The sequence below is a fragment of the Kitasatospora sp. NPDC028055 genome (assembly GCF_040637885.1).
Taxonomy (GTDB): Bacteria; Actinomycetota; Actinomycetes; order Streptomycetales; family Streptomycetaceae; genus Kitasatospora.
In genome coordinates, this window is sequence record NZ_JBEZXE010000005.1 from 168,972 (window position 1) to 225,130 (window position 56,159).

Annotated in this window: 54 protein-coding genes and 1 pseudogene (2 of these 55 cut by a window edge); 12 read left to right on the forward strand and 43 right to left on the reverse strand. The window is 72.6% G+C overall.

The features are described 5' to 3' along the window. On the forward strand, positions 1-17 hold the 3' portion of the coding sequence (locus AB0F71_RS09365; RefSeq protein ID WP_360230383.1) for a 5'-3' exonuclease. The gene continues 886 nt to the left of window position 1, outside the view; the window shows 17 of its 903 coding nt (coding positions 887-903); the start codon falls outside the window, past its left edge; its stop codon occupies positions 15-17. 53 nt (positions 18-70) lie between these two features. Continuing rightward, entirely contained in the window at positions 71-445 is a 375-nt protein-coding gene (locus AB0F71_RS09370; protein ID WP_360230244.1) for a peptidoglycan-binding domain-containing protein, read from the forward strand. A gap of 102 nt (positions 446-547) precedes the next feature. Here AB0F71_RS09370 and AB0F71_RS09375 read toward each other — a convergent pair whose 3' ends face one another. After that, on the reverse strand, positions 548-3,403 hold the full coding sequence (locus AB0F71_RS09375) for a DEAD/DEAH box helicase (RefSeq protein WP_360230385.1): 2,856 nt from the start codon (positions 3,401-3,403) through the stop codon (positions 548-550). 256 nt (positions 3,404-3,659) lie between these two features. Here AB0F71_RS09375 and AB0F71_RS09380 point away from each other — a divergent pair, with 256 nt between their 5' ends. After that, positions 3,660-4,034 (forward strand): hypothetical protein, encoded by a 375-nt coding sequence (locus tag AB0F71_RS09380; RefSeq protein ID WP_360230245.1) that lies wholly within the window; start codon positions 3,660-3,662, stop codon positions 4,032-4,034. 35 nt (positions 4,035-4,069) lie between these two features. Then, on the forward strand, positions 4,070-4,465 hold the full coding sequence (locus AB0F71_RS09385; protein WP_360230387.1) for a metalloregulator ArsR/SmtB family transcription factor: 396 nt from the start codon (positions 4,070-4,072) through the stop codon (positions 4,463-4,465). A gap of 12 nt (positions 4,466-4,477) precedes the next feature. Here AB0F71_RS09385 and AB0F71_RS09390 read toward each other — a convergent pair whose 3' ends face one another. After that, positions 4,478-5,650: an aminotransferase class V-fold PLP-dependent enzyme gene (locus AB0F71_RS09390; protein ID WP_360230247.1), complete on the reverse strand. Its 1,173-nt coding sequence runs from the start codon at positions 5,648-5,650 to the stop codon at positions 4,478-4,480. Between the two features lie 201 nt (positions 5,651-5,851). Here AB0F71_RS09390 and AB0F71_RS09395 point away from each other — a divergent pair, with 201 nt between their 5' ends. Together AB0F71_RS09395 and soxR are read left to right on the forward strand one after the other, a co-directional pair. After that, a complete protein-coding gene (locus AB0F71_RS09395) occupies positions 5,852-6,229 on the forward strand; it encodes a YrdB family protein (protein ID WP_360230249.1) in 378 nt (125 codons plus the stop codon). Positions 6,230-6,370: 141 nt separating this feature from the next. Next, positions 6,371-6,832 carry a redox-sensitive transcriptional activator SoxR gene (gene soxR, locus AB0F71_RS09400; RefSeq protein WP_360230251.1) on the forward strand — a complete coding sequence of 154 codons (462 nt, stop codon included), beginning with the start codon at positions 6,371-6,373 and terminating at the stop codon, positions 6,830-6,832. A gap of 93 nt (positions 6,833-6,925) precedes the next feature. Here the strand turns inward: soxR and AB0F71_RS09405 are convergent, their stop codons facing one another. From AB0F71_RS09405 to AB0F71_RS09425, 5 genes are read right to left on the reverse strand one after another with little or no spacing between them, the layout of a single operon-like run. Next, positions 6,926-7,951 (reverse strand): oligopeptide/dipeptide ABC transporter ATP-binding protein, encoded by a 1,026-nt coding sequence (locus AB0F71_RS09405; RefSeq protein WP_360230253.1) that lies wholly within the window; start codon positions 7,949-7,951, stop codon positions 6,926-6,928. After that, the gene (locus AB0F71_RS09410) at positions 7,951-8,958 is read right to left on the reverse strand and encodes an ABC transporter ATP-binding protein (RefSeq protein ID WP_360230255.1); all 1,008 of its coding nucleotides are present in this window, start codon (positions 8,956-8,958) and stop codon (positions 7,951-7,953) included. Before AB0F71_RS09410 ends, AB0F71_RS09405 begins: the two co-directional genes overlap by 1 nt. Then, positions 8,958-9,944: an ABC transporter permease gene (locus tag AB0F71_RS09415; RefSeq protein ID WP_360230257.1), complete on the reverse strand. Its 987-nt coding sequence runs from the start codon at positions 9,942-9,944 to the stop codon at positions 8,958-8,960. Before AB0F71_RS09415 ends, AB0F71_RS09410 begins: the two co-directional genes overlap by 1 nt. Before the next feature lie 31 nt (positions 9,945-9,975). Then, a complete protein-coding gene (locus AB0F71_RS09420) occupies positions 9,976-10,938 on the reverse strand; it encodes an ABC transporter permease (protein ID WP_360230259.1) in 963 nt (320 codons plus the stop codon). A gap of 8 nt (positions 10,939-10,946) precedes the next feature. Continuing rightward, positions 10,947-12,695, reverse strand: a complete 1,749-nt coding sequence (locus tag AB0F71_RS09425; protein WP_360230261.1) for an ABC transporter substrate-binding protein — start codon at positions 12,693-12,695, stop codon at positions 10,947-10,949. Between the two features lie 174 nt (positions 12,696-12,869). Here AB0F71_RS09425 and AB0F71_RS09430 point away from each other — a divergent pair, with 174 nt between their 5' ends. Beyond that, positions 12,870-14,330 (forward strand): aminopeptidase P family protein, encoded by a 1,461-nt coding sequence (locus AB0F71_RS09430; RefSeq protein WP_360230263.1) that lies wholly within the window; start codon positions 12,870-12,872, stop codon positions 14,328-14,330. A gap of 21 nt (positions 14,331-14,351) precedes the next feature. Here the strand turns inward: AB0F71_RS09430 and AB0F71_RS09435 are convergent, their stop codons facing one another. The 5 genes from AB0F71_RS09435 to AB0F71_RS09455 form a co-directional block, all read right to left on the reverse strand. After that, positions 14,352-14,681, reverse strand: a complete 330-nt coding sequence (locus AB0F71_RS09435) for an XRE family transcriptional regulator (RefSeq protein WP_360230265.1) — start codon at positions 14,679-14,681, stop codon at positions 14,352-14,354. Continuing rightward, positions 14,678-15,049: a type II toxin-antitoxin system RelE/ParE family toxin gene (locus AB0F71_RS09440; RefSeq protein ID WP_360230267.1), complete on the reverse strand. Its 372-nt coding sequence runs from the start codon at positions 15,047-15,049 to the stop codon at positions 14,678-14,680. The genes AB0F71_RS09435 and AB0F71_RS09440 overlap by 4 nt, the downstream gene beginning before the upstream one ends. A 100-nt stretch (positions 15,050-15,149) precedes the next feature. Further along, the gene (locus AB0F71_RS09445; protein WP_360230269.1) at positions 15,150-16,172 is read right to left on the reverse strand and encodes a nitronate monooxygenase; all 1,023 of its coding nucleotides are present in this window, start codon (positions 16,170-16,172) and stop codon (positions 15,150-15,152) included. Positions 16,173-16,231: 59 nt separating this feature from the next. After that, complete coding sequence (locus tag AB0F71_RS09450) at positions 16,232-16,858, reverse strand: response regulator transcription factor (protein ID WP_360230271.1); 627 nt, start codon at positions 16,856-16,858, stop codon at positions 16,232-16,234. Then, positions 16,855-18,066 carry a sensor histidine kinase gene (locus tag AB0F71_RS09455; RefSeq protein ID WP_360230273.1) on the reverse strand — a complete coding sequence of 404 codons (1,212 nt, stop codon included), beginning with the start codon at positions 18,064-18,066 and terminating at the stop codon, positions 16,855-16,857. The genes AB0F71_RS09450 and AB0F71_RS09455 overlap by 4 nt, the downstream gene beginning before the upstream one ends. 162 nt (positions 18,067-18,228) lie before the next feature. Here AB0F71_RS09455 and AB0F71_RS09460 point away from each other — a divergent pair, with 162 nt between their 5' ends. Continuing rightward, the gene (locus AB0F71_RS09460; protein WP_360230275.1) at positions 18,229-19,305 is read left to right on the forward strand and encodes an ABC transporter permease; all 1,077 of its coding nucleotides are present in this window, start codon (positions 18,229-18,231) and stop codon (positions 19,303-19,305) included. After that, the gene (locus AB0F71_RS09465; protein WP_360230277.1) at positions 19,302-19,982 is read left to right on the forward strand and encodes an ABC transporter ATP-binding protein; all 681 of its coding nucleotides are present in this window, start codon (positions 19,302-19,304) and stop codon (positions 19,980-19,982) included. The genes AB0F71_RS09460 and AB0F71_RS09465 overlap by 4 nt, the downstream gene beginning before the upstream one ends. Before the next feature lies 1 nt (position 19,983). On the opposite strand, the gene AB0F71_RS09470 is transcribed toward AB0F71_RS09465, so the two are convergent. The 25 genes and pseudogenes from AB0F71_RS09470 to arc all read right to left on the reverse strand — a co-directional run bounded on the left by AB0F71_RS09470 (position 19,984) and on the right by arc (position 44,738). Further along, entirely contained in the window at positions 19,984-20,580 is a 597-nt protein-coding gene (locus tag AB0F71_RS09470) for a Uma2 family endonuclease (protein ID WP_360230279.1), read from the reverse strand. A 100-nt stretch (positions 20,581-20,680) separates the two neighbouring features. Beyond that, positions 20,681-21,391, reverse strand: a complete 711-nt coding sequence (locus AB0F71_RS09475) for a GntR family transcriptional regulator (RefSeq protein ID WP_360230281.1) — start codon at positions 21,389-21,391, stop codon at positions 20,681-20,683. A gap of 174 nt (positions 21,392-21,565) precedes the next feature. Continuing rightward, positions 21,566-22,474 carry an ornithine cyclodeaminase family protein gene (locus AB0F71_RS09480; RefSeq protein WP_360230389.1) on the reverse strand — a complete coding sequence of 303 codons (909 nt, stop codon included), beginning with the start codon at positions 22,472-22,474 and terminating at the stop codon, positions 21,566-21,568. A gap of 47 nt (positions 22,475-22,521) precedes the next feature. Further along, positions 22,522-23,544, reverse strand: a pseudogene (locus tag AB0F71_RS09485) (proline racemase family protein); the annotation flags it as partial. An 86-nt stretch (positions 23,545-23,630) separates the two neighbouring features. Further along, positions 23,631-24,992, reverse strand: a complete 1,362-nt coding sequence (locus AB0F71_RS09490) for an aldehyde dehydrogenase family protein (protein WP_360230283.1) — start codon at positions 24,990-24,992, stop codon at positions 23,631-23,633. Positions 24,993-25,029: 37 nt separating this feature from the next. Continuing rightward, the gene (locus AB0F71_RS09495; RefSeq protein ID WP_360230285.1) at positions 25,030-26,034 is read right to left on the reverse strand and encodes a proline racemase family protein; all 1,005 of its coding nucleotides are present in this window, start codon (positions 26,032-26,034) and stop codon (positions 25,030-25,032) included. 94 nt (positions 26,035-26,128) lie between these two features. Further along, positions 26,129-27,037, reverse strand: a complete 909-nt coding sequence (locus AB0F71_RS09500; protein WP_360230287.1) for a dihydrodipicolinate synthase family protein — start codon at positions 27,035-27,037, stop codon at positions 26,129-26,131. A gap of 125 nt (positions 27,038-27,162) precedes the next feature. Further along, positions 27,163-28,575, reverse strand: coding sequence for an NAD(P)/FAD-dependent oxidoreductase (locus AB0F71_RS09505; RefSeq protein ID WP_360230289.1), 1,413 nt, complete (start codon positions 28,573-28,575; stop codon positions 27,163-27,165). Beyond that, entirely contained in the window at positions 28,556-28,876 is a 321-nt protein-coding gene (locus tag AB0F71_RS09510; RefSeq protein WP_360230290.1) for a (2Fe-2S)-binding protein, read from the reverse strand. Before AB0F71_RS09510 ends, AB0F71_RS09505 begins: the two co-directional genes overlap by 20 nt. A 70-nt stretch (positions 28,877-28,946) precedes the next feature. Further along, the gene (locus AB0F71_RS09515; RefSeq protein WP_360230292.1) at positions 28,947-30,107 is read right to left on the reverse strand and encodes an FAD-dependent oxidoreductase; all 1,161 of its coding nucleotides are present in this window, start codon (positions 30,105-30,107) and stop codon (positions 28,947-28,949) included. A gap of 165 nt (positions 30,108-30,272) precedes the next feature. Beyond that, positions 30,273-31,223 carry a twin-arginine translocase subunit TatC gene (gene tatC / locus AB0F71_RS09520; RefSeq protein ID WP_360230294.1) on the reverse strand — a complete coding sequence of 317 codons (951 nt, stop codon included), beginning with the start codon at positions 31,221-31,223 and terminating at the stop codon, positions 30,273-30,275. Positions 31,224-31,326: 103 nt separating this feature from the next. Further along, positions 31,327-31,605 (reverse strand): Sec-independent protein translocase subunit TatA, encoded by a 279-nt coding sequence (gene tatA / locus AB0F71_RS09525; RefSeq protein WP_360230296.1) that lies wholly within the window; start codon positions 31,603-31,605, stop codon positions 31,327-31,329. Positions 31,606-31,797: 192 nt separating this feature from the next. Further along, complete coding sequence (locus AB0F71_RS09530) at positions 31,798-31,974, reverse strand: hypothetical protein (RefSeq protein ID WP_360230298.1); 177 nt, start codon at positions 31,972-31,974, stop codon at positions 31,798-31,800. A 21-nt stretch (positions 31,975-31,995) separates the two neighbouring features. Continuing rightward, positions 31,996-32,226, reverse strand: coding sequence for a hypothetical protein (locus tag AB0F71_RS09535; RefSeq protein ID WP_360230300.1), 231 nt, complete (start codon positions 32,224-32,226; stop codon positions 31,996-31,998). A gap of 3 nt (positions 32,227-32,229) precedes the next feature. Beyond that, positions 32,230-33,186, reverse strand: coding sequence for a WYL domain-containing protein (locus AB0F71_RS09540; protein WP_360230302.1), 957 nt, complete (start codon positions 33,184-33,186; stop codon positions 32,230-32,232). Further along, the gene (locus AB0F71_RS09545; protein WP_360230304.1) at positions 33,183-34,163 is read right to left on the reverse strand and encodes a WYL domain-containing protein; all 981 of its coding nucleotides are present in this window, start codon (positions 34,161-34,163) and stop codon (positions 33,183-33,185) included. Before AB0F71_RS09545 ends, AB0F71_RS09540 begins: the two co-directional genes overlap by 4 nt. 199 nt (positions 34,164-34,362) lie before the next feature. Further along, a complete protein-coding gene (locus AB0F71_RS09550) occupies positions 34,363-34,746 on the reverse strand; it encodes an FKBP-type peptidyl-prolyl cis-trans isomerase (RefSeq protein WP_360230306.1) in 384 nt (127 codons plus the stop codon). Positions 34,747-34,907: 161 nt separating this feature from the next. Beyond that, positions 34,908-36,230: an FKBP-type peptidyl-prolyl cis-trans isomerase gene (locus AB0F71_RS09555; RefSeq protein ID WP_360230308.1), complete on the reverse strand. Its 1,323-nt coding sequence runs from the start codon at positions 36,228-36,230 to the stop codon at positions 34,908-34,910. 217 nt (positions 36,231-36,447) lie between these two features. After that, positions 36,448-37,437 carry an FKBP-type peptidyl-prolyl cis-trans isomerase gene (locus tag AB0F71_RS09560; RefSeq protein WP_360230310.1) on the reverse strand — a complete coding sequence of 330 codons (990 nt, stop codon included), beginning with the start codon at positions 37,435-37,437 and terminating at the stop codon, positions 36,448-36,450. A 117-nt stretch (positions 37,438-37,554) separates the two neighbouring features. Next, positions 37,555-38,916 (reverse strand): Pup--protein ligase, encoded by a 1,362-nt coding sequence (gene pafA, locus AB0F71_RS09565; RefSeq protein ID WP_360230312.1) that lies wholly within the window; start codon positions 38,914-38,916, stop codon positions 37,555-37,557. Between the two features lie 121 nt (positions 38,917-39,037). Then, the gene (prcA, locus tag AB0F71_RS09570) at positions 39,038-39,793 is read right to left on the reverse strand and encodes a proteasome subunit alpha (RefSeq protein WP_360230314.1); all 756 of its coding nucleotides are present in this window, start codon (positions 39,791-39,793) and stop codon (positions 39,038-39,040) included. Positions 39,794-39,824: 31 nt separating this feature from the next. Then, positions 39,825-40,667, reverse strand: coding sequence for a proteasome subunit beta (prcB, locus tag AB0F71_RS09575; RefSeq protein ID WP_360230316.1), 843 nt, complete (start codon positions 40,665-40,667; stop codon positions 39,825-39,827). A 164-nt stretch (positions 40,668-40,831) separates the two neighbouring features. Next, positions 40,832-41,050: a ubiquitin-like protein Pup gene (locus AB0F71_RS09580; RefSeq protein ID WP_360230318.1), complete on the reverse strand. Its 219-nt coding sequence runs from the start codon at positions 41,048-41,050 to the stop codon at positions 40,832-40,834. 183 nt (positions 41,051-41,233) lie between these two features. Continuing rightward, entirely contained in the window at positions 41,234-42,745 is a 1,512-nt protein-coding gene (dop, locus tag AB0F71_RS09585; protein WP_360230320.1) for a depupylase/deamidase Dop, read from the reverse strand. A 226-nt stretch (positions 42,746-42,971) separates the two neighbouring features. Then, positions 42,972-44,738 carry a proteasome ATPase gene (gene arc, locus AB0F71_RS09590; RefSeq protein WP_360230322.1) on the reverse strand — a complete coding sequence of 589 codons (1,767 nt, stop codon included), beginning with the start codon at positions 44,736-44,738 and terminating at the stop codon, positions 42,972-42,974. 285 nt (positions 44,739-45,023) lie between these two features. On the opposite strand from arc, the gene AB0F71_RS09595 reads away from it, so the two are divergent. Next, the gene (locus AB0F71_RS09595) at positions 45,024-45,329 is read left to right on the forward strand and encodes a ferredoxin (protein ID WP_360230324.1); all 306 of its coding nucleotides are present in this window, start codon (positions 45,024-45,026) and stop codon (positions 45,327-45,329) included. Positions 45,330-45,351: 22 nt separating this feature from the next. On the opposite strand, the gene AB0F71_RS09600 is transcribed toward AB0F71_RS09595, so the two are convergent. The 3 genes from AB0F71_RS09600 to AB0F71_RS09610 all read right to left on the reverse strand — a co-directional run bounded on the left by AB0F71_RS09600 (position 45,352) and on the right by AB0F71_RS09610 (position 48,309). Beyond that, positions 45,352-46,008 carry a hypothetical protein gene (locus AB0F71_RS09600; protein ID WP_360230326.1) on the reverse strand — a complete coding sequence of 219 codons (657 nt, stop codon included), beginning with the start codon at positions 46,006-46,008 and terminating at the stop codon, positions 45,352-45,354. A gap of 81 nt (positions 46,009-46,089) precedes the next feature. Continuing rightward, positions 46,090-47,049, reverse strand: coding sequence for a tRNA (adenine-N1)-methyltransferase (locus tag AB0F71_RS09605; RefSeq protein ID WP_360230328.1), 960 nt, complete (start codon positions 47,047-47,049; stop codon positions 46,090-46,092). A 48-nt stretch (positions 47,050-47,097) separates the two neighbouring features. Further along, positions 47,098-48,309, reverse strand: a complete 1,212-nt coding sequence (locus AB0F71_RS09610; RefSeq protein ID WP_360230330.1) for a site-2 protease family protein — start codon at positions 48,307-48,309, stop codon at positions 47,098-47,100. A gap of 206 nt (positions 48,310-48,515) precedes the next feature. Between AB0F71_RS09610 and AB0F71_RS09615 the strand changes: the two genes are divergently transcribed. Further along, the gene (locus tag AB0F71_RS09615) at positions 48,516-49,424 is read left to right on the forward strand and encodes a RecB family exonuclease (RefSeq protein WP_360230332.1); all 909 of its coding nucleotides are present in this window, start codon (positions 48,516-48,518) and stop codon (positions 49,422-49,424) included. Beyond that, positions 49,424-50,095, forward strand: coding sequence for a response regulator transcription factor (locus tag AB0F71_RS09620; RefSeq protein ID WP_063346919.1), 672 nt, complete (start codon positions 49,424-49,426; stop codon positions 50,093-50,095). The genes AB0F71_RS09615 and AB0F71_RS09620 overlap by 1 nt, the downstream gene beginning before the upstream one ends. 77 nt (positions 50,096-50,172) lie before the next feature. Here AB0F71_RS09620 and AB0F71_RS09625 read toward each other — a convergent pair whose 3' ends face one another. The 3 genes from AB0F71_RS09625 to metH form a co-directional block, all read right to left on the reverse strand. After that, on the reverse strand, positions 50,173-51,780 hold the full coding sequence (locus AB0F71_RS09625; RefSeq protein ID WP_360230334.1) for an ABC transporter substrate-binding protein: 1,608 nt from the start codon (positions 51,778-51,780) through the stop codon (positions 50,173-50,175). Between the two features lie 221 nt (positions 51,781-52,001). After that, positions 52,002-52,730, reverse strand: coding sequence for an HAD family phosphatase (locus AB0F71_RS09630; protein ID WP_360230336.1), 729 nt, complete (start codon positions 52,728-52,730; stop codon positions 52,002-52,004). A gap of 139 nt (positions 52,731-52,869) precedes the next feature. After that, positions 52,870-56,159, reverse strand: the 3' portion of a protein-coding gene (gene metH / locus AB0F71_RS09635) for a methionine synthase (protein ID WP_360230338.1). The gene runs 220 nt beyond the window's last position; the window shows 3,290 of its 3,510 coding nt (coding positions 221-3,510); its start codon lies beyond the right edge, outside the window; the stop codon is at positions 52,870-52,872.

Below are 56,159 nucleotides of genomic sequence, written 5' to 3' on the forward strand. Positions count from 1 at the left end.
CCCTCGCCACCCGCTGAGGTACGGTTCGGGGAAACTGATGATCAGTTGTGTTCCGAATTCGGGGGTCCCTTTGAACACCAGCTCCATCAAGCGGCGCGGCGCGTTCCTGCTCGCGGCCGCCGCCCTGGCCACCGTCGGCGTCGCCGGCACCGCCCAGGCGGTGCCCAACTCCGGCTCGCTGTGGGTCGGTTACGGCAAGAGCAACACCTACGCCAGCGTGAAGTGCGTGCAGCAGATCTCCAACAGCCTGCACTACCAGACCGGTTACCACACCATCACGGTGGACGGCTCGTTCGGCCAGGACACCTACGGGGCGGTCGTCGCGATCCAGAAGTGGGCGGGTCTGGACCCGGACGGCGTCGTCGGCCCGCGGACCGGCGACGTCATGGTCGAGACGACCAAGGACTACTACGGCTGCTACTCCGCCCTGCCCACCCTCAAGTAGCACCGGGCAAGTAGGGCCGGCGCACGTAGCGCCGGGACGCGGCACGACAGGGGCCCGCGCGTTCGGTGTCGAACGTGCGGGCCCCTTCGCGTCGCCGGGGGCTCAGCCCACCGAGGAGTAGGCGATGATGCCGCGGCGCAGGCCGTCGACGGCCTTGCGGGCGGTCCTGCGGAGTTCGGCGTCCTCGCCGGCCGCGTCCTGGATCTGGCCGAGGACGTCGATCAGCTGCTTGGTCCAGCGGACGAAGTCGCCGGCCGGCATGTCGGCGTCGCGCAGGACCTGGTCCAGGCTGTGGCCGAGCGCCCAGCGGTAGGCGGCCCAGGCGAAGCCGAGGTCGGGTTCGCGCTGGCCGACGCCTTCGGCGGTGTTGATCCGGTGCTGCTCCTCCAGGGCGTCCAGGTGGCCCCAGATCCGGACCATCTGGCCGAGGGCCTCCTTGGCCGCGCCCTCCGGCACCCGGGGGGCGCCGGCGTCGTCGGCCTGGCGCGCCTCGAAGACCAGCGCCGAGGCGCAGGCGGCGAGTTCGGCGGCGGCGAGGCCGCTCCAGACGCCCTCGCGGATGCACTCGGAGGCGAGCAGGTCGAGCTCGCCGTAGAGCCGGCCGAGCCGCTTGCCGTCGTCGGTGACGGTGTCGCCGCTGAGGTAGCCGAGGTCGGTGAGCAGGCCGCAGACCCGGTCGAAGGTGCGGGCGATGGTGTGGGTGCGGGAGCGCATCCGGCGTTCCAGCAGTTCGGTGTCGCGGTGCAGCCGGTGGTAGCGCTCGGCCCAGCGGGCGTGGTCCTCGCGGTCGGTGCAGCCGTGGCAGGGGTGCTGGCGCAGTTCGGTGCGCAGCCGGGTGATCTCCGGGTCGTCGGCGGCGGCCGCGCGGCCGCGCCGGAACCGCTCGGGCTCCAGGTGGCCGGCCTTGGTGCGCAGCGCGGAGGCGAGGTCGCGCCGGGACTGCGGGCTGCGCGGGTTGAAGGACTTGGGGATGCGGACGCGTTCGAGGGCGACCACCGGGTGCGGGAAGTCGATCATCGCGAGCCGCTTGACCTGCCGCTCGGCGGTGAGCACCACCGGGCGCGGGCCGTCCTGGTAGTCGGGGTGGCGCGGGCCGCCCCGGCCGGAGCGGCTGACCGGCGGCAGGCCCGGGTCGAGGACCAGGGCGAGGCCGGCGAACTTGCCGGTGGGGACGTGGATGACGTCACCCGGCTTGAGCTGCTCGATCGATTCGATGGCGGCGGCGCGGCGCTGGCTGCTGCCCTCGCGGGCCAGCTCGTTCTCGCGGTCCTTGAGCCGGCGGCGCAGCTCCATGTACTCGTCGAAGTCGCCGAGGTGGCAGGTCATCGACTCGCGGTAGCCGTCCAGCCCCTCCTCGTTGCGCTGCACCTGGCGGGCGATGCCGACGACCGAGCGGTCCGCCTGGAACTGGGCGAAGGAGGTCTCCAGCAGTTCGCGGGAGCGGTGCCGGCCGAACTGGGAGACCAGGTTGACGGCCATGTTGTAGGAGGGCCGGAACGAGGACTTGAGCGGGTAGGTGCGGGTGCCGGCCAGGCCGGCCAGCGCCTCCGGGTCGAGGCCGCGCTGCCAGAGCACCACGGCGTGGCCCTCGACGTCGATGCCGCGCCGCCCGGCCCGGCCGGTGAGCTGGGTGTACTCACCGGGGGTGATGTCGGCGTGGGTCTCGCCGTTCCACTTGACCAGCTTCTCCATGACCACCGAGCGGGCGGGCATGTTGATGCCGAGCGCCAGGGTCTCGGTCGCGAAGACGGCCTTGACCAGGCCCTTCACGAAGAGCTCCTCGACCACTTCCTTGAACCGCGGCAGCATCCCGGCGTGGTGGGCGGCGATGCCGCGCTCCAGCCCGTCCAGCCACTCGAAGTAGCCGAGGACGTGCAGGTCCTCGTCGGGGATGTCGGCGCAGCGCTCCTCGACGATCGACCGGACCAGGGCGCGGTCGGAGTCCTTGTTGAGCCGCAGGCCGGAGCTGAGGCACTGCTGCACGGCGGCCTCGCAGCCGGCCCGGCTGAAGATGAACGTGATCGCGGGCAGCAGGCCCTCGGCGTCGAGCCGGTCGATGACGTCGACCCGGCCCGGCGTCCAGACCTTGCCGGGACGGCCGTTGGGCATGGAGCGGCCCCGGCCGCGGCCGAAGCGGTCGCGCGGGTTGCGGTCGAGCTCGGAGCGGGCGAGCCGGACCAGCTCGGGGTTGACGGCCTTGCCGGGGTTCTTGAGGCTGTGCTTGGGGCGGCCGTCCCGGTCGGGGTCGGCGAACAGGTCGTACATCCGGTTGCCGGCCATCACGTGCTGCCACAGCGGGACGGGGCGGGTCTCGGAGACGATCACCTTGGTGCCGCCGCGGACGGTGTCCAGCCAGTCGCCGAACTCCTCGGCGTTGGAGACGGTCGCGGAGAGCGAGACGAGGGTGACCGACTCGGGGAGGTGGATGATGACCTCCTCCCAGACGGCGCCGCGGAAGCGGTCGGCGAGGTAGTGCACCTCGTCCATCACGACGTAGCCGAGGCCGTCGAGGGTGCTGGAGCCCGCGTAGAGCATGTTGCGGAGCACCTCGGTGGTCATCACCACCACGGGGGCGTCGCCGTTGACGGTGTTGTCACCGGTGAGCAGGCCGACCTTGGCGGCGCCGTAGCGCTTGACCAGGTCCCCGTACTTCTGGTTGGAGAGCGCCTTGATCGGCGTGGTGTAGAAGCACTTGCGGCCGGCCTGGAGGGCCAGGTGCACGGCGAACTCGCCGACGATGGTCTTCCCGGAGCCGGTGGGGGCGGCCACCAGGACGCCGGAGCCGGCCTCCAGCGTCTCGCAGGCCTCCACCTGGAAGTCGTCCAGCGGGAAGTCGTACAGCTGCTGGAAGCCGTACAGGGCGGTGGCCTGCTCCTTGGCCCGTCGACGGCTGGCCGCGTACGCCTCGGCGGGGCTGAGCTCCTGGACTTCCTGGGGCTCTGGATCGGGGGTGTTCATCGCCGTCCGGGTGTGGTTGGTGTGATCTCGCATCTCAGCGAGAGGTTACCCGGGAGGAGTGACATCGATAGCACCGTTTTCCGAGCCAGGAGATCACTCCTCTCTCAGATCCATAGTTGCAAATGTCTTCAAGTGATCAGGGTCGGGCCAGATCCGAGCGACTCCGGTCATTCCCGGTGGAGTCCGGGATCCGCTCCCTACCTTCGTGAGCCAGGGCCGTGAGCCACGGCCACCGACTCACGGGAGGACCGCCACGATGGCGAACCTGGAGACGTCCCTCAAGGAAGCCATGTCGATCGACGGCGCGATCGGCGTCGCCCTGGTCGACTACGGCAGCGGCATGGCCCTCGGCACCCTCGGGGACGGCGGCGAACTGGACCTCAACGTCGCCGCGGCCGGCAACACCGACGTGGTCCGCGCCAAGATGCGGGCGATGGAGGCGCTCAACCTGCTCGACAACGAGATCGAGGACATCCTGATCACGCTGACGCACCAGTACCACATGGTCCGGCCGATCACGACGCCCACCGGGCGCGGGCTGTTCCTCTTCCTGGTGCTCCACCGCAACCGTTCCAACCTCGCGATGGCCCGCCACCGGCTCAAGCAGATCGAGCTCTCGCTGGAGATCTGAGCCCGCCGAGACCAGGAGAGGGGGGCCTCGTGACGATGGGGGCACCTCCCGGCCGAAGGCTGGGGGAGCTGTACCAGGCCAAGGCCGAGTTCTTCCGGATGCTCGGCCATCCCGTCCGGATCCGGGTGCTGGAGCTGCTGCAGGCCGGCCCGACACCCGTCCGCGGCCTGCTCGCCGAACTGCAGGTGGAGCCCTCCAGCCTGTCCCAGCAGCTCGCGGTGCTGCGCCGGTCCGGCATCGTCACCGCCACCCGGGACGGCAGCACCGTGGTCTACGCGCTGGCCGGCGGCGACGTCGCCGACCTGCTGCGAGCAGCCCGGCGGATCCTCACCGGGCTGCTCGTCGACCGCGACCCGCTGCTCGCGGAACTGCGGGCGGCGGGCGACCAGGGGCCGGCCGGCCCCGCGCCCACTCCTCGAACAACCGCTTGAGCAGCCCCGCGCCTACTCCTTGAACAGTTCCACCAGCGCGTCCGCGAGCCGCTCGTAGTCCGCCGCCCGGTTGTACAGCTGGGCGCTCACCCGCAGCACGGCGCCCTCGGGCCCGGGTCGGACGGCGACCCGGATCCGGTGCCGCCGCCACAGCTCGGCCAGCAGCGCCAGGTACTGCGGCTCGGTGTCGCCGTACCCCGCCGGCAGCCGTACGGTGCGCATCCACACCCCGGGCGTCGCGGGCAGCGCCCGCAGGCCCACCCGCTCGACCAGCACCCGCTGGCCGTACGCGGCGAGCGCGGCGTTGTGGGCGGCGACCGCCTCGACGCCCAGCTCGCGCAGCAGCTCGAAGCCGGCCGGGGCGGCCAGCCACGGGGTGTAGTCGCAGGTGCCGCGCCACTCGACGTTGGCCGGGAAGCCCCGGTGGTGCTCCCAGGACAGCGCGAGCGGGCGCACCCGGGCGGTCCACTCGGGGCGGACGGACAGCACCCCGCTGGCGCGCGGGGCGAAGGCCCACTTGTGCAGGTTGCCGAACCAGAAGTCGGCGTTCGGGTCGACCGGCTCGGGCAGCATCCCGGGGGCGTGGGCGCCGTCCACCACCGTGGTCACCCCGCGTCCGCGCAGCTCGGCGACCAGGGCCGGGGAGGCCACCGTACGGGCGGTGAGCGAGGTGATCCGGTCCAGGACGGCGACGGTGGTGCGGTCGTCCACGGCGGCGAGCACCGCGGCCCGGACGGCGGCCTCGTCCGGGGCGTCCAGCGGCACCCGGGCGACCACCAGCTCGGCGCCGGTCTCGGCGGCCCTGCGGGCGGCGGCCTGGGTGACGGCGCCGTAGCCGTGGTCGGTGACCAGGATCCGGTCCCCGGGGGCGAACGGGATGCTGTCCAGGGCGATCGCGGCCGCCTCGGTGACATTGGCGACCAGGGCCAGCCGCTCCGGGTCGGTGGCCAGTTCGGCGGCGATCCGCACCCGGGCACCGGCGATCCGGGCCGGCAGGTCGGCGAAGAAGCCGTCCGGGTCCAGCTCGTGCTCGGTGCGCAGCTCCTGCTGCACCCGCTGCACCGGGACCGGCACGGCGCCGAAGGAGCCGTGGTTGAGGTGCGCGGCCTGCGGCGAGACGCTGAACAGGCCCTCGGCGGCGGGCAGCGGGGCCGGGGGCTCGGCGGTGCTCAGGTCGTCGACCACGACGGGTACTCCCTCTGGTGATGTGTGACATTGCATGCGCCAGGCTACGGCCCGACCCCTGTTCCGTACACGTCTTCGGGACGATCCGTTGAGTTCCCGCCATTGAGTTCCCGCCGGACGACCTGGGAAACTCCGCCTGACCACCGCCCGGCCGGGCCGCCCGGCGAACGGGCAGAGCGGAATGAACGGGGAGGGCACGGGATGAGGATCGAAAGACCGGGACCGGTCGGGCAGCGGCAGTGGACCCCGCTGACCATGGCCAACGCGGGACTCGCCTTCGGGCTGGAGCTCGCCCTGCTGGCCTCGCTCTGCTACTGGGGGTTCCGGACCGGCTCCGGCCTGGCCACCCGGCTGTTGCTGGGCCTCGGCGCACCGGCCCTGGCAGCCGTCTTCTGGGGGCTGTTCCTGGCCGCGGGCGGGCCGAGGTTCCGCCAGCCGCTGGGCGTGGAGATCGTGCTCAAGCTGCTGGCCCTGCTCACCGGGGCACTCGCGCTGCACGCCGCCGGGCGGACCACGCCGGCGGTGGTCTACGCGGTGCTGGTGGTCATCAGCGTGACCGTGGAGTACACCGTGCACTGACCCCGGACGCGGCACCCGGCGACGGCCGCGCCGGGCAACTCGGCCGCCCAGCAACGGTCGTGGCGGTCCTGGAAGCCGGGTGCCCGGTCACGTCCGATAGGCTGGGACTTCAAGAGAACTTGAAGTCGAGGAGCGGTGGCCATGACCGGAACGGCACCCGTCGACCTGCTCAGCGTGGGCGAGGTGGCCCGGCGGGCCGGGATCGCCACCTCCGCCGTGCGCTTCTACGAGGAGCAGGGGCTGATCTCCTCCGAGCGCTCGGCCGGCAACCAGCGCCGCTACCGGCGGCACGTACTGCGGCGGATCTCGCTGATCCTGGTCGCCAAGCGGCTCGGCATCCCGCTCGCCGAGGTCGCCGAGGTGTTCACCGGGCTGCCCGAGGACCGGATGCCGGGCAAGCACGACTGGGAGCGGATCTCCCGCCGCTGGGCCGAGCAACTGCGCGCCCGCCGCACCGAGTTGGAGCGGCTGGAGGACGAGCTGACCGGCTGCATCGGCTGCGGCTGCGTGTCGCTGCGCCGCTGCCGGGTGCTCAACCCCGGTGACGAACTCGCCACCGAGGGGCCCGGGCCCCGGCTGCTACTGCCCTCCGAGGAGCAGTAGCAGCCGGAAGAGAAACATCAGGGCGGGTTGGTACCCGGTCGGACGCGGCCCTCGTGAGGTTCCCCGCCACGCCCGACCGGGGGCTCTTCTGCGTTACGGCTGCTCCGGGAAGTGGCAGGCCGCCTGGCGCCCGCCGGTCCCGACCACCTCCAGCAGCGGCCGCTCCGTCCGGCAGCGCGCCTGCGCCTTGGGGCAGCGCGGGTGGAAGCCGCACCCGGTGGGCGGGTCCGCCGGGCTCGGCGGGTCGCCGAGCAGCACGATCCGCTCCCGCGCCCGCTCCGCCACCGGGTCCGGCAGCGGGACGGCGGACAGCAGCGCCCGGGTGTACGGGTGCGCCGGGCTGCCGTACACCTCGGCCTTGTCGCCGATCTCCACGATCCGGCCCAGGTACATCACCGCGACCCGGTCGCAGACCCGCTTGACCACCGAGAGGTCGTGCGCGATGAACACGTACGCCAGGCCCAGCTCCCGCTGCAACTGCTCCATCAGGTTGACCACTTGGGCCTGGACGGAGACGTCCAGCGCGGAGACCGGCTCGTCCGCGATCACCAGCTTCGGCGAGGTGGCGAGCGAGCGGGCGATGCCGATCCGCTGCGCCTGGCCGCCGGAGAACTCGTGCGGGTAACGGTCGAGGTGCTCGGGGATCAGCCCGACCAGCTCCATCAGTTCGGCCGCCCGGCCGCGCGCCTCCACGGCACTCGCGCCCTGGACCAGCAGCGGCTCGGAGATGATCCGGGCCACCGTCTGCCGGGGGTTGAGCGAGGAGTACGGGTCCTGGAAGACCATCTGCAGGTGCCGCCGGTGCGGCCGCAGCCTGGCCTGGGACAGCCCGCCGATCTCGGTGCCGTCGAAGGTGACGGTGCCCGAGGTGGGGTCGAGCAGCCGGACGATCATCCGGCCGGTGGTGGACTTGCCGCAGCCGGACTCGCCGACCAGGCCCAGGGTCTCGCCCGCGGCGAGGTCGAAGCTCACCCCGTCCACGGCCCGGACCGGCGCACCGGCCCGGCCGGTGCGGCTGCGCCGTCCGGCGAAGGTCTTCACCAAGTCCCGTACGGACAGCAGCGGTTCGGACAGTGGCGGCTGGGACAGTCGCGGCTCGGACAGTCGTGGTTCAGCCATCAGAGGGCCCCTTCCGGCACCAGTGGCAGATGGCAGGCGGCCCGATGGCCGGCCCCGGGCGGGCCGAACGGGTCGAGCGGCGGGCGCTCGCCCAGGCAGCGGGCGTGCTCCTCGGCGGTCGCCGCGGTGGTGCGGGCGCAGCGCGGGGCGAAGGAGCAGCCGGGGGCGGGGGTGAGCAGCGAGGGCGGGCTGCCGGGGATGGCCCGCAGCGGGGCGTCGTCGGAGTCGTCCAGGCGCGGCAGCGAGTCCAGCAGGCCGCGGGTGTACGGGTGCACGGGTGCGGCGAACAGCCGTTCCGCCGGGGCCTGTTCGGCCGCCCGGCCGCCGTACATGACCAGCACCTCGTGGGCGACCCGGGCGACCACCCCCAGGTCATGGGTGATCATCACGACGCCGAGCCCGCGGTCCTGCTGGATCCGGGCGATCAGGTCGAGGATCTGCGCCTGGACGGTGACGTCCAGCGCGGTGGTGGGCTCGTCGGCGATCAGCAGGTCCGGTTCGCAGGCCAGCGCCATGGCGATCATGACCCGCTGGCGCATCCCGCCGGAGAACTGGTGCGGGTACTCGTCGACCCGGCGGGCCGGTTCCGGGATGCCGACCTCGGCGAGCATCTCCACGGCCCGGGCCCGGCCGGCCTTGCGGCCCGCCCGGAAGTGCACCCGGTAGTGCTCGGCGATCTGTTCGCCGACCGTGTAGAAGGGGTGCAGGCTGGACAGCGGGTCCTGGAAGACCATGGCGATCCGCCGGCCCCGGACGGTGCCCAGCTCCCGTTCGCCCAGGCCGGTCAGCTCCCGTCCGTCGAGCCGGATCGAGCCGGAGACGGCGGCGCCGCGGTGCAGGCCCATCAGGGCCAGCGAGGTGACGGACTTGCCGCTGCCGGACTCGCCGACCAGGCCGAGGGTGCGCCCGGCCTCGACGGCGAAGGAGATGCCGTCCACGGCTCGGACGGTGCCGCGCGGGGTGTCGAAGGCGACCTTGAGGTCCTCGACCTCCAACAGGCTGGCCATCAGTACCTCACTCTCGGGTCGACGTACGCGTAGAGCAGGTCGACCAGCAGGTTCGCCACGACGATGAAGAAGGCCGCGAGCAGGGTGACGCCGAGGATCACGGGCTGGTCGGAGCGGGCCAGACCGTCGTAGAACAGCCGGCCGACGCCGGGCAGGCCGAAGATCGACTCGGTGATGACGGCCCCGGCCAGCAGCCCGCCGAGGTCCATCCCGAAGATGGTCAGGATCGGTGTCGTCGCGGAGCGCAGCCCGTGCTTGACGGTCACCGTGCGCGGCGGCAGCCCCTTCGCCCGGGCGGTGCGGATGTACGGCTCGGCCATCGCCTCGATCATCGAGGTGCGGCTCTGCCGGGCGTACATGGCCGCGTACAGCAGGGCGAGGGCGGTCCAGGGCAGCAGCAGGTTGGTGGCCCAGTCGAGCGGGCCGTCGGTGAACGCGTGGTACGAGGGGTAGGGCAGCAGCCCGGCCGTGCGGACCACGCCCCAGATCAGCATGATCGAGGTGAAGTAGACCGGCAGGGAGGCCGCCCCGACGGAGAGCACCATCAGGGCCCGGTCGGTGAGGCCGCCCTTGCGCAGCGCCGAGGTGACGCCCGCGCCGAGGCCGAGGAGCAGCCAGAGCACGGCGGCACCGAGGGCCAGCGAGACCGAGACCGGCAGGCGGTCGGCGAGCAGGTCCCGGACCGGCAGCCCGTACTCGTAGGAGTAGCCGAGGCAGGGGAAGCCGCAGTGCACCGCGCTCGGGCCGGTGCCGTAGTCGCGGCCCGCGAAGATGCCGGTCAGGTAGGTGCCGAACTGCTCCCAGACCGGCTTGTCCAGGCCCATCGCCGCCTTGACGTCGGCGAGCCGCTCCGGGCTGCAGGTCTTGCCGCAGGCGGCCGCGGCCGGGTCGTTGGGCAGCAGGTAGAAGATGGTGAAGGTGATGGCGCAGATGGCGAGCAGGATGCCGGCCACGCCGAGCAGGCGGCGGCCGAGGTAGAGGATCACGACCGGCCTCCGCGGGGGTCGGGGTAGCGGATCACGAGCGGGCTCCCCGGGGGTCGAGGATGTCGCGCAGCGCGTCCCCGAGCAGGGTGAAGGCGAGCACGGCGAGGAACAGGAAGGCGGTCGGGATGAGGAAGTAGGTGGGGTCGGTCTCGTACTGGGAGATGCTCTCGGCGATCATCTGCCCCCAGGAGGGGGTGGGCGGGCGGACGCCCACCCCGAGGTAGCTGAGCGCGGCCTCGGTGGCGATCATGCCGGGGATCAGCAGCGTGGTGTACGCGATGACCGGGCCGGAGACGTTCGGCAGGATCTCCCGGGTGAGGATCCGCCAGGAGCGGGCGCCGCCGACCCGGGCGGCCTCGACGTACTCGCGGTGCTTGAGCGAGAGGGTCTGGCCGCGCACCACCCGGGCGATGCCGGGCCAGGTGAACAGGCCGATCACGAGGGTGATCAGCAGGATCCGGTTGACGTCCTTGGCCACCGACATCATCGCGATCATGAAGATCAGCGAGGGGAAGGACATCGTGAGGTCCATCAGCCGGGACAGCACGGCGTCCGTCCGGCCGCCGAAGTAGCCCGCCGTGACGCCGGCCAGGGTGCCGGCGACCACGACCACCGCGGTCGCGGTGAACGCGATCAGCAGCGACACCTGGCCGCCGTGCAGCACCCGGGCGAACAGGTCGCGCCCGGTGATCGGCTCCACGCCCAGCCAGTGCCGGGTGCTGATGCCGCCGAAGTCGCCCCTGGGCATGCCGCCCAGGTAGGCGTCCACGGCGCGCTTGTCGAACTCCTCGGGGGACCAGCCGCCGAGCGCGCTCAGCGGGCCGGCCAGGGCGGCCGCCAGGACCAGCACGCCGACCGTGATCAGCCCGAACCGGGCCGAGCCGCGGGCCCACAGCTGGTCCAGGACCAGCCGCCACGGCCCGCGCCCGGCCGCCTTCGCGGGGGCCGCCGGCGCGCCTTCCGCTGCCGAAGGGGGTTCAGTGGTGGTGCTCATCGGGCCGCTCACTTGCCCTTCGCCGGGTCCTTGAGGCCCACCACGGCCAGGTCGATCATCCCGGCGTAGCCCGAACTGCCGAACGCCCCGGCCACGTTGGTGCCGACCATGAGCGGACGGCGCTGCCACATCAGCGGGACGGCCGGGGCCTTGCGCATCAGGTCCTCGTCCAGCTGCTGCCAGGCCTTGTTGGCCTCGTTGACGTCCGGCATGGCCGCGATCGCGTCCATCCGGTCCATCGTGGCCTGGTCCCGGAACTGGCTGAGGTTGCCCTGGTTGCCCTTCTCCTTGATGGTGCGTCCGTCGAACTGGAACGGGAGGAAGGTCGCGGCGGACGGGTAGTCCGGGCACCAGCCACTGATGGCCAGTTCGGGAGCGTTCTTGGTGTCGCCGAGGGTGTCGGTGAAGGCGGACGGGTCCACGGTGTTGACGGTCACCTGGACGCCGGCCTTGGCCAGCGACTGCTGGACCGCCTCGGCGCGGGTCTTGTCGCCGAGCGAGACGGTGAGCCCGACCTTGAGGTCGGTCTTGCCGGCGTCCTTGAGCAGGGCCTTGGCCTTCTCCTGGTCCCCGGTGGCCGGGATCTTCAGCGGGTCGGCCTTGAGCCCGCCGGTCAGCGACGGCGGGAGGAAGGAGGTCGCCACGTCGGCCATCGCCGGGCCGCCGAACGCGGTCACCTGGGCCTCGCGGTCGACGGCCCACATCATCGCCTCGCGCGCCTTCGGGTCGTCGAAGGGCGCCTTGGCGGTGTTCAGGTACAGCATGTCCGTACAGCCGGTCCGCTCGGCGGCCATCCGGGACTTGACGTCCGCCTTGGGCAGCACCTTGGCGACCGACTCGTGCTGCATCCAGGGCATGTTGATGGCGTTGCCGTCGGCGCCCTCACTGGCGATGATCCGGTCGTCCGCCTGGCCGCCCTTGATGCCCTCCGTGACCACGATCCGGTCCGGGTAGGCCTTGCGGACGGTGTCGGTGCCCTGGTCCCAGTTGGTGTTGCGGACCAGCACCAGCTGCTTGCCCCGGTCGTAGCTCTCGATCTTGTACGGGCCGGAGGAGAACGGCCGGGAGTCGTACTGGGTGCCCTTCTCCTGGGACTGCGGCACCGGGGCGAAGGTCGGCAGGGTGACGGTGTCCGAGAACTCGGCGACCGGGCGCTTGAGGTGGAAGACGATGGTCTTCTCGTCGGGGGTCTCGATGCTCGCCAGGTGCTGGCCGGTGAGCGGGCCCTTGTAGTTCTCGCCGCCGGCCAGGTACTGGATCGCGTAGTCCGGTCCGCCGGTGAGGTCCGGGGAGAAGGAGCGCTCGACGTTGTACTTGATGTCGGCGGACCTGATCGGGCTGCCGTCCTCGTACTTGAGGCCGTCCTTGAGGGTGAAGGTCCAGGTCTTGCCGCCGTCCGAGGACTTGCCCAGGTCGGTGGCGAGGTCCGGGACGATCTCGCTGCCGGCGGCCCCCGGCTCGGCCTTGAAGGTGGTCAGGGTGCGGTAGAGCAGCCGGGTGCCGAAGTCCATGTGCGGGACGGTCCAGTTGCGGGCCGGGTCGAGGTGGGCGAAGTCCTGGTTGGTCAGGACGGTGAGGGTGCCGCCCTTGGCCGGGGTGCCGCCGATGACCGAACCGCTCTCCGCGCCCGGGCCCTTGGTGCTGCCGGGGGCCGCGTCGCCGCCGCTGTCGCTCTTGTCGTTCTTGCAGGCCCCGAGGCCGAGGGTGAGGGTCGCCGCGAGGGCGGCGGCGAGGAGGGCATGGCTGCGCCTGGTCATGTGGCAACTCCGCTGTGGGGGGCCTGCATCGGTCAGCGGGGCCGGCTCTGGCCGCGCCGCTGTGTGACCCGTAACATAGTAATGTGAAATTGCACTGCACAAGAGGTGACGCCCGCCGTTACCCAGCTGTGTCCCACCAGCCCCAGCTCCCCACCCCCGCCTAGGAGTTCACCGGTGACCCGACCCCAGCCCCAGCTCGCCACCGGCAGCCACGACCTCCCGGTCTCCCCCGCCCTCGACGCCTTCATGGGCACCGCCTGGGCCGCCACCCCGCTCCCCGCCGACCAACGCGTCCCCGGCTACCCCGAGTTCGCCCGCCGCCGCGCCCGGCTCTCCGCCGCCTTCCCCGGCGAACGGCTGGTCGTCCCCGCCGGACGCCTCAAGGTCCGCTGCAACGACCTCGACCACCGCTTCCGCCCGCACAGCGCCTACGCCTGGCTCACCGGCCTCACCAGCGAGGACCAGGCCGACCACGTCCTCGTCCTCGAACCGGCCGGCCCCGAGGGCCACGAACCCGTCCTCCACGTACGGCCCCGATCCCCGCGCAGCGGCGGCGAGTTCTACCGCGACCGGCGCTACGGCGAGTTCTGGGTCGGCCGCCGCCCCGACCTCGACGAGACCGCCCGGCTCACCGGGCTGCGCACCGAACACCTCGACGACCTCGGCAAGCTGCTCGGCGGACCGCAGCCCCCCACCCGGGTACTGGCCGGCACCGACGCCCTCGTCGACCAGGCCACCGGGCGGCCCCGCGACGACCGGGGCGCCCGGGGCGACGACGAACTCGCCGCCGTGCTCTCCGAGTTGCGCCTGGTCAAGGACACCTGGGAGGTCCAGCAGCTGCAACTCGCCGTCGACCACACCGTCAGCGGCTTCGAGGACGTCGTCCGCGCCCTCCCCGCCGCCCTGCGCCACCACCGCGGCGAGCGCTGGATCGAGGGCGTCTTCGACCTGCGCGCCCGCGCCGAGGGCAACGGCCCCAGCTACACCACCATCGCCGCCTCCGGCGCCCACGCCTGCGTCCTGCACTGGATCCGCAACGACGGCGCCCTCGACCCGGACGCCCTCCTGCTGCTCGACGCCGGCGTCGAGACCGACACCCTCTACGCCGCCGACATCACCCGCACCCTCCCGCTCAGCGGCACCTTCACCCCGGTCCAGCGCCAGGCCTACGAACTCGTCCTCGCCGCCCAGAGCGCCGGCATCGCCACCCTGCGCCCCGGCGCCCGCTTCCGCGACTTCCACCGCGCCGCCATGCGGGTCATCGCCGAAGGCCTCGCCGACTGGGGCGTCCTGCGCATCCCCGCCGACCAGGCCCTCGCCGAGGACAACGGCCTGTACCGCCGCTACACCCTCTGCGGCAGCGGCCACATGCTCGGCCTCGACTACCACGACTGCGCCAAGGCCCGCGCCGACCGCTACCTCGACGGCACCCTGGAGGCGGGCATGGTCCTCACCGTCGAACCCGGGCTCTACCTCCAGCCCGACGACGAGACCCTCCCCCTCGAACTCCGCGGCCTCGGCATCCGCATCGAGGACGACCTCGTCATCACCGAGGACGGCGCCCACCTGATGTCCAGCGCCCTCCCCCGCACCGTCCCGGCCATCGAATCCTGGATGGCCACCCTGCTCAGCTGAGGCCCCGGTCGAGCCGGACGATCAGGCCACCTTGACCGTCCGCTCCCCCTGCTTCACCGTGACCTCGACCTCACCCCCGATCGCGGCGGCATACGCCCGCAGGTTGTCCAGGCTGTCCACCTGCCCGTGCTCGATCTGCGACACCCTGGCCTGGCTCACCCCGAGGAGCTCCGCCACATGCTTCTGGGTGAGCCCGGCCTTGCGTCGCAGCTCGGCCAGCTCGTGCCCCCGGATCTGCGCCAGCGTCTCCTGGCGCATCCGCCCCCGCCTCGCTTCTGCCTCAGGCGATGCCAGCTCGGGAAACCGCGTCATGACCTCGGCCCGCACCTCGGTCCAACTACGTCCCTTCATCGGCGTGCTCCGTTCCGTTGCTCCTCGACGTAATCCGCGTAGCGCTTCTCCGCCAACGGGATCGACTCGTCGTACCACTCCGACCAACGCCCTGATTTGTCACCCGCCACGAGGATGATGGCCTCTCGTTCCTGGTCGAAGACGAACAGCATGCGCACCTCGCTGGCACCCGAGGATCCCGGCCTCAGCTCCTTGAGGTTGTGCAACCGGCTGCGATGGATACGGTCCACCGCAGGCCGCCCCAGGGTCGGGCCCTCATCGGCCAACAGGTCCAGGGCCTCAAGGATGTTCTCAGCCGTTTTGGGGTCGTCCTCGCAGACCTGCAAGTACCACTCCTCGACCGGCGCCAAAAGTGTGATCTCCCACATGCGCTCACATTAAGTTGTCTCTTATACGTTACCGCGCGCTTTCCCGCTCAATCCACCCCTGCGGGCGACAACACGCCGTGCCCGGCGCGTGCCCGGCGCACTACCCCCGCGCGCTCCGCCACAACCGCGCCACGAGCTGGTCCGCCGGGCCGGTGGCGGCCAGGTGGTGGGCGGTGCCGGCCCAGAGGTGCATGGCGGCGGTGTCAGCGCGGCGGGTGGCGGCGGCGCGCAGCGGGGCGGTGAGGTGGTGCACCTCGGGGTAGGCGGGCGGGGCGTACGGGCCGTGGCGGTCGATGAAGGCGTTGCGCAGGCCGCGGGCGGGGCGCCCGGTGAAGGCCCGGGTGACCACGGTCTCCGGGAGTTCGGTGAGCGCGGCCCGGTGGGCCGCCGAGGCGCCGGACTCGTCGGAGCGCAGCAGCGCCGTCCCCAGCTGCACCGCCGCCGCCCCGGCCCGTAGCGCCGCCGCGATCGCCGGGCCGTCGCCCAGCCCGCCCGCGGCGATCAGCGGCAGCGGCGTCACCGCCCGTACGGCGGGCAGCAGTTCCAGCAATGGCAGCTCCCCGGGCCGGTCCGTCACCCGGTGGGTGGCGCGGTGTCCGCCGGCCTCCGGGCCCTGCACGCACAGGGCGTCCATACCGACCGCCTGCGCCGCCCGCGCCTCCTCCGGGGTGGTGACGGTGCCGACCTGCAGCGTCCCCGCCGCGCGCAGCGCCGCCGCCTCCTCGGCCGTGGGCAGCCCGAAGGTGTACGAGACGACCGGCACCGGGTCGGCCACCAGCGCGGCCAGCTTGGCCTCCCAGTCGTCCCGGTCCGGCCCGATCTCCTCCGGCAGCGCGACCCCCCAGCGCTCGGCCTCGGGCCGCAGCCGCTCCCGGTAGGCGGCGACGGCCGCCGGATCCCCGGGCGGGGCCGGCACGAACAGGTTCACCCCGTACGGCCGGTCGCTCGCCTTCCGCACCTCGGCGATCTGCTCGACCATCGCGGCGGCCGACTTGTACCCCGCCGCGAGGAACCCCAGCCCGCCGGCCCGGTTCACCGCGGCCACCAGCTCGGGGGTGGAGGCCCCGCCCGCCATCGGGGCGCCGATCACCGGCACGGCGAGGTCATCGAGGCGGACGGTCATCGGGGCGGCTCCTCACGCGGCTGCGGGCACGGATCGCCCCCACCCTACGCCCGGCCGGCTCAGCGGATCAGCCCCCGCCCGCGCGCCTCCCGCACCGCCGCGGTGCGCGAGTCCACGCCCAACTTCGTGTAGATGTGCACCAGATGGGACTTCACGGTGGCCTGGCTCAGGTGCAACCGCTGGCTGACCTGCTGGTTCGTCAGGCCGTCCGCGACCAGCCCGAGCACCTCGGTCTCCCGCGCGCTGAGCGCCGCCGCGGGCGTGCGCATCCGTTCCAGCAGCCGGTCCGCCACGCTGGGCGCCAGCGCGCTGCGGCCCGCCGCGGCGGCCCGGACCGCCTGGGCGAGTTCCTCCGGCGGCGCGTCCTTCAACAGGTAGCCGGTGGCGCCGGCCTCCAGGGCCGGCAGGGTGTCGGCGTCGCTGTCGTAGGTGGTGACCACCAGGACCTTCGGCGCGCCCGCCCGGGCGGTGATCGCGGCGGTGGCCTGGGCCCCGTTCATCGCCGAGCCGGGCCCGAACTGGAGGTCCATCAGCACCACGTCCACGCCGGGTGCGGCCGCCAGCTCGACGGCCCGCTCGGCGGTGGCGGCCTCGGCGACGATGGCGAAGTCCGGTTCGCTCTCCAGCACCGCCCGCAGCCCGGCCCGCACCACCGGGTGGTCGTCGGCGATCAGCAGCCGGATCACGGGCCGGCCTCCGGCGCCGGGGCGACGGGCAACTGCACGGCCAGCGCCGTCCCCTCCCCGGGCGCCGACTCCACGGTGAAGCTGCCGCCGAGCGCCCGGGCCCGGGCCCGCATGGAGGGCAGGCCGAAGCCGCCGTCCCCGCCGGTGCGGCCGGCCACCGCCGCCGGGTCGAACCCGGCCCCGTCGTCGAACACGTCCAACGCCACCTCGCCCTCCATGTAGCTGAGTGTCACCTCGGCCCGCGAGGCCTTCGCGTGCCGCACGGTGTTGCCGAGCGCCGACTGCGCGATCCGCAGCAGCGCCACCTCCTGCGCGGCGGGCAGCCGCACCTGCTCCCCGGAGACGTGCAGGTGGACGGGCAGACCGCTGTGCGCCGTGGTGGTCGCGCACAGCCGCTCCAGCGCGACGGACAGCGGGTCGCCGTCCAGCGCGGGCGGGGTGAGCGCGCGGACGAAGCGCCGGGCCTCGTCCAGGTTGTCCTGGGCGGCCTGCCGCGCCTGCTCGACGTACCCGGCGGCGGCCTCGGTGCGCTCGGGCAGCGCCCGTTGGGCCGCGCGCAGCAGCAGTTGGATGGAGCTGAGGCTCTGCGCGAGGGTGTCGTGGATCTCCCGGGCGAGCCGCTCGCGCTCGGCGAGCACGCCGGCCGCGTGGTGGGCGGCGGCGAGGTCGGCGCGGGCGGCGGTCAGTTCGTCGATCAGCCGGCGCCGTTCCTCGCTCTCCCGGTACAGCGCCTGGTAGCCGAGCACGGTGGCGGTGGCGACGGCCGCGCCGAGCAGCGGCCCGATGGCGGCGGCCGGGTTGAAGCCGTGCTGGTGGAAGGACCAGCCGGCGATCGCCGCCGCGGCCGTCAGCCCGACCGCGGCCGGCCCGCTGCGCCGGCCGAGCAGGTGCAGTTCCAGGAAGTACAGCGGGAACGCCAGCCACACCCCGTCCTGGGTGGCGACCAGCACGCCCGCCCAGGTGACGCCGAGCAGGGCCAGCCAGAGCGCCGCGCCCCGGCGGGAGCGGTGCACGGCGGCCAGCCTCGGCCCGACCGCGTACACGGCGGCCATCGCGGAGGCCGCGGCGCCGACGGCGGCCGGGTCCCCGCCCCGGTCGGCGAAGGCGGCCCGGGCGACGGCCAGCGCCAGCAGGCCCGCCACGAGCAGGTGCAGGCAGAGCCGGAGGACCAGGGCGACGGGAGTGGTTCTGGATCGTTCGGTCGCCATCCCTCCAGCCTAGGTTCCGGCCCGGCGCCCGGCATCAATCAAAAGGTTGAACTCCGCTTCTGCCCTTCGATGCCCAGGATGCAATCCCCGGCGCGATGCCCGCGGGCCCCCTGCTCGGCGACCGTGGGGGCATCGCTCGTTCCGTCCGCAGAAAGGCCCACCGTGTTCGTCGCCTGGAGGGATCTGGGGTTCGCCAAGGGGCGGTTCGCCCTGATGGGAACCGTCATCGTACTGATCACCGTACTGGTCGGCATGCTGTCCGGGCTGACCGCCGGACTCGGCCGGCAGAACATCTCCGCGATCAGCGGCCTGCCCGCCGACCACCTGGCCTTCGGCAAGCCCGCCGACGGGCAGGAGCTCAACTTCACCGACTCCCAGGTCACCCCCGACCAGTGGCAGGCCTGGGCGCGCGAGCCCGGCGTGACCTCCGCCCAGCCGCTCGGCATCACCACCACCAAGGCCGCCGCCGGGCAGCGCACCGCCGCGCTCTCCGCCTTCGGCGTCCCCGACGGCTCCGACCTGGCCCCGCAGGGCGGCCTGATCGCCCCGGGCAGGGCGGTGCTCTCCCGGACCGCCGCCGAGAAGCTGGGCGACCTCACCCCCGGTGCCGGCTTCACCCTCGCCGGGCACCCCCTCCAGGTCGCCGCCGTCGACGGCGACGCCGCGTACAGCCACACCCCGGTGATCTGGACCAGCCTCACCGACTGGCAGCAGTTCGCCCCCGGCGGCGCCGGCCACGCCACCGTCATCGCCCTCCACACCGCCGCGGGCGCCGACCCGGCCGCCGCCGACGCCCGCCACGACACCGTGACCCGCACCCGGGACGACGCCCTCGCCGCGATCGGCTCGTACACCTCCGAGAACGGCTCCCTCCAGCTGATGCGCGGCTTCCTGTTCGCCATCTCCGCGCTGGTCATCGGCGCCTTCTTCACCGTCTGGACGATCCAGCGCAGCGGCGACATCGCCGTGCTCAAGGCCCTCGGCGCCTCCACCCGCTACCTGCTGCGCGACGCCCTCGGCCAGGCGGTGCTGCTGCTGGTGCTCGGTACGGCCGTCGGCACCGCGATCGCCCTCGGCGCCGGCTCGCTGATCGGCTCCGCCGTGCCCTTCGTCCTGGACGCCCCGACCCTGCTATTGCCCGCCGTCGTCATGATCGCCCTCGGTGCGGTCGGCGCGGCCCTGTCCATCCGGCGGATCACCTCCGTCGACCCGCTGACCGCCCTGGGGAGCGCCCGATGAGTCTGGACCTCGACCGCATCACCTTGACCTACCCGGACGGCGACGGCCGGCTCACCGCCCTGGACGACGTCTCGCTGACCGTCCCCAAGGGCACCCTCACGGCCGTCGTCGGCCCGTCCGGCTCCGGCAAGTCCAGCCTGCTGGCCGTGGCCGCCACCCTGATCGCCCCGGACTCCGGCCGGGTCGTGGTGGACGGCACGGACACGGCGGGCCTCGGCCGGGCCGAACTCACCGCCCTGCGCCGCACCCGGATCGGCATCGTCTTCCAACAGGCCAACCTGCTGCCCTCGTTGACGGCCGCCGAACAGCTCCAGGTGATGGCCCACCTCGACGGCCGCTCCCCGCGCAGCGCCCTCCCCCGCGCGCTGGAGCTCCTGGACGCCGTCGGCCTGCGCGACCAGGCCGCCCGCCGCCCGCACCAGCTCTCCGGCGGCCAGCGTCAGCGGGTCAACATCGCCCGCGCCCTGATGAACGACCCCACCGTGCTGCTGGTCGACGAGCCCACCAGCGCCCTCGACCACGAACGCGGCGCCGCCGTCCTGGAGTTGCTCACCGAACTCACCCACCGCCGGGCGACCGCCACCGTCCTGGTCACCCACGACCGCACCCACCTGACCGCCGTCGACCAGATCGCCGAGGTCCACGACGGCCGCCTGACGGTCCCGGTCGTCGGCTGAGTTACTTCTTGGCGCCGAGTACGTCGTCCACCGAGAGCGTCACCGACGCCCCGATCGACTCCGGCAGGGTGAACGACTGCCCGGGGTGGTGGACGGCGTGCACCCGGTACTCGCCGTCCTTGGGGTCGGTCAACACCATCACCCGCTGGTTCGTCCGGTCCACGATGACGTAGACCGGCACCCCGGCCTCGGCGTACAGCGGCGGCTTGACCTTCAGATCAGTCGTGAAGTTCGACGACGTCACTTCCAGGACGAGACGGAAGACTGCTGGGTCATAGCAATTGCGTTCGATCAGGTGTTCTTGGTAGTCGGCATCAACGACGCACAGATCCGGAATCGCGTAGTCGGACGGTCCGCCCGGCAACCACAGGCCCATCCCTTGAACGACTCGGGATGTATCACCATGGAGCCCCGCCGCCCACAACGGGATCATCAGGTCCGTGAGCGTCTCTCCATGTGGCCCATCCGGAGGCGGCGTCACCGTGATCTGACCTCCAAGAATCTCGACCCGATGCCCCACGAGTCGATCAGAGATCAGCTCGGCGGCTTCGAGCAGCGTCATCTGCTCGGAGGGCTCTTCCACTGCTGCGGCGGACATGGAGTTCCTCCTGACTGCCGATGTCGAGAGCATCATCGTAGGACGCGAGCGCCACCCGGCACCCGCTTCCCATCTTTCACCCGAACGGGTGGTTTGACCCCTACCGAGCCCGCAGCCGCAGGCCCGGGCGCTCCGTCTCGACCTCCTCGCCCTGGCCCGCCCAGAGCGAGCGGACGTGGCTGAGGTGGCGCGTCATGCAGGCCTCGGCCGCCTCCGCGTCGCCGCTCAGCATCAGGTCCAGCAGCTCGACGTGCTCCTCCGCCGAGGAGACCAGCTGCCCCTGCTCGTCCAGCCGGGTCAGCCCGTACAGCCGGGAGCGCTTGCGCAGGTCACCGACCACCTCGACCAGCCGGGCGTTGCCGGCCAGTCCGAGCAGGTCGAGGTGGAACTGCCGGTCCGCCTCCAGGTAGCCGATCAGGTCGTGCTTGCGCGCCGCCGCGACGATCGCCTCGGCCTCGGGGCGCAGCCGCTCCAGCTGCTCCTTGGTGGCGGTGCGGGTGACCAGGCCGACGGTGGGGACCTCGATCAGGGCGCGGATGCCGGTGTAGTCGTCGAGGTCGCGCTCGGTGAGTTCGGTGACCCGGAAGCCCTTGTTGCGGACGGCCTCGACCAGGCCCTCCCGGGCGAGGTCGAGCATGGCCTCGCGGACGGGGGTCGCGGAGACGCCGAAGTCGGCGGCGAGGGCGGGAGCGGAGTAGACGACGCCGGGGCGCAGTTCACCGGAGATCAGGGCCGCCCGGAGCGCGTGGGCGACCTGGTCGCGGAGCCGCTCCTGCACGGAGATCAGGGTGCGGGACTTGAGCTCGGCCATGGTGTTCCTCCGGTGGGTGCAGAACACCAGCGTACAATGTCACGTTACGTTGAGCGTGCAACAAACCGGGAATCCGAACAGCCTGTCACGGTCAACGCCGCCGATGTTCATGGTGGCAGCGACCACCGGGCCAGCACAACGGTCGACGACACACCGGCAAGGAGGCCGCAGCCTCTACGGGGACTGAGACAGCGACGACGCCCCGGCCCGGTACACCTCCGCCGCCACCGCCAGGTCCTCCCAGGCCATCCCGACACTCTTGAAGAACCGCGGCCGCCCCTCCGGCAGCAGTGCGTCGCCGCGCACCAGCTCGGCCAGGTTCCACACCTGCCGCCGCCCGAGCGCGCCCGCCAGCAGCAGGTCCCCGGCCTCCCGGGCCGCGACGGCCCGCGCCTCCACGTACAGTTCGGCCCGCCCGACCAGCACCTCGTCCACCTCCCGGGCGTCCGGCTCGTGCGAGCCGACCGCCGCGACGGCCGCGTGGGCGGGCACCAGCGCACCGTCGAACAGCGGTGTGCGCGCGGTCGTGCAGCAGACCACCACGTCCGCCCGACCGACCGCCTCCGGCCCACCCACCGCGGAGATCAGGCCGAGCGCCCGCCCGTACTCGGCCAGCGCGGCCGCCCGCCCGGCGTGCCGCGCCACCACGGTGAGCCGCCGCAGCGGCCGCACGGTCAGCAGCGCGTCCAGGTGCCCGTAGGCCTGCGGCCCGGAGCCGAACACCACCAGGTGTTCGGCCGCCGGGACCGCGAGCCGCGCCAGCGCCGCCGCCGTCACGGCGGGCGTGCGCAGGGCGGTGAGGGCCGCGCCGTCCAGCAGCGCCAGCGGCTGGAGCGTCGGCCCGTCCAGCAGCAGGTAGCTGCCGGTGATCCGGGGCAGCCCGCGCGCGGGGTTGGCCGGCGCCACCCCGGCGACCTTCACCCCGGCGTACGGCCCGGCGGCGGCGGGCATCAGCAGCAGCTCGCCGGCGGGCACCGGTACGGCCGACCGGGCGGGCGCCGCCTCCGGGTCCAGCCCGTCCAGCAGCGCCCGCTCGATCGCCCGCACCGCCCCGGCGGGCCCGACTCCGCCGGTGCCCGGCACGGCGTACTGGAGCGGCTCAGCCCCCGCGCCGGGCAGTACCTCGGGGGTCACAGCGTGAACCCCGTTCCGAGCGTGTCCCCGGGCTCCAGCACGAACAGGTGCTCCCCGGTGCGGTACGCCGTGCCGCCGACCTCGGTGACCACGCCCGCCCCCAACGGGTCCCCGCCGTCCAGCACCCGCCCGGTGAACACCGTGCCGATGACGGACTCGTGCCGCAGCTCCTCGCCCGGCGCGATCCGCCCTTCGGCGGCGAGCACCGCGAGGCGCGCGGAGGTGCCGGAGCCGCACGGCGAGCGGTCGATCTGCCCGTCCGCGAACACCACCACGTTCCGCTGACTCAACACCCCGTCGTCCGAGGGAAGTTCGTCGTACAGCACGACCCCGTACACCCCGGACAGCCGCGGGTCGCTCGGGTGCGCGACCGCTTCCGAACCGGCCAGCAGTGCCCTGATCTCCCGCCCCACGGCGACGAGTTCGGGCAGCAGCCCGGGCTCGACGGCGAGCCCGAGGGCGGCCGCCGGCACCGAGGCGTAGCACGCCCCGGAGTGCGCCACCGCGACCTCGACCGTCCCCCGCGAGGTCTCGACCGGCAGTTTCAGGGCGCTGACCCGGCTCGGCACGTTGCGGAAGGTCACCCCGGTGGTGCGCCCGCCGCTGCGCCGCACCAGGGCGGTGACCCGCCCGGAGGGGACGTCGATCCGCACCTGGGCCACGCCGTCCGCGGGGGCCGGGACCAGCCCGGAGTCCACGGCCCAGGCGCCGAGCGCGATGGTGCCGTGCCCGCAGGCGGTCGAGTAGCCGTCCTTGTGCCAGAACAGCACGCCCAGGTGGGCCTCGTCGTCGTCCGGCGGCACCAGGAACCCGCCGTACATTCCGGCGTGCCCGCGCGGCTCGCGGACCAGCAGCTGCCGGACCTCCTCCAGCGCGCTCGGCCGGGGCGCGGTCGCACTGCCGCCCGCGCCGATCGCGATGGCCCGCCGCTCGGCGACGCTGTCGCCGGGGATCGGGGGCACGCCGTCCAGCACGATCCGGAACGGCTCACCGGCCGTGTGGTAGTCGACCGTACGGACGCACTGCTCCGGCCCCGCACCGGACCCAGCGCCCGGCCCCGCACCAGACCCCGAGCCCGACCCCGAGCCCCGCGCCACCCCCGGCATCACAGCCCCCCGCCCGGCAGCACACTGATCGTCCGGCCGACGGTGTAGAACTCCAGCGCCGCCCGGCCCTGTTCACGCTCCCCGTGGGCCGCGCCCTTGGTCCCCCCGAACGGCAGGTGGAAGTCGACGCCGCTGGACGGGGCGTTGACCCGGATCATGCCCGCGTCCAGCCGGTCGGCGACGGCCAGCGCCGCGTCCAGGCCCCGGGTGTGCACCGAGGTGGCCAGGCTGTGCGGGGTGTCGTTGGCGAGCGCGACGGCCGCGTCCAGGTCGGCGGCCGCGTGCAGCACCGCGACCGGTCCGAAGAACTCCTCACGCGCCAGCGGGTGCTGCGGGGGGACGTCGGCGAGCAGGGTCGGCTCGACGTACCAGCCGGCCCGGTCGGACGCCCGCCCGCCGACCAGCACGCTCGCCCCGGCCGCCACGGCCGACTCGACCGCCGCCACCAGCCGCTCCCGCGCGTCGGCGCCGATCACCGGCCCGCAGACCGCGTCGTCCACCGCCGCCAGCGCCTTGACCAGGGCCTCGCGCAGCGGCTCGTACGCCGCCCCGACCGCGATCACCCGGCTGGTGGCCGTGCACTTCTGCCCGGCGTACCCGGCGATCGCGGCCGCGATGTGCCCGGCGGCCAGCTCCACGTCCGCGTCCGGCAGCACCAACGCCGCGTTCAGGCCGCCGAGTTCGGCCTGCACCGGCACCCCGCGCCCGGTGGCGGCCTGGACCACGGCCCGGCCGACCCCGGTGGAGCCGGTGAAGGAGACCACGTCCGCCGCCCCGACCAGCGCCGCCCCCTCCTCCGCGCCGCCGGGCAGCACCGCGAGCACGTCCGGGGGCAGCACGGCCGCGGCCAGCTCGGCCAGCCGCAGCGCGCACGCCGTCGCCTCCGGCGCGGGCTTGAGCACCGCGGTGTTGCCCACCGCCAGCGCCGGTGCGGCCTTCCAACTCGGGATCGCCAGCGGGAAGTTCCACGGCGTGATCAGCCCGGCCACCCCGTGCGGACGGCGCCGGGTGAGCAGCAGCCCCGGCCCGGCGGCGGTCTCGTGCACCGCGCCGGACGGCTCGTACGGTGCCTGGGCGTAGTAGCGCCAGATCGCCGCCGTCCGGGCGACCTCCCCCCGCGCCTCGGCGAGCGGCTTGCCGACCTCGCGCACGATCAGCGCGGCGAGCTCCTCGGCGTGCGCCTCGACCGCCTCGGCGATCCGGCCCAGCGCGGCCGAGCGGGCGCCGGCGCCGGCCGCCAGCCAGCCGGCCTGTGCGGCCCGGGCCCGCCCCACGGCGGCCCGCACGGCCTCGGCGCCGGGTGCCTCGACGGCGACCACCAGGTCGGTCGGGTCGGCGGGGTTGTACGAGGTGATGGTCACAACTAGCAGCCCTTCGGAGCGCGTTCGGGAGAGAGCGTCAGAGCAGGAAGCCCGCCGGGAACGGGTCGTCCGGGTCGAGGAAGTACTGGGCGGTGCCGGTGATCCAGGCCCGCCCGGTCACGGTGGGCACCACGGCCGGCCGCCCGGCCACCTCGGCCTCCTCGACCAGCCGCCCGGTGAAGGTGGTCCCGATGAAGGAGTCGTTGCGGAAGTCCCGCCCCAGCGGGAGTTCGCCGCGCGCGTGCAGCTGCGCCATCCGGGCCGAGGTGCCGGTGCCGCAGGGCGAACGGTCGAACCAGCCGGGGTGGATCGCCATCGCGTGCCGGGAGTGCTCGGCGGTGGAGCCGGGGGCGAGCAGCTGGACGTGGTGGCAGCTGTGGATGGAGGGGTCCTCCGGGTGCACCGGCCGGTCGGGGCTCGCGTTGATCGCGGCCATCAGGGCCAGGCCGGCGTCCAGGATGTCCTGCTTGCGCTCGCGCTCGAACGGCAGCCCGAACTCGGCGAGCGGCAGGATGGCGTAGAAGTTGCCCCCGTAGGCGAGGTCGTAGCCGATGGTGCCGTGGCCGGGCACCTCGATCTTGCGGTCCAGCGCGACGGAGTACGAGGCGACGTTGCGGATGGTGACGGCCTTGGCGGCGCCGCCCTCCACCCGCACCTCGGCGACCACCAGCCCGGCGGGGGTGTCCAGCCGGACCGTGGTGACCGGCTCGACCACCGGTACCATCCCGGTCTCGACCAGCACGGTGGCGACCCCGATGGTGCCGTGCCCGCACATCGGCAGCAGCCCGGAGACCTCGATGTAGAGCACCCCGAAGTCGGCGTCCGGCCGGGTCGGCGGCTGGAGGATCGCGCCGCTCATCGCGGCGTGCCCGCGCGGCTCGTACATCAGCAGGGTGCGGAAGTGGTCCAGGTGCTGCTGGAAGTGCACCCGGCGTTCGGCCATGGTGGCGCCGGGGATGACGCCGAAGCCCCCGGTGATCACCCGGGTCGGCATGCCCTCGGTGTGCGAGTCGACGGCGTGGAACACGTGACGGCTGCGCATTCCGCACAACTCCTCTGACGAAGCGGTTGGTTGAGGCCGGCTGCCCGCACAGCCGGCCGAACGACGGGTGCTGCCGGGGGTTTGAGGACGGGCCCTACCCGAGGCCCTCCGCGAGGGCCTTCTCAGTGGCCGCGCGCACGGCCGTCTCGATCTCCGGCTCCAGCGGCCGGCGCGGCGCCCGGACCGGCCCGCCGGGGCGTCCGGCGATGTCCATGGACAGCTTGATGGCCTGGACGAACTCGGTCTTGGAGTCCCAACGCAGCAGCGAGTGCAGCGACTTGTAGAGCGGCAGCGCGGTCTCCAGGTCGTGCCCGACGGCCGCGCGGTACAGCGCCACGGACGCCTCGGGCAGCGCGTTCGGGTACCCGGCGATCCAGCCGACGGCCCCGGCCAGCGCCAGTTCCAGCAGCACGTCGTCGGCACCGATCAGCAGGTCCAGCCCGGGCGCCAGCTCGGCGATCTCGTAGGCCCGGCGGACGTCCCCGCTGAACTCCTTGACCGCCACGATCGAGCCCTCGCCGTGCAGTTGGGCGAGCAGCGCGGGCACCAGGTCGACCTTGGTGTCGATCGGGTTGTTGTACGCGACGACGGGCAGCCCGGCCCGGGCGACCTCCGCGTAGTGCGCCCGCACCGAGGCGTGGTCGGCCCGGTAGGCGTTGGGCGGCAGCAGCAGTACGGACCCGGCGCCGGCCTCGGCGGCCTGCTCGGCCCAGCGGCGGGACTCGGCACTGCCGTAGGCGGCGACCCCGGGCATGACCCGGGCGCCGTCGCCGGCCGCCTCGACCGCGACCTCGACGATCCGGGTGCGCTCCTCGGCGGTGAGCGTCTGGTACTCGCCCAGCGAGCCGTTGGGGACGACGCCGTCGCAGCCGGATTCGATCAGCCAGCGGACGTGCTCGGCGTAGGCGTCGTAGTCGACGGAGAGGTCCGGGCGCAGCGGGATCGTGGTGGCGACCATGATGCCGCGCCAGGGGCGGGTGGTGTCGTGCGGGGTGATGGACACGTTGGGCTCCTTGGTGAGGTGTGACATTTTATAAACAGCGACGGGCCGGAGACAAGGGTCCCCGCCCGAGACGTTTCCGACGGATCGGGCCCGGCCAGGAGGCGCCCCGGGCCGTGAGACACGGCCTACTCCCCCGGGCCGGCCGCCAGCTGCGAGAGCGGCACCGGGCAGGCCATCGGCCGCCGGTCCGCCCCCGGCTCCGCCGCGCCGGACAGGCAGGCCACGGCCGGACCGCACATCCGCCCCTGGCACCAGCCCATCCCCGCCCGGGTGAGCAGCTTGACGGTCCGGGGATCGCCCGCGCCCAGCTCCTCCACCGCTTCCTCGATCCGCGCGACCGGCACTTCCTCGCACCGGCACACGTCGGTGTCCGGCCGCAGCCATCCGGTCCAGCCGGGCCCGGGCCGGTGGGCCGCCGCCATCAGCGCGGCGAACTCGCGCAACCGGGCCCGGCGGCCCAGCAGCGCCCGCCCGGGCCGCACCCCGGCGACCGCGTGCGCGGCCAGCTCCCCCTCGGCGAGCGCGAGGTCCGCGCCGCCGACGCCGTTGGTCTCCCCCGCGGACCAGAGTCCCGGGACGGAGGTGCGCAGCCGGGCGTCGACCCGCAGCGCGACCGCGCCGTCCGGCCCGGTGGCGGTGTCCGCGCCGAGTTCGGTGGCCAGGTCGATCTGCGGCAGCAGCCCGTGGCCGACGGCGAGCGCGTCGCAGGCGATCCGCCGCTCGGTGCCGGGCAGCGGCCGCCAGTCGGCGTCCAGCCGGGCCACGGTGACGGCGGTGACCCGGTCCGTCCCGTGCGCCTCCACCACCGCGCTGCGCGGCCGCAGCCGTACCCGGTGCCGCAGCAGCGCGCCGCCGTGCCCGGCGCCCTCGACGAGCTTGGCGGGGACGGCCGCCAGCACGCCGGGGCGCCGGGCGTACCCGAGGTAGTCGCTCGCCTCGACCACCGCCGGGACCTCCGCCCCGGCGGCGACCAGCGAGGAGGCCGCGGCGAGCAGCAGCGGTCCGCTGCCGGCCACCACGATCCGCCGGCCGGGCAGCACCAGCCCGGCCTTGAGCATGGCCTGGGCGCCGCCTGCGGTGACCACCCCGGGCAGCGTCCAGCCGGGGAAGGGCAGTTGGCGCTCGTACGCGCCGGTGGCGAGCAGCACCGCCCCGGCCCGGAGGGTGGTCCGGTCGGCGGCCTGCGGGCCGCGGGTGATGTGCAGGGCGAAGCCGTCGGCGGTCCGCTCCAGCGCCCACACCTGGTGCCCGCCGCGGAACTCGGCCCGCGGGTGGGCTTCGAGCCGCGCGGCCAGCCCGGCGTACACCGACCAGTGGTGGTGCAGGCGGTCCGGGCGGCGCGCGCCCAGCCCGGGCGCCGGGTGCCGGTAGTACTGCCCGCCGGGCCGGCCCGCGCCGTCCAGCAGGACGCAGCGCAGCCCGAGGTCGGCGGCGGTGACGGCGGCGGCCAGCCCGGCCGGCCCGGCCCCCACCACGGCGAGGTCGAAGGTTCCGACGGCCTCCGGGGGCCGGGTCGACTCAGACGGCGAGATCGGCACGGCCGTGGCCCTCCTGGCTGGTGACGACGGTGCCGGGCTCGGCGGGCAGCAGGCAGAGCCGCTGGTTGGCCCGGCCGTCCACGGTGGCCAGGCAGTCGAAGCAGGCGCCGATCCCGCAGAACGCCCCGCGCGGGCGCCCACCATTCCGGGTGGTGCGCCAGGCGAGCACGCCGTCGGCCCAGAGCGCGGCGGCGATCGACTGCCCGGGCAGGGCGCGGACGGCCCGCCCGTCGAACTCGATCTGGTACCCGGGCCCGGGGTCGGCCCCGACCAGCCCCGCAGGGGTTCGGCGACGCGTCACCGGCTTCTCCATTCCGTCGTCCAGCTCATCCGATCCGATCCCGCCACCGCCCCGCCCTCACCCACGCCCGTCACCGCGCCGGGAACCGGTCGGCCCGGAACGGCCCGAGGTCCAGTTCCGGCCGCTTGCCGGTCAGCTGCTCGGCGATCAGCAGCCCGGTGGCGGGCGCCAGCCCGATCCCGGCCCCCTCGTGCCCGCAGGCGTGGTAGAGCCCCGGCACCCTGGGGTCCTCGCCGATCGCGGGCAGGTGGTCCGGCAGGTACGGGCGGAAGCCCCGGTAGGTGCGCATCACGCTGACGTCCGCGAGCACCGGGAACAGCTCCGCGGCCTGGACCGCGAGCCGGCGCAGCACCTCCTGGGAGAGGGTCCGGTCGAAGCCGACCCGCTCCCGGCTGGCGCCGATCAGCACCGGTCCGCCCGGGGTCCCCTCGACCACGGCGGAGGTCTGCAGCCCGGCCGAGCCGCTGGCCACGTCCGCCACGTAGTCGGCGGCGTAGACCTTGTGCCGGACGATCCTCGGCAGCGGCTCGGTGACCAGGACGAACCCGCGCCGGGGCAGTACCGGCAGGTGCACCCCCGCCAGCGCGGCCAGTTCGCCGCCCCAGGTGCCGGCCGCGTTGACCACCGCGGGGGCGGCCAGTTGGCGCCGGGCGGTCCGTACGCCGCGCACCGCGCCGTCCGGGCCGCGCTCCACGGCCGTCACGTCCTCCCCGGTGATCAGTTCGGCACCCGCCCGCCGGGCCTCGCGCAGCAGGTGGGCGGCGGCGAGCGCGGGCTGGACCTGGGCGTCCTGGGGGTAGTGGTAGCCGCCCGCGAGCCCGGGGGCGAGGTGTGGCTCCAGCTCGTGCAGCCGCTCGGCCGGGACCTCCTCGGCGCGCACCCCGGCCGCGGCCTGCCCGGCGGCGAAGGCCCGCAGCGCCTGCTGTCCGGCCTCGGTCGAGGCGACCACGACGCCGCCCTTGGGCTCGTACTCCACGGCCGGGCCGAGCTGTTCGGCGAGCTCGCGCCAGAGCCGGGTGCTGAGCAGGGCGAGGTCGAGCTCGGGCCCGGGTTCCTTGTCGGAGACCAGCAGGTTGCCCTCGCCCGCCCCGGTGGTGCCGCCGGCGACCGGCCCGCGGTCGACGACGGCGACGGCGAGCCCGGCCCGGGCGGCGTAGTAGGCACAGGCGGCGCCGACGACTCCGGCGCCGACCACGACGACGTCCAGTGGAGGTCTCCAGGTCTTCAACACGTCAGTAATATGTCACATGCCATCTGCTCTGCCAAGAGTCCCTTTACCTTCCCGAGCGAGTCCCCCGGAACAGCTACCTTCCCGAGGGAGTCCCCCGGAACAGCAGACGGCCCCGGCCCCCGCACGAAGCGGGAACCGGGGCCGCCGGCCCGATCACTCACCGGCTCAGGTGATGTCGTCCATCTGCTCCCGCCGCGCACTCGGCACCGGAGCGACACCCGCCGCCGGCGTCGCCGAGGCCTCGACGGTCTCCGCGCCCGCCACCGGCTGCACCGAGAGGTCCACCTGCGAGGCCTCCTCGTCGTCCAGCTCGGCGTCCGGGTTGTTCCGGCGCCTGCGCCGGTCGTTCATCAGCGCGATGCCCACCGCGAGGAAGTACAGCGCCCAGATCGGCGCGGCCAGCGCCAGCATGCTCAGCGGGTCGGCACTCGGCGTCGCGAAGGCCGCGAACACGGTGATCGCCATGATCATCCCGCGCCACCAGCCCAGCAGCCGCTTGCCGGTGACCATGCCGATCATGTTCAGCATCACGAGCAGCAGCGGGAACTCGAAGGCCAGGCCGAAGACCAGCACCATCCGCGTCGCGATGTCGAAGTAGTCGTTCGGCGGCAGGATCGGTGTGGTCTTGTCCGGGGTGAAGCTGACCAGGACCTCGATGGTCGTCGGCAGCACCAGGAAGGCCACGGCCACACCCGCCAGGAACAGCGGCGCCCCGAAGGCCATGAAGATGACGGTGTACTTCTTCTCGTGCTTGTGCAGACCGGGCGCCACGAACGCCCACACCTGCCACAGCCACACCGGCACCGCACCCACCACGCCGGCCGTCAGCGCCACCTGGAGCATCCAGGTGAAACCGGAGGTCAGACCGATGTTCGAGACCTGCGCGCACTTGCCGTGGTAGTGCAGTTGCTCCTCGGGCGTGTTGCACTGCGGCAGCGGCTTGAGCAGGAACGTCTCGATCTGCTTGTGGTAGATCAGGGCGACGATCGTGATCAGCACGATCGCCAGGACCGACTTGACCACGCGGTTGCGCAGTTCCCGCAGGTGATCGGCGAGGGCCATCCGCCCCTCAGGATCCTTGGGCGCCTTCTGCGGCGCCTTGGAGAGCTTGCTCAACCCCGGTCCTCAACTCGTGCGTCGAGGCCCGCCGGTCGACGGGCCTCCGTGGTCGCTCGCGGCACCCGTGCCGCGTCCCTCGCGTACGTCACGCGCGCCGCGCTCAGTGCGGGCGCTCGCCGCCGGGCGCACCCGGCCCGTCGCCGGGCGCCGACTCGACGCTCCGGGCCTCCGGCCGCGCCGAGACCTGCGGCGGGGCGGACGGCCGGACAGCCGGTGCGCTCCCCGCCGGCTCGTCCTCCGAGCGCATCGCCCTGGCCTCGCTCCTGAGGATCCGCAGCGACTGCCCCAGCGAGCGCGCCAGGTCGGGCAGCCGCTTGGCCCCGAACAGCACGACGGCAACCACCACGACCAGCATGATCGCGGTCATCGAGAAGCGCATGCGCCGACCACCTTCAGCATCCGCGGCCCGACAGACCGCCCGCCGCGGATGGTAACCGCTGCGGATGACGCCCCGACGACGGCCGCCCGAACAGGACAGCGGCCCCGACCGGCAGGACTGGAGCCACTGGAGAGCGTAACCCGCCCTCACCTCTGGACAGCAGCCCCCGTACCGCCGATGCCCCCGCCCGCCCTAGCGGGCCGGAACGGCCTCGGCCAGCTCCCCCGCCGCCTCGGCCAGCGCCCGGGAGGCCGCGTCCACACCCTTGGCCAGCGCCCGCACGTCCAGCCAGAGCCGGATCGCGAGGACCCCGAGGACCAGCAGGCCCGCGGTGGCGAGCAGGACGGCGGCGACGAGCATCCAGGACATGCGCCCCACCCTATACGGGGGTCACCCCTCCACCGGGACGAGCCGCATGGTGCGCACCCCCGCCGCGGTGAGCGCCTCGACGATCTTCTCCCCGGCCGGCTTGCGCACCGCCGCCCCGCAGAGCGGGCAGCCGAAGCTGTAGTGCGCCTGCGCGGGAGTCCGGCCGAGGGTCAGCCGGAACTCCTCGGCCGGGAGCTCGACCTTCTCCCGGCACTGCGAGCAGTACACCTTGAATCTCGTCCCGGGCTCCACCGCTCAGTTCCGCCCCTCCCCGTAGGCGGCCAGCGCCTCCCGCGCGGCCGAGCGCGCCTGCTCGGCCAGTTCGGGCGGCGAGACGATCCGGCCGTCCCGGCCCAGCCGCAGCGCCAGCGGGCGCAGCTGGGAGGGGTCGGCGCTGCGCAGGGTGATCCGCAGCCCGCCGTCGGGCAGTTCCTCGGCCCGGTCGTGGGTGTAGTACTCGGCGACCCAGCGGCCGCCGGAGGAGACCTCGACCACCACCTCCGGGTCGTCGGCGGCCGGGTTGACCAGCCCGCCGCTGAGGTCGCGCGGCTCGCGCCGGGGCGGGTCGGCCGGGACGTCCAGGACGCGGATCTCGGCGACCCGGTCCAGCCGGAACATCCGGTGGTCCTCCGAGGTGCGGCACCAGGCTTCCAGGTAGGTGTGGCCCTCGGTGAGCAGCCGGATCGGGTCGACCTCGCGCTCGGTCATCCCGCCGCGCCCGTGCGAGTAGTAGCGAAGCCAGAGCCGGCGGCCCTCGCTGAGCGCGCGGTCGATGTCGGCGAAGACGTGGCTCTCGGCCTCGAAGGTCACGCCGACCCGGGCACTGCCCTCGGCGCTCTCCCCCGCGGCGTTCTCGATCTTGGCGACGGCCCGGGTGAGGGCCTCCCGGTCCCCGGCCCGCAGACCGGGCAGCCCGGCCACCGCCCGGGCGGCCACCAGCAGCGCGGTCGCCTCGTCGGCGGCCAGCCGCAGCGGCTGGGCCACGTCGTCGACGTTGTGCCACCAGATCCGCTCGCCGTCGGTGTCGATGTCGAGCAGGTCGCCGCCGCGGAAGCTGGTGCCGCACATCGGCAGCACGTTGAGGTCCGCGATCAGCTCGCGCTCGCTGATCCCGAACGCGCGCGCCACCTCGGCGACCTCGGCCCCGGGCCGCTCGCGCAGGTAGGTGACCAGCGACAGCATCCGTCGCGTCTGGTCGATCGCATTGCTCATGCCCGAACGTCCTCCGTGTCCAGCCCCGCGACCGCCCGCAGCCGGTCGATGACATCCGCCCGCAGCTCCTCCGGGCCGAGCACCAGCACGTCGGGCCCGAACTCCGCGAGGTCGGCGCCCAGCCCGTTGCCGTACGGGATCTCCAGCTCGTCCCAGACCTCGTCGACCCGGGTGCTGCCGAGCGCCTTGGTGCGCAGCGGGAAGCCCGCGCCCCGGCGGACCCGGACGGTCGCGGTGGCGGTGGCCCCCTCGCCGGCGAACTTGGCCACGGTGGCCCGGACGTCCACGTGCTCGGGCACCGTCCCGAGGAAGGCCCCGCTCTTGGCCTTCACCCTGCCGGTGATCCGGCTGAGCCGGAACACCCGGGCGTCGCCGCGGTCCCGGTCGTACCCGGCCAGGTACCAGTGCCCGCGCCAGCACTCCAGCGCCCACGGCTCGACGCTGCGCTGCTCGACGGCCGCGGCACCGGCCTTGCGGTACTCGAAGGTGACCGGACGGCGGTCCCGGGCGGCGGTGAGCAGCGGCTCGAACGCGGCCTCCCGGGCGGGGATGCGCGGCTCCAGGGCGGTCCGGCCCTCGGCCTCGGTGAACGGCACCCCGGCCGCGCGCAGCTTCTGCAACGCGCCGCTGGCCGCGCCGGACATCTTGGCCTGCTGCCAGACCCGGGCGGCCAGGGTCAGCGCGGCGGCCTCCTCGGCGTCCAGCGCGATCTCCGGCAGCCGGTTGCGGTCGGCGCGGGCGAGGTAGCCCAGCTCGCCGTCCAGCGCGCTCTCGTCGACGTCGATCACCAGGCCGAGCTCGCGCAGGTCGTCCTTGTCCCGCTCGAACATCCGGTTGAAGGCGTCCTCGCTGCTGTTCTGCCAGGCTTCGCGGTAGGCCTCGATGGATTCCCGCAGCTCCTTCTTGGAGAGCGGACGTCTGGTGTTCATCAGGCACAGGGCGAGATTCATCAGCCGCTCTGCCTTGGCGATCGCCATCGCTGACCCTTCCGGTGTGCCGCGCCGCGCGCGGGGTGCGCCAACCGGGCGATCCCCACCCGGCGGGACCGACCGTACCGGTAGCGGTACGCACTGCAAAAGCCGCGTCCCGCGGCCGGTCCCCGGGAGCCGCCGTCCGGGCCCGGGAACGGCCTCGGGCCGGGCCCCCGAAGGGGTCCGGCCCGAGGTCACGGCAGGCTCAGACGGCCAGCAGGTCGACCACGAAGATCAGGGTCGAGTGCGGCGGGATGAGCGGCGACGGCGACTGGGCGCCGTACGCCAGGTGCGACGGGATGGTCAGCTCGCGACGGCCGCCGACCTTCATGCCCTTGACACCCTGGTCCCAACCCTTGATGACCCGGCCACCGCCGAGCGGGAAGCGGAACTCGTTGGGGCTCCGGTTCCAGCTCGCGTCGAACTCCTCGCCGGTCTCGAAGGTCACGCCGACGTAGCGGACGGTGACGTTCTGGCCCGACTTGGCCTCCTCGCCGTCACCGACGACGATGTCGCGGATCTGCAGCTCGGTCGGCGCGTCGCCGATCGGGAAGTCGATCTCGGGCTTCTCGTTCAGGTTCACAGCCATGGTCCCTCTTCTCACGTTCCCAGATTCCCTGCACGACCAAGCGGCGGACACCCGTACCGCGGCCCGTCCGGACCACGCTACGGGCGCCCGCCGCCCGCCGGGACACGGCCACGCGGCCGGACCCGAAGGTCACACGCGCACCATTGTCCCCGAAAAGTCGATCAGCCCTGACCGGCGTCCAGGATGTCCACCACGAAGACCAGGGTCGCGCCGGGCGGAATGTCGCCCTGCCCCTTGTCGCCGTAGCCCAGCGAGGCCGGGATCACCAGCTCGACCCGGCTGCCGACGGTCTGGCCCGTCAGCCCCTGGTCCCAGCCCTGGATGACCTGGCCGCCGCCGACCGCGAAGGAGAACGCCTGGCCCTTGCTGAGCGAGGAGTCGAAGACCTTGCCGTCCTTGGCCAGCGCGCCGGTGTACTGGACGACGACCTTCTCGCCCTTCTCCACCACCGGCCCGGTGCCCTTGATCAGGACGTGGGTCTTGAGCTCGGTCGGGTCCTTGGCCCCGGCCACCGGGGTGATGTCGGCCGGCTTCTTGCCGTTGTCCTTGACCTGCGGGAAGTCCGCGGGCGGCGGGGTGACGGTGCCGCTGACCACCGCGTCGGGCGCGTTGGCGTTGCGGATGTCGATCACGAAGATCAGGTTGTCCTTCGGGCCGATCGACATGTCCGGCTTGCCCTGCGAACCGAAGCCGGCCGCCGGCGGGGCCACCACCAGCAGTCGGCTGCCGGCCTTCTTCCCCATCACGGCCTGGTCCAGCGCGGGGATCAGCGCGTCGGTACCGGCCTGGAAGATCTGCGGCTTGCCCTTGTCGTCGTACGAGCTCGGGATGTCCTTGCCGGTGGTCCAGTCCTTGGCGGTGTAGTCCACCGAGGTCCAGGAGTTCTTGTCCACCTTGGGGCCGTTGCCCTCGGAGAGCACCTTCACCACGAAGGAGCCGTCGGAGGCCTCGCCCGGCACCTGGATCTCGGCCTTCTTGCCGAAGTCACCGGTGACGGTCGGCAGCACCTTGGCGCTGTCCTTGATCGGCGGCACCGGCTCGGCGGTCGGCGTGGGCGGCGCGGACTTCGTCGCGTCCGGCTGGGCGACCGAGGCGGTGTCCTTCGACGAGTCCTTGTTCACCATGTACAGCGTGATGCCGCTGCCGACCAGCAGCACGGCGAGCACCGTGCCGAGGATCACGCCCAGCTTGCCGACGCCGGGCGGGTTCTCGTCGTACCCCGCCTCCGAGGTGTCGTCCGCCTTGCGCACGCTGCTGGCGAAGATCTGCGGGGCGTCGTCGTCGTTCGACTTGGGCCCGGTCACGCGCGGCTTCTCGCCAGGCTGCGCCCAGCCCGCCTGCTGCGCGAGGATCGCCGGGGGCACGACGATCGACTCGCGGTCCGCCGCGACCTGCCCTCCCGGGCGGGAGGCGGCCGGGTCACCAGCAGAGCCGTCGTTCGCCGCGGTGCCGGCCCCGCCCGGGCTCGGCGTCTTCTCAGTCATGACTCCCCATCCATCTCGCCACGAGGTCTTCCAGGTCTGCGCCCGGCGTGGTGAGCGCCGGCCTGCCGCCGTACCCGTCCGCCCCGGACCCCGGCGCCGGGCGGCGCCTGCCACAGTGCGAGGGCAGTATGACAGCTCAGGATGAGGACGGACGCTTCGTTGTACGAGCGTCCGCCCAAGCGTACGGAATCCTCCCAGCGACTTCCTAGAGCGCCCGCTAGACCGCTTCCAGAATGTCGATCACGAAGACCAGCGTGGAGTTCGGCGGCACCGACCCCTGGGCCTGGTCCTTGTACCCCAGCGCCGGCGGCACCACCAGCAGCACCCGGCTGCCCACGGTCTGCCCCACCAGCCCCTTGTCCCAGCCCTCGATCACGCTGCCGGTGCCGATCTGCACGGCCTGGGCCCCGCCGTGGGTCCAGGAGGCGTCGAACTGCTGCCCGTTGCTCCACAGCACCCCGGTGTACTGCACGATCAGGGTCTGCCCGGTCTTGACCTGCTTGCCCTCGCCCTTGATCAGCACGGCCTGCTGGAGGTCTGCGGGCGCGGCCTGCCCGGCCGGGACGGTGATCCCCACCGGCGCCTTCCCGTTGTCCTTGACCTGCGGCAGCGTCGCGGCGGGCTGGGTCATGTTCCCGGTCAGCGTGGAGTCCTGCGGCAGGTCCTCCACGATGTCCAGCACGAAGACCACGGTGTCACCCTTGTTGACGCCCAGCTGGGTGGAGCCCTGCTCACCGAAGGCGGCCGCCGGCGGGGCCACCACCAGTAGCCGGGTGCCCACCTTCTTGTCGATCACGGTCTGGTCCAGCGCCGGCACCAGCTGCCCGCTGCCGGCCTGGTAGAGCTGGGGCTTGCCGTTGTCGTCGTACGAGCTGGGCAGGTCCTTGCCGGTGGTCCAGTCCTTCGCCGTGTAGTTGACGGTCACCCAGTCGCCCTTGCCGACGGTCGACCGCTCACCGTCCGTCACCGTGTTCACCACGAACTGGCCGCTGGGCTGCTGTCCCTCGGGGATGGTGATGGTCGCCTTGCTGCCGAAACCACCACCCGAAAGAGTGGGCATCGGGGAGGCCTCGCTCACCGGCGCCGGCACCGTCGGGGCCGCGCTCGCGGTGGACGGCGTCGCCGGTCCGGCCGCCTTGGGCGAGCTGTCGCAGGCGGCCGCGAGCAGCAACGGCAGGGTGAGAAGCAAACCGGCGGTGCGGCGCACGGTGGTCCTAACTGTCGGTCGAAGTCGGCTCTCCTGACTCGACGGACAGCGTATGCCCGGCATGCGTCCGGCCCCGGTAGGCAGCACCGGGGCCGGTCAACGCCAGGGCGCGCCCGATCACATGCCGGCGATCAGCTTCTCCACCCGCTCGTCCACCGAACGGAACGGGTCCTTGCACAGCACGGTGCGCTGCGCCTGGTCGTTCAGCTTGAGGTGCACCCAGTCCACCGTGAAGTCCCGGCGCTGCTCCTGCGCCCGGCGGATGAAGTCCCCGCGCAGCCGGGCCCGGGTGGTCTGCGGCGGGACGGACTTGGCCTCGAAGGTCTTGAGGTCGGTGGTCACCCGCTTCGCCTGGCCCTTGCCCTGGAGCAGGTAGAACAGGCCGCGCCGGCGGTGGATGTCGTGGTACGCGAGGTCGATCTGGGCCACCCGCGGGTTGGACATGCTCATCTCGTGCTTCTCGCGGTAGCGCTCGATGAGCTTGTACTTCATGATCCAGTCGATCTCGGTGGCCACCGTGTCGAGGCGCTCGGTGCGCACCGCCTCCAGGGTGCGGCCCCACAGGTCGAGCACCTGGGCGATGGTGCCGGTGTTGATGCCCTTGCGGTCGGCGAACTCCAGGGCCTTGGTGTAGTACTCCTCCTGGATGTCCAGCGCGCTGGCCTCCCGGCCGTTGGCGAGGCGCACCTGGTGGGTGCCGGTGAGGTCGTGGCTGACCTCGCGGATCGCCCGGATCGGGTTCTCCAGGGTGAGGTCGCGCATCACCACGCCGGCCTCGATCAGCCGCAGCACCAGGTCGGTGGAGCCCACCTTGAGCAGGGTGGTGGTCTCCGACATGTTGGAGTCGCCGACGATCACGTGCAGCCGGCGGTAGCGCTCGGCGTCCGCGTGCGGCTCGTCCCTGGTGTTGATGATCGGGCGGGAGCGGGTGGTGGCGGAGCTGACGCCCTCCCAGATGTGCTCGGCCCGCTGGCTGACGCAGTAGACCGCGCCGCGCGGGGTCTGCAGCACCTTGCCCGCGCCGCAGATCAGCTGGCGGGTGACCAGGAAGGGGATGAGCACGTCGGCCAGCCGGGAGAACTCGCCGTGCCGGGCCACCAGGTAGTTCTCGTGGCAGCCGTAGGAGTTGCCGGCCGAGTCGGTGTTGTTCTTGAAGAGGTAGACGTCCCCCGCGATGCCCTCCTCGTGCAGCCGCCGTTCGGCGTCCACCAGGAGTCCTTCGAGGATCCGCTCGCCCGCCTTGTCGTGCGTCACCAGCTCGGTCACGTCGTCGCACTCGGGGGTGGCGTACTCGGGGTGGGAGCCGACGTCGAGGTAGAGCCGGGCGCCGTTGCGCAGGAACACGTTGCTGCTGCGGCCCCAGGAGACGACCCGGCGGAACAGGTACCGCGCGACCTCGTCCGGCGACAGCCGACGCTGCCCGCGGAACGTACAGGTCACGCCGTACTCGTTCTCCAGCCCGAAAATCCGGCGGTCCATGAGCACTCCATTCTCTGTCGGAGCTGTCCGAAACCGCCTCCACGACGACTGGGCCGCCGCAGGGGCACCGGAGTCCCGTACGCCGGCGGTCCGGCCGCCGTACGGGACTCCGCAGGCACTGCTACTCCGGCGCGCTCGCCGCCGGGTTCTCGTCGTCGTCCGACTCCGCGGACTGGTCCCCGTCGAGCAGCCGGCCGAGCTGGTTGCCCAGGATCCGCTTGAACTTGCGCTGCTGGAACCGCTGGCGGTCGAGGACCGCGACCTCCAGTTGTTCCGGGGTGAGGGCGCGCGGGCTGCCCCCGTTGGGGTCGCGGGCGAGCGAGTCGACCGCGACCTTCACCGCCTCGGTGAGACTCATGCCGACGCGGTGGCGCTGGCCCAGGTAGTTGCCGATCGAGTCGGCGTTGCCGCCGACCACGACGTAGTTCTTCTCGTCGACGACCGAGCCGTCCGGCGTGAGCCGGTAGATCTGGTCGTTGTCGGCGGTGCGGCCGACCTCGGCGACGATCAGCTCGACCTCGTACGGCTTCTCGCCGACCGAGGAGAAGATGGTGCCCAGGGTCTGGGCGTACACGTTGGCCAGGCCGCGGGCGGTGACGTCGGCCCGGTCGTAGGAGTAGCCGCGCAGGTCGGCGTAGCGGACGCCGCCGATGCGCAGGTTCTCGAACTCGTTGTAGCGGCCGACCGCCGCGAAGGCGATCTTGTCGTAGATCTCGGAGACCTTGTGGAGCGCCCGGGAGGTGTTCTCGGCGACGAAGACGATGCCGTCGGCGTAGGTGAGCACGACCACGCTGCGGCCGCGAGCGATGCCCTTGCGGGCGTACTCCGCGCGGTCCGCCATGGCCTGCTGGGGCGAGACGTAGAACGGTGTCGACACCGGCGGTCGTCCCTTTCCTGTGAGGTGATGGCTAGATCAGCGGGGCCTGCGGGCCGTTCGGCCGGTTCAGGCGCTCGTCGGTGATGGCGACCGCGATCGCCGCGACCTCCGCGTTGTCGAGCCGGCGGAAGCCGTCCGCGGTGATCAGCGAGACGATCGGGAAGATCTTGCGGGCGAGGTCCGGGCCGCCGGTGGCGGAGTCGTCGTCGGCCGCGTCGTAGAGCGCCTGGACGACCAGGGTGGCGGCCTGCTCGGCGTTCAGGCCGTCGCGGTAGAGCTTCTTGAGCGAGCCGCGGGCGAAGACCGAGCCCGAGCCGGTGGCGGTGAAGCCGTGCTCCTCGGAGCGCCCGCCGGTGACGTCGTAGTTGAAGATCCGGCCGCGGCCGAGGTCGAGGTCGTAGCCGGCGAAGACCGGCACCACCGCGAGGCCCTGCATCGCCATGCCGAGGTTGCCCCGGATCATGGTGGTGAGCCGGTTGGCCTTGCCCTCCAGGGAGAGCACCGCGCCCTCGATCTTCTCGTAGTGCTCCAGTTCCAGCTGGAACAGCCGGACCATCTCGACCGCGAGGCCGGCGGTGCCGGCGATGCCGACGGCGCTGTACTCGTCCGCCGGGAAGACCTTCTCGATGTCACGCTGGGCGATGACGTTGCCCATGGTCGCGCGGCGGTCACCGGCGATCACCACGCCGCCGTCGAAGACCGCGGCCACGATCGTGGTCCCGTGCGGGGCCTCGACCACGGAGCCCTCGGGGAGCCCGCGGTGGCCGGGCAGCAGCTCCGGCTTGTGCTCTGCGAGGAAGTCCAGGAACGAGGAGGACCCCGGGGTCAGGAAGGCAGCCGGTAGACGCCCGGTGCCACGAGTGTTGGCTTCCACACGATTCCTTCCAGGTAGCTTGAAGCGCGCATTGCCCGCACCCTACCCGCCGACGATCACCGTCCAACGCGTGGAGGGGCCGGAACCGGGACGGCCGGGCGGGCAGCGCCGCCCGACCGTCCCGGGCGGTCGCGACCGTGAATTCCCGATTACCCGGGTACGGGCTATTGCCCGCCCTTCTGCACGAATCCCCGGACGAAATCCTCGGCGTTCGACTCGAGGACCTCGTCGATTTCGTCGAGCACCGCGTCGACGTCGTCGCTCAACTTTTCCTGGCGCTCCTTGAGCTCGTCGGAATTCTGCGATTCCGCGACCTGCTCCTCGACCTCCTCGGAGGAGCGGTTTGCCCGCTGCTGGCCGCCGCCGGTGTCCTTGCTCGCCATTTCCCTCACCCCGCTCGAATCGTCTGGCACGGTTTGGTCGGTCGGTCGTTGCCGGTTGGCACCGACCCTATACACAAGGTGCGACTGCCGCTCCCGGTTTGCCGATGGTGCTCCCTGTCCAACGCCCGCTGCCACCCCGGATGATTCCCATTCGGCGGACGTTCACCCGTGGTGATCGAAAAGTTACCCGCCGGCGAGGACACGCAGCAGGTCCTCCGCCGTGCGGCAGCGGTCCAGCAGCTCCTTGACGTGGTTGCGGGTGCCGCGCAGGGGCTCCAGGGTGGGCACCCGCTGCAACGAGTCCCGGCCGGGCAGGTCGAAGATGACCGAGTCCCAGGAGGCCGCCGCGACGTGCTCCGCGTACTGCTCCAGGCAGCGGCCGCGGAAGTACGCCCGGGTGTCCTCCGGGGGCTTGGAGACGGCCCGCTCGACCTCCTCCTCGGTCAGCAGCCGCTCGAACCGGCCGCGGGCCACCAGGCGGTTGTAGAGGCCCTTCTCGGGCCGCACGTCGCTGTACTGGAGGTCCACCAGGTGCAGCCGGGGGCTGTCCCACTCCAGGGCGTCCCGGCTGCGGTAGCCCTCCAGGATCTCCCGCTTGGCGATCCAGTCCAGCTGCCGGGAGAGCGACATCGGGTCGCGCTCCAGCCGCCCGAGGACGTCCTCCCAGCGGGCCAGCACGTCCAGGGTCTGCTCGTCGGCGTCGGTGCCGAAGCGGTCCTCGACGTACTTGCGGGCCAGTTCGAAGTACTCCAGCTGGAGTTGGACGGCGGTGAGCTTGCGCCCGTTGCGCAGGGTGATCAGGTGCTTGAGCGTCGGGTCGTGGGAGACCCGGTGCAGGGTGCGCACCGGCTGGTCGACCGCGAGGTCGGAGGCGATGAAGGCGTCCTCGATCATCGACAGGACCAGCGAGGTGGTGCCCAGCTTGAGGTAGGTGGAGATCTCGGAGAGGTTGGCGTCGCCGATGATCACGTGCAGCCGGCGGTACTTCTCGGCGTCGGCGTGCGGTTCGTCCCGGGTGTTGATGATCGGGCGCTTGAGGGTGGTCTCCAGGCCGACCTCGACCTCGAAGTAGTCCGCCCGCTGGCTGATCTGGAAGCCGTTCGCCGAGCCGTCCTGGCCGATGCCGACCCGGCCGGCGCCGGTGACCACCTGGCGGGAGACGAAGAACGGGGTGAGGTGGCGGACGATGTCGGCGAACGGCGTCGCCCGCTTCATCAGGTAGTTCTCGTGGGTGCCGTAGGAGGCGCCCTTGTTGTCGGTGTTGTTCTTGTACAGGTGGATGTTCTGCCCGTTGGGCAGCTCCAGCGCGCGCTGGGCGGCGGCCGCCATGATCCGCTCGCCCGCCTTGTCCCAGAGCACGGCGTCGCGCGGGTTGGTCACCTCGGGCGAGCTGTACTCGGGGTGTGCGTGGTCCACGTAGAACCGGGCCCCGTTGGTCAGGATGACGTTGGCGAGGCCGATGTCCTCGTCGGTCAGCTGGCTGGCGTCCGCCACCTCGCGCGCGAGGTCGAAGCCCCGCGCGTCGCGCAGCGGGTTCTCCTCCTCGAAGTCCCAGCGGGCCCGCCGTGCCCGGTGCATCGCCGCCGCGTACGCATTGACGATCTGGGACGAGGTGAGCATGGCGTTGGCGTTGGGGTGCCCGGGCACGGAGATCCCGTACTCGGTCTCGATGCCCATAACGCGCCGTACGGTCATGCGGCCCTCCTTGCCCGGTGCCCCGCCCCCGGCGGGCGGAACACGCTGACGTACCGCTGAACAACACCGGCGCCGGACATCTGCCCGCGGACGGTGGGTCGAGCCTATTTCCGTGTCGTGCGGCGGGCCCCGAGACGCGCCGTCCGGCTGCGGGGCCGCGAGGCGCCACAGCCGGACGGGGTGCGTACAGCTCCGGGGACCGTCGCCGGCCCGGACAACCGCGTGCTTACAGGTACTGCCCCGTGTTGGCGACAGTGTCGATGGAGCGGCCGGACTCGGCGCCCTGCTTGCCGGTGACCAGCGTGCGGATGAAGACGATCCGCTCGCCCTTCTTGCCGGAGATGCGGGCCCAGTCGTCCGGGTTGGTGGTGTTCGGCAGGTCCTCGTTCTCCTTGAACTCGTCCACGCAGGCGGCGAGCAGGTGGGAGACGCGCAGACCGCGCTGACCGTGGTCGAGGAAGTCCTTGATGGCCATCTTCTTCGCCCGGTCGACGATGTTCTGGATCATGGCGCCGGAGTTGAAGTCCTTGAAGTACAGGACCTCCTTGTCACCGTTGGCGTAGGTGACCTCCAGGAAGCGGTTCTCCTCGGTCTCCGAGTACATCCGCTCCACGACCGACTGGATCATCGCCGCCACCGTGGCGCCCACGGAGCCCTCGTGCTCCTTGAGGTCGTCCGGGTGGAACGGCAGCGAGTCCTTGAGGTACTTGGAGAAGATGTCCTTCGCGGCCTCGGCGTCCGGGCGCTCGATCTTGATCTTGACGTCCAGGCGGCCGGGCCGCAGGATCGCCGGGTCGATCATGTCCTCGCGGTTCGAGGCGCCGATGACGATGACGTTCTCCAGGCCCTCCACGCCGTCGATCTCGGCGAGCAGCTGCGGGACGATGGTGTTCTCCACGTCCGAGCTGACACCGGAACCGCGGGTGCGGAACAGGGACTCCATCTCGTCGAAGAAGACGATGACGGGCGTGCCCTCGCTCGCCTTCTCCCGGGCCCGCTGGAAGACCAGCCGGATCTGCCGCTCGGTCTCGCCCACGTACTTGTTGAGCAGCTCCGGGCCCTTGATGTTGAGGAAGTAGCTCTTCCCCTGGGGGCGGCCGGTGACCTCGGCGACCTTCTTGGCCAGCGAGTTGGCGACCGCCTTGGCGATCAGCGTCTTGCCGCAGCCGGGCGGGCCGTAGAGCAGCACGCCCTTGGGCGGGCGCAGCTCGTACTCCTTGAAGAGGTCGGCGTGCAGGTACGGCAGCTCGACCGCGTCGCGGATCAGCTCGATCTGGTTGCTCAGGCCGCCGATCTGGCGGTAGTCGATGTCCGGGACCTCCTCGAGGACCAGTTCCTCGACCTCGGACTTCGGCACCACCTCGTACACGTAGCCGGAGCGGGGCTCCAGCAGCAGTGCGTCGCCGGCCCGGACGGTGATGTCCCGCAGCGGTTCGGCGAGGCGCACCACCCGCTCCTCGTCGGTGTGGCCGATGACCAGGGCGCGCTCGCCGTCCTCGAGGATCTCCTTGAGGGTGACGATCTCGCCGATGCGCTCGAAGGCCATCGCATCCACGATGTTGAGGGCCTCGTTGAGCATCACTTCCTGGCCGCGCCGCAGTTCGTCGAGGGCGACGTTCGGGCTGACATTGACGCGGAGCTTGCGACCGCCGGTGAAGATGTCGGCGGTACCGTCCTCGTTCGCCTCGAGGAAGGTGCCGAACCCGGCCGGGGGCTGTGCCAGCCGGTCCACTTCCTCCTTGAGGGCCACGATCTGGTCGCGGGCCTCGCGCAGGGTGGAGGCGAGTCGTTCGTTCTGGGCGGTCACGCCGGCCAGGTTGGTCTGGAGCTCGACGATCCGCTCTTCGAGGATTCTCGAATTGCGCGGCGAGTCGGCGAGCTTGCGGCGCAGTACGGCGATTTCCTGCTCAAGGTACGAGACCTGAGCGGCCTCGTCGGAACCACGAGCGGGCCTGCCGGTGCTGCGGTTGTAGTCGTCATCGTGGGCTGCCACGGTCCTCACCTCCTCCGGGGAGCTGGACGCTTCCAGACCCTACCTGGGACCAGGGGTCCGTAAACCCCTAGATCAAGAAAGATGGAACGGGCGTGTCCGATCTTCGCCCCAGCGTGCTTCCCCTCTGCTAAGGGGATACCCACCGCGCACCACCCAAAGCGGGCCAGATGTATCGTCGGGCGAAGTGATATCCGATCGCGACCGCGGTGGTGGGTCCGATCGTTGTACGAATGGCGGGATTGCTCCAGGAATAGGGGCGACCCGGGACAGAAACGGCAGGGGACCATGTCGGTGACCGAGCAGACCGCGGCAGCGGCCGAGGAGCTGGAGGTGTGGATCGACCAGGATCTGTGCACCGGCGACGGCATCTGCGTCCAGTACGCACCGGAGGTCTTCGAGCTGGACATCGACGGACTCGCGTACGTGAAGGGCGAGGACGACGAACTGCGCCAGCAGCCCGGGGAGACCGCCCCGGTGCCGCTGACGCTCCTTCAGGACGTGGTGGACTCGGCGAAGGAGTGCCCCGGCGACTGCATCCACGTGCGCCGGGTCGCCGACCGGGTCGAGGTCTACGGGCCCGACGCCGACTAGCGGTTCGGGCCGCGCGCAGGGTTCAGGTCGCGCTGACCGGGGCGGCGGTCTGGGAGCGTTCCCAGCCGCCGCCCCGGTGCGTCCAGGTGAGGTCGAGTGAGAGGTCCGGGCGGAAGCGCGGCACCTCGTCGCTCGAATACCCCTGCGCGCGGCCGGTGATGGCGCCGTCGGAGCGCACCGCGAGCCGGCTCAGGGTCAGGTTCTCCCGCTCGGTCAGCAGGGTGGCGACCACCACCGGGCGCCGGTCCGGGCCGAAGCCGAGCAGGTAGACGGATTCCGGCGGGGTGCCGGTGTCGGTGCCGCACTGCGCGGCGACGACCGTACCGGGGCTGCCGTCGCCCAGGTCGGCGGGCACGCTGAGCACCGTCCTGACCGGGAACGGGCCGCAGTCCATGGGCAGTTGGGCCTTGGCTGGATCGGGGGCCGCGCTCGCCGCGAGCGCCTTGGGGGTGCCGCCGCGGGCGGGCAGCGGGGTGCCGGTCGCCGGGGAGGCGGCGAGTGCGGCGGCCACCACCGCGCCGCAGCCGGCCAGGGCGAGGGCCCAGTGCCAGGGTGCGGTCCGTGCGTGACCGGGCCGGGTGCGGCCCTGCGGTGTCTGCTGTCCGGCCGTCGCCGTCGTCCCGACCGCGGTCTCCACCAGGCGTCCCCTCCAGAGCTCCAGGAGCGTGTGAGCGAGCATCGTCCCACACCGGGGTGAGCGGCAGACGAAAGGGGTGGTGCGAGCGCGATGCTCGCACCACCCCTGGTGTTCGGGCCGGGCTCAGCCCAGGTCGGGCTGCTCGGAGTCGGTGTCGCGGGCCGCCCTGCGGGCCGCGGCGCGCTCCTGGAGGGACGGCTCGGGCGCCCCGCTGTCGTAGTCCTCGCCGTAGGCGCCCTTGGCCGGGCGGCGGCGGCGCAGCGGCGGCTCGACACCGTCCGCCAGGCGGCGGGCGGTGAGCAGGAAGCCGGTGTGGCCGATCATCCGGTGGTCCGGGCGGACGGCCAGGCCCTCCAGGTGCCAGGTGCGGACCATGGTCTCCCAGGCCTGCGGCTCGGTGAAGGTGCCGTGGTCGCGCAGCGCCTCGACGGTCTTGGACATCTGCGTCGTGGTGGCCACGTAGCAGCAGATCAGGCCGCCGGGGACGAGCGCCTTGGAGGCGACGTCCAGGCACTCCCAGGGGGCCAGCATGTCGAGGATGACACGGTCGACGTCGGTCTCGACCAGGTTGTCCTGGAGGTCGCCGACGGTCAGCTTCCACGCCGGGTGCGGGCCGCCGAAGTAGCGCTCCACGTTGCCCTGGGCGATGTCCGCGAAGTCCTGCCGGCGCTCGTAGGAGGCCAGCATGCCCTGCTCGCCGACGGCGCGCAGCAGGTACGTGCTGAGTGCGCCCGAGCCGACACCCGCCTCGATCACCCGGGCACCGGCGAAGATGTCGGCCATCGCCAGGATCTGCCCCGCGTCCTTGGGATAGATCACGGCGGCGCCGCGGGGCATGGACAGGACGTAGTCGGGGAGCAGGGGGCGCAGCGCGAGGTACGGGACGTTCCCCGTGGTGCGCACGACCGTGCCTTCGGGAGCGCCGATCAGCTCGTCGTGCGGGAACGCACCCTTGTGGGTGTGGAACTGGTTCCCGGCCTGGAGCGTGAACGTGTAGTGGCGACCCTTGGGGTCGGTCAGCTGGACCTGGTCCCCGACCTGGAAGGGCCCGCGTCGGCGGGCAGCACCGGTCGGTTCGGACATGCGCCCAATCCTAAGGGAAGCGGGGCGTCCCGCCTCACCAGGTCCTGCTCAGCGGCCGGAGACGGCCGCCGTGAGGCGCTGTTCGATGTCGCTGAGCGCGGCCACGCCGTAGATCCGGCCGTCCGCCTCGACCACCAGGTACTCCCCCGCCGGGGTGGCCTGGACGGCCCGCAGCAGGTCCTCGCCGCCGAGGTCGGCGTCCAGCCGCAGCCCGGGTTCGAGGTCGCGGGCGAGCGGGCCGACGACCACCCAGGGGCGGCGGTGCTCCGGTACGGCCCGTACCGCGGACTCCCGGACGATGGCGATCGGCTCGCCCCGGCCGTCCACCACCACGACCGCGCCGGCCTCGGCCTCGCGGGCCCGGCGCATCGCCTCGCCGAGCGGGGTGTCGGCGGTGACCTCGACGGTGCGGCGGGCGAGGTCGCGCAGCCGCAGGGCGGGCAGCGCCTCCTTGAGCCGGGCGTTGCGCAGGCTCCCGGTGGCGCCGTTCCAGATGATCGCGGCCAGCACGGCGGCCAGCACCGCGTCCACCAGGGTGTCGGTGGTGGTGCGCTCGGCGCCGCGGGAGGCGCTGACCAGCGGCAGGCCGAACAGCACCGCGACGGCCAGCCCGCGGCCGATCCAGGCGGCCGCCACGGTGCCGGTCATCGCCCTGCCGGTGATCGCCCAGACCACCGCGCGCAGCATCCGGCCGCCGTCCAGCGGCAGGCCGGGCAGCAGGTTGAAGGCGGCGACCACCAGGTTGGAGACCATCAGGCCGGTCAGCAGCACCCCGGGCACGCTGGACAGGTCGACGGCGCGCAGCGCCAGGTAGAAGACCCCGCCGAGCACCAGCGACAGCAGCGGGCCGACGAAGGCCAGCCAGAACTCGCGCCAGGGGCTCTCGGCCTCGTTCTCGATCTCGGAGACGCCGCCGAAGAACTGCAGCTGGATCCGCCGCACCCCGAGCCGGTAGCGCAGCGCGACCAGGGTGTGGGCGAGCTCGTGCACCAGGACGGAGGCGTAGAAGGCGACCGCGAAGAAGAACGCGAGCAGGTAGCGCTCACCGCTGCCGAGTTCGGGCAGCACGTCGCCGAGCTGCCCGCCGAACACCCAGGTGATCAGCGCGGCGATGACGAACCAGGACGGGGTGACGTAGACGGGCACGCCGAAGGGGCGCCCCATCAGGAGGCCGCCGCCGTGCTCCGGCGGGCGCCCCTTCGGGCGTCCGCCGTCCTGCGGTGGCTGGTCGGAGGTCTGCTGCCCCCTGGTGTCGCTCACCGTGATCCCTTCGGTCGTCCGCCGTCGTGCCCCGGTGCGCCCACGCTACGTGATCGCGGCCACTCGGCGGCGCGCGCCCCTCTGCCAGGGTTCATACCCACTGGACCGGCCCCGGACCGGGCCGGGGCCCGGCCGACTGCCGGGAAGGGGCACCGCGGCAGCCCGGTGGCAGCGGGATGACAGCAAAGGGCAATAGGGTCGTAGCCATGCAGCAGACCGACACCAGCAGCGCCGCCGGGGCCCCGGCGCGCCCGGCGGCGCCCCCGACCGGGCTCTCCCCGTCCCGTGCCGGGGACTTCCTCACCTGTCCCCTGCTGTACCGGCTGCGGGTGATCGACCGGCTGCCCGAGCCGCCGAGCCCGGCGGCGACCCGGGGCACGCTGGTGCACGCGGTGCTGGAGCGGCTGTTCGACAGCCCGGCGGCCGAGCGGACGCCGGAGCGGGCGCTGGGCCTGCTGCGTCCGCAGTGGGAGCGGCTGCTGGGCGAGCGCCCGGAGCTGGGCTCGCTGTTCCCGGACGACCCGGACGGCGCGGCGCTGACCCGCTGGCTGGCGGACGCCGAGAAGCTGGTCGGCCAGTGGTTCCGGCTGGAGGACCCGACCCGGCTGCACCCGGTGGAGCGCGAGCTGTACGTGGAGACGGCCCTGGAGTCGGGGCTGCTGCTGCGCGGCTACATCGACCGGGTGGACGTCGCCCCCACCGGCGAGGTCCGGCTGGTGGACTACAAGACCGGCCGGGCGCCCTCGCGGGACTTCGAGGGCAAGGCGATGTTCCAGATGAAGTTCTACGCACTGGTGGTGTGGCGCTGGAAGGGCGTGATCCCCAAGCGGCTCCAGCTGGTCTACCTCGGCGGCGGCGGGGACGTGGTCAGCTACGACCCGGACGAGGCCGACCTGCTCGCGGTGGAGCGCAAGCTGCAGGCGCTGTGGGAGCGGATCGCCCAGGCGGTGGCCACCGGGGACTTCCCGGCGACCCGCAACCGGCTCTGCGACTGGTGCGACCACCAGGCCAGCTGCCCGGAGTTCGGCGGCACCCCGCCGCCGTACCCGCTGCCGCTGGCCCGTACGTCGGATGAGAGCGATCCCACGGGGGATCCGATGAGCAAGGAGTCCTAGTGACGATCCGAGTGCTGCTGGTCGACGACCAGCCGCTGCTGCGCACCGGTTTCCGGATGATCCTGGAGGCCGAGTCCGACCTCGTGGTGGTCGGCGAGGCCGGTGACGGTCAGCAGGCGCTGGACCAGGTCCGGGCGCTGCAGCCCGACGTGGTGCTGATGGACATCCGGATGCCGCGGATGGACGGCGTCGAGGCGACCCGCCGGATCGCCGGTCCGGGTCGGGACGGCCCGGCCAAGGTGCTGGTGCTGACCACCTTCGACCTGGACGAGTACGTGGTGGAGGCGCTGCGCGCGGGTGCCAGCGGCTTCCTGCTCAAGGACGTCCCGGCGGAGGAGCTGGTGCAGGCGATCCGGGTGGTCGCGGACGGCGCGGCGATGCTGGCGCCGAGCATCACCCGCCGGCTGCTGGACATGTACGCCACCAAGCTGCCCTCGGGCGAGGAGGCCCCGCCGCAGGCGCTGAGCGCGCTGACCGAGCGGGAGTTGGAGGTGTTGAAGCTGGTGGCGCGCGGGCTGTCGAACGCGGAGATCGCGGCCGAGCTGTTCGTCAGCGAGACGACCGTGAAGACCCACGTCGGCCACGTGCTGACCAAGCTCCAGCTGCGCGACCGGGTGCAGGCGGCGGTGTACGCCTACGAGAGCGGCCTGGTGCGGCCGGGCGCGCTGTAGCCCGGGGAACGCGACGGCGGCCCGCCCGCTCCCCCGGTGTCCCGGGACGGAGCGGGCGGGCCGCCGTGCGTCGCGCGCTACTTGCCGCTGCGGCCGATCTCCCAGAAGCGGAAGAAGCCGGTGGTGTCGACGGTGGACTCGACACCGGTGATGTCCGGGCGGGCCGCGTAGAAGGACTTGTTCTGGTACAGCGGGACCAGCGGGACGGTGTCCGCGACGATCTGCTGGACCTGCGCGTAGCCCGCCGAGGCGGCGCTGCGGTCGGCCTGCTTGAGGCCGTCCGGGATCAGCTTCTGGCTGATCCTCGGGTCGTCCCAACCGGTGTGGAAGACGCCGCCGTCGAGCAGCAGCGGGGCGAGGTAGTTGTCCGGGTCGGGGTAGTCGGCGAACCAACCGATGATGTACGCCTGGTACTTGCCCTCGGTCCAGCCCTTCTTGTAGGCGTCCCAGTCCGCCTCCTGCTGGACCGTCACCTGGAAGAGGCCGCCGGTCTCCAGCTGCTTCTTGATCGTCTCGGCCTCGCCGCCGCCGGCCCGCGAGCGGGACCAGGTGAGGGTGAGCTTGACCGGGGTCTGGACCTTGGCGTCGGTCAGGGCCTTCTTGGCCTTGGCCACGTCCTGGTCGCCCCAGCGGTCGAAGAAGGCGGTGGTGTGGCCGGTGACGCCGGCCGGGACCATCGCGTACAGCGGCTGGACGGTGCGGGCGAAGACGTCGCGGGCGAGCGCCTTGCGGTCGAGCAGCGCGGCGGCGGCCTGGCGGACGCCGACGTTGGAGAGCACCGGGTCCTTGGTGTTGAAGGCCAGCGAGCGGGTGTCGTTGCTGTCGCCCTCGACCACCTGGAGGTCGGTCTTGCCGCCCTGCTGGTCCGAGCGGATCTGGGCCGCGGTGTTGGGCTCCAGGCTGTTGTCGGTGACGTCGACGTCGCCCTTGTCCAGCGCCGCCTTGAGGTCGGCGGGCTTGTCGAAGTACCGGACGGTGAACTTGCTGTTCCGCAGCTTGGCGTCGCCGCTGTACTTGTCGTTGGGGACCAGCACGACCTTGCCCAGCTGCTTGCCGCCGGCCATGCCCTCGACCGAGTCGAAGCGGTACGGGCCGGAGCCGACCACCTTGTCGTTGGCGAGCGCCTTGTCGGCCGGGTAGACCTGGTGGTCGACGATGGCGCCGGCCGGGGAGGCCAGCTTGGCCGGCAGGGTGGCGTCGGGGGTCGCCAGGTGGAAGACCACCTCGCTGTCGCCCTTGGCCTCCACGCTCTTGATCGAGGCGAGCAGGCCGGCCGGGCCGTTCGGGTCGTTGATCTTCTTGGTCCGCTGGATCGAGAACACCACGTCCTCGGCGGTCAGCGGGTGGCCGTTGGAGAACTTCAGGCCGGGCCGCAGGGTGCAGTGGTACTCGGTGGCCTCGCCGCCGGAGAAGTCGCAGGACTGCGCGGCGTCCGGGGAGGGCGTGCTGGCGGCGGCCGGGAAGGTCAGCAGCGACTGGAAGGTGTTGCGCAGCACCAGCCAGGAACCGGAGTCGTAGACCACCGCGGGGTCCAGCACGCCGGTGAGCTGGGCGGTCCCCATGGTGATGGACTTGCCGCCGCTGTCCCCCTTGACGGCGTCGGTGACCGATCCGCAACCGGCCACCGTCACGGCGACCAGACCGGCGCAGCCGAGTGCTGCCAGGCGTTCAGCTGAAGTCTTCACGGGAGCGTCCTTCGGGGGTGTCGCGAACCCGAGTAGCGTGCCATATCGAACACGCACGACCGATACCCGTGCAGATGACGTTTGGGACACGGTCGTTGGGGGCATCACGGCGCGCCCGACGAGTTGTCAGCCATTGCCCGTTTTCTCCCCACCGGACCGCCGGTGCCGGCCCGGCAGGGCCGCCTACCGGCCGGTAGGGTCGGCGCGCAATGAGATGACAATCACATCCAGTGGGTGGCCGCGCCCTGGACCCGCGAGGCGACCAGCGACCGCAGCAGTTCGAGATCGACCTGCTCCAGCGACGGCAGCACCAGCCGCCCGGGGGCCGGCTCGATCGGCGCCACCGAGGGCACCGCGATCACCGGACAGCCCGCCGCCTCGCCCGCCCGCACCCCGGTCGGGGTGTCCTCGACGACCACGCAGCGGGCCGGCTCCGCACCCAGCCGGCGGGCCGCCTCCAGGTACGGGTCGGGGAACGGCTTGGTGCGCGGCAGCTCGTCCCCGCCGATGGTGAAGGCGAACCGGTCGGCGCCCAGCGAGCGCAGCACGATGTCGATCACGTGCCGGTGCGAGGCGGACACCAGCGCGGCCGGAACGCCGTGCGCGGCAAGGGTGTTGAGCAGCCGCTCGGCCCCCGGCATCAGCGGCACCCCGCCCCCCAGCAGGTCGACGAAGCGCTGGTTGACCAGCACCCCCAGGTCGGCCGGGGCGATGTCCACCCCGGTGCGGGCGACCAGGTACTCCATCACCCTGGTCATCGGTCCGCCGACGACGTGCGCCCGGTCCTGCTCGTCCAGCCGGTGGCCCAGCTCGGCGAAGAGCGACACCTCGGCCTGCCACCAGAAGTCCTCGGTGTCCACCAGCGTGCCGTCCATGTCCAGCAGCACTGCCTGGAGGCCGGGCTCGGGCCCGAGGTCGAGCGCCGGGGCGGCGGTGGAGCTGGTCGTCATGGCAAGTCCTTCCGGCTGCGCCCAGGACGGTCCCGGGGATGGCACGGGCCGGCCCGCTGGTCAGCGGACCGGCCCGTTCAGGATCATCCAGGATACGCCCGCTTCGCCCGGAAAGAGCGAACGGAGAAGGACGTACGGGTTACCGTGCGTTGAAGTACTTCGCCTCGGGGTGGTGGATCACGATGGCGTCGGTGGACTGCTCCGGGTGGAGCTGGAACTCCTCGGACAGCACCACGCCGATCCGCTCGGGCTTGAGCAGCTCGGCGATCTTGGCGCGGTCCTCCAGCTCGGGGCAGGCCCCGTAGCCGAGCGAGAAGCGGGCGCCCCGGTACTTGAGGGCGAACATGTCCTTGACGTCCTGCGGGTCCTCGCCGGAGAAGCCCAGCTCGAAACGGACCCGGGCGTGCCAGAACTCGGCCAGCGCCTCGGCCAGCTGGACGGAGAGGCCGTGCAGCTCCAGGTAGTCGCGGTAGGAGTTCCCGGCGAACAGCTCGTTGGCCGCCTCGGAGATCCGGTTGCCCATGGTGACCACCTGGAGCCCGACCACGTCCCGCTCGCCGGACTCCTCCGGGCGGAAGAAGTCCGCCAGGCAGAGCCGGCGGCCGCGCCGCTGGCGGGGGAAGGTGAAGCGGGTCCGCTCGGTGCCGTCCTCGTGGAAGACGATCAGGTCGTCGCCCTTGGAGTTGGCCGGGTAGTAGCCGTAGACCACGGCCGCCTCCAGCCAGCCCTCGGTCTGCAGCCGGTCCAGCCAGGCCCGCAGCCGCGGCCGGCCCTCGGTCTCCACCAGCTCCTCGTAGGACGGGCCGTCGCCGCTGCGCGCGGCCTTGAGGCCCCACTGGCCCTTGAACAGCGCGTCCTCGTCCAGCCAGGAGGCGTAGTCGGCGAAGGGGATGCCCTTGACGATCCGGTCGCCCCAGAACGGCGGGACGGGCAGCGCGTTGTCCAGCGCGACGTCGGAGCGGATCTGGCCGAGGTTGACCTCGGGCTCCGGCTCAGCCACCTCGACCTTGGCGTGCCGGCGCTGCTTGAGCTCCGGCAGGGCCGCGCCGGGCACGCCGCGCTTGACCGCGATCAGCGCGTCCATCAGCCGCAGGCCCTCGAAGGCGTCCCGGGCGTAGCGGACCTCGCCCTCGTAGATCTCGTGCAGGTCCTGCTCCACGTAGGCGCGGGTCAGGGCGGCGCCGCCGAGGATCACCGGGAAGCTCGCGGCCAGCTTGCGCTGGTTCAGCTCCTCCAGGTTCTCCTTCATGATCACGGTGGACTTCACCAGCAGGCCGGACATCCCGATCACGTCCGCCTTGTGCTCCTGCGCGGCGTCCAGGATCGCCGAGACCGGCTGCTTGATGCCCAGGTTGACCACGTTGTAGCCGTTGTTGGACAGGATGATGTCGACCAGGTTCTTGCCGATGTCGTGGACGTCGCCCTTGACGGTGGCCAGCACGATGGTGCCCTTGCCCTCGCTGTCGGACTTCTCCATGTGCGGCTCCAGGTGGGCCACCGCGGTCTTCATCACCTCGGCGGACTGGAGCACGAACGGCAGCTGCATCTGGCCGGAGCCGAACAGCTCGCCGACCACCTTCATGCCGGCCAGCAGGGTGTCGTTGATGATCTCCAGCGCCGGGCGCACGCCCAGCGCCTCGTCCAGGTCGGCCTCCAGGCCGTTGCGCTCGCCGTCGATGATCCGGCGCTGCAGCCGCTCCTCCAGCGGGAGCGCGGCCAGCTCCTGCGCCTTGGAGGCCTTCACCGAGGCGGTGGAGACGCCCTCGAACAGCTCCAGCAGGCGCTGCAGCGGGTCGTAGCCGTCCCGGCGGCGGTCGTACACCAGGTCCAGGGCGGCCTCGCGCTGGTCCTCGGGGATCCGGGAGATCGGCAGGATCTTGGAGGCGTGCACGATCGCCGAGTCCAGGCCGGCCTCCACGCACTCGTGCAGGAAGACGGAGTTGAGCACCACCCGGGCGGCCGGGTTGAGGCCGAAGGAGATGTTCGACAGGCCCAGGGTGGTCTGCACCTTCGGGTGGCGGCGCTTGAGCTCGCGGATCGCCTCGATGGTCTCGATGCCGTCCCGGCGGGACTCCTCCTGGCCGGTGGCCAGGGTGAAGGTGAGGCAGTCGACCAGGATCGAGCCCTCGTCGATGCCGTAGTCGGTGGTGAGTTCGGCGATCAGCCGCTCGGCGATCTCGACCTTCGTCTCGGCCGTGCGGGCCTGACCCTGCTCGTCGATGGTCAGCGCGATCAGGCCGGCGCCGTGCTCACGGGCCAGCGAGGCGATCCTCCCGAAGCGCGAGTCGGGGGCGTTGCCGTCCTCGTAGTTGACCGAGTTGAGCACCGCGCGGCCGCCGAGCGCCTCCAGACCGGCCTGCAGCACCGGCGGCTCGGTGGAGTCCAGCACGATCGGCAGGGTGGAGGCGGTGGCCAGCCGGCCCGCGATCTCCTTCATGTCGGCGACGCCGTCCCGGCCGACGTAGTCGACGCACAGGTCCAGCAGGTGGGAGCCGTCCCGGATCTGATCCCGGGCGATCTCCACGCAGGCCTGCCAGTCGCCGGCCAGCATCGACTCGCGGAACTTCTTCGAGCCGTTGGCGTTGGTGCGCTCGCCGATCGCCAGGTACGAGGTGTCCTGACGGAACGGCACCGCCTGGTAGAGCGAGGAGGCCGCCGGCTCCGGCTTCGGCTCGCGCGGCGCGATCGGACGGCCCTGCACCCGCTCGACCACCTGGCGCAGGTGCTCGGGGGTGGTGCCGCAGCAGCCGCCGACCAGCGAGAGGCCGTACTCCCGGGTGAACACGTCGTGGGCGTCGGCCAGTTCGGCCGGGGAGAGCGGGTAGTGGGCGCCGTCCTTGCCGAGCACCGGCAGGCCCGCGTTCGGCATGCAGGACAGGCCGATCCTCGCGTTCTTGGCCAGGTAGCGCAGGTGCTCGCTCATCTCGGCCGGGCCGGTGGCGCAGTTGAGGCCGATGTAGTCGACGCCCAGCGGCTCCAGCGCGGTGAGCGCGGCACCGATCTCGGAGCCGAGCAGCATGGTGCCGGTGGTCTCCACCGTCACCTGCACCAGCACCGGGAGGTCCAGTCCGGCCTCGGCCAGGGCACGCTTGGAGCCGAGGATCGCGGCCTTGGTCTGCAGCAGGTCCTGGCTGGTCTCCACCAGCAGCGCGTCGGCGCCGCCCGCGATCAGACCGGCCGCGTTCCGCTGGAAGCCGTCCCGCAGCGTCTCGTACGGGGCGTGGCCGAGGGTCGGCAGCTTGGTGCCGGGGCCGATCGAGCCGAGCACCCAGCGGGTACGGCCGTCGGCGGCGTGGGCGTCGGCCACCTCGCGGGCGATCCGGGCGCCGGCCTCGGACAGCTCGAAGATCCGCTCGGCGATGTCGTACTCGCCCAGGGCGGAGAAGTTGGCACCGAAGGTGTTGGTCTCCACGCAGTCCACGCCCACCG

Excerpts from the sequence above, each read along its gene's own strand:
- AB0F71_RS09375 (WP_360230385.1), bottom strand. The coding sequence starts at position 3,403 with ATGAACACCCCCGATCCAGAGCCCCAGGAAGTCCAGGAGCTCAGCCCC.
- AB0F71_RS09380 (WP_360230245.1), top strand. The coding sequence starts at position 3,660 with ATGGCGAACCTGGAGACGTCCCTCAAGGAAGCCATGTCGATCGACGGC.
- AB0F71_RS09385 (WP_360230387.1), top strand. The coding sequence starts at position 4,070 with ATGGGGGCACCTCCCGGCCGAAGGCTGGGGGAGCTGTACCAGGCCAAG.
- AB0F71_RS09395 (WP_360230249.1), top strand. The coding sequence starts at position 5,852 with ATGAGGATCGAAAGACCGGGACCGGTCGGGCAGCGGCAGTGGACCCCG.
- soxR (WP_360230251.1), top strand. The coding sequence starts at position 6,371 with ATGACCGGAACGGCACCCGTCGACCTGCTCAGCGTGGGCGAGGTGGCC.
- AB0F71_RS09405 (WP_360230253.1), bottom strand. The coding sequence starts at position 7,951 with ATGGCTGAACCACGACTGTCCGAGCCGCGACTGTCCCAGCCGCCACTG.
- AB0F71_RS09410 (WP_360230255.1), bottom strand. The coding sequence starts at position 8,958 with ATGGCCAGCCTGTTGGAGGTCGAGGACCTCAAGGTCGCCTTCGACACC.
- AB0F71_RS09420 (WP_360230259.1), bottom strand. The coding sequence starts at position 10,938 with ATGAGCACCACCACTGAACCCCCTTCGGCAGCGGAAGGCGCGCCGGCG.
- AB0F71_RS09425 (WP_360230261.1), bottom strand. The coding sequence starts at position 12,695 with ATGACCAGGCGCAGCCATGCCCTCCTCGCCGCCGCCCTCGCGGCGACC.
- AB0F71_RS09435 (WP_360230265.1), bottom strand. The coding sequence starts at position 14,681 with ATGAAGGGACGTAGTTGGACCGAGGTGCGGGCCGAGGTCATGACGCGG.
- AB0F71_RS09440 (WP_360230267.1), bottom strand. The coding sequence starts at position 15,049 with ATGTGGGAGATCACACTTTTGGCGCCGGTCGAGGAGTGGTACTTGCAG.
- AB0F71_RS09445 (WP_360230269.1), bottom strand. The coding sequence starts at position 16,172 with ATGACCGTCCGCCTCGATGACCTCGCCGTGCCGGTGATCGGCGCCCCG.
- AB0F71_RS09455 (WP_360230273.1), bottom strand. The coding sequence starts at position 18,066 with ATGGCGACCGAACGATCCAGAACCACTCCCGTCGCCCTGGTCCTCCGG.
- AB0F71_RS09465 (WP_360230277.1), top strand. The coding sequence starts at position 19,302 with ATGAGTCTGGACCTCGACCGCATCACCTTGACCTACCCGGACGGCGAC.
- AB0F71_RS09470 (WP_360230279.1), bottom strand. The coding sequence starts at position 20,580 with ATGTCCGCCGCAGCAGTGGAAGAGCCCTCCGAGCAGATGACGCTGCTC.
- AB0F71_RS09475 (WP_360230281.1), bottom strand. The coding sequence starts at position 21,391 with ATGGCCGAGCTCAAGTCCCGCACCCTGATCTCCGTGCAGGAGCGGCTC.
- AB0F71_RS09495 (WP_360230285.1), bottom strand. The coding sequence starts at position 26,034 with ATGCGCAGCCGTCACGTGTTCCACGCCGTCGACTCGCACACCGAGGGC.
- tatA (WP_360230296.1), bottom strand. The coding sequence starts at position 31,605 with ATGCGCTTCTCGATGACCGCGATCATGCTGGTCGTGGTGGTTGCCGTC.
- AB0F71_RS09530 (WP_360230298.1), bottom strand. The coding sequence starts at position 31,974 with ATGTCCTGGATGCTCGTCGCCGCCGTCCTGCTCGCCACCGCGGGCCTG.
- AB0F71_RS09540 (WP_360230302.1), bottom strand. The coding sequence starts at position 33,186 with ATGAGCAATGCGATCGACCAGACGCGACGGATGCTGTCGCTGGTCACC.
- AB0F71_RS09545 (WP_360230304.1), bottom strand. The coding sequence starts at position 34,163 with ATGGCGATCGCCAAGGCAGAGCGGCTGATGAATCTCGCCCTGTGCCTG.
- AB0F71_RS09550 (WP_360230306.1), bottom strand. The coding sequence starts at position 34,746 with ATGGCTGTGAACCTGAACGAGAAGCCCGAGATCGACTTCCCGATCGGC.
- AB0F71_RS09555 (WP_360230308.1), bottom strand. The coding sequence starts at position 36,230 with ATGACTGAGAAGACGCCGAGCCCGGGCGGGGCCGGCACCGCGGCGAAC.
- pafA (WP_360230312.1), bottom strand. The coding sequence starts at position 38,916 with ATGGACCGCCGGATTTTCGGGCTGGAGAACGAGTACGGCGTGACCTGT.
- AB0F71_RS09580 (WP_360230318.1), bottom strand. The coding sequence starts at position 41,050 with ATGGCGAGCAAGGACACCGGCGGCGGCCAGCAGCGGGCAAACCGCTCC.
- dop (WP_360230320.1), bottom strand. The coding sequence starts at position 42,745 with ATGACCGTACGGCGCGTTATGGGCATCGAGACCGAGTACGGGATCTCC.
- AB0F71_RS09595 (WP_360230324.1), top strand. The coding sequence starts at position 45,024 with ATGTCGGTGACCGAGCAGACCGCGGCAGCGGCCGAGGAGCTGGAGGTG.
- AB0F71_RS09600 (WP_360230326.1), bottom strand. The coding sequence starts at position 46,008 with ATGCTCGCTCACACGCTCCTGGAGCTCTGGAGGGGACGCCTGGTGGAG.
- AB0F71_RS09605 (WP_360230328.1), bottom strand. The coding sequence starts at position 47,049 with ATGTCCGAACCGACCGGTGCTGCCCGCCGACGCGGGCCCTTCCAGGTC.
- AB0F71_RS09615 (WP_360230332.1), top strand. The coding sequence starts at position 48,516 with ATGCAGCAGACCGACACCAGCAGCGCCGCCGGGGCCCCGGCGCGCCCG.
- AB0F71_RS09630 (WP_360230336.1), bottom strand. The coding sequence starts at position 52,730 with ATGACGACCAGCTCCACCGCCGCCCCGGCGCTCGACCTCGGGCCCGAG.